Raw genomic sequence first — 56,953 nt, forward strand, 5'->3', positions numbered from 1 at the left:
GGGCAGGATTGAAGGCGGGCCTGCTGACCTTTGGCGGCGCGTATACCGTTATTCCGTTTATTCAGCAGGACGCGGTCATCAACTATGGCTGGCTAACGAACCGACAGTTTATTGATGGCATTGCGCTTTCCGGTGTACTTCCCGCGCCACTTATCATCTTCTCTACCTTTGTGGGGTACTTTGGGGCGGGGTGGCTTGGGACAGTGATTATGACGTTCGCCATCTTTCTCCCCGCTTTCTCCTTTACCCTCCTGGGACATGGCTTGATGGAAAAGGTAATCGAGAACAAGGCGCTGCACAGCTTCCTGGACGGGGTAACTGCTGGGGTGGTAGGGTTGATAGCGATGACGGCGATTCAGCTTTTCAGAACAACCATTACAGATTGGTTTACCCTATTCGTGTTCGCTGTATCCCTGCTTATGCTGTACCGGATCAAATCAAAATTCACAGTGGTGTTTGTAATTCTGGGTGCTGGACTGATAGGTATGCTTTGGCACACGATTGTATAAACGACCATGACAGGATACTTCAGGCTTCTTAACCACCATGAGAGCAAAACAAGCATATGCTCCTTATGCAAAGCATATGCTTGTTTTGCTCCTGTAGATTATTAACAAAATAAATCCTCAAGCCCCTACTCATTCACTTGCTTTGTAATGCAAGTACTCGTTCTTTTCTCCTGAAGCCTCATTGTAATTGAAGGACTTCACATCAATCTGCTTGCCGTTCTTGTAAATAACAAAGCGCATCTGCATGGAAGCAGGACCATCCTCCACAGCACTAAATTCATTGGCAGCGTGTATGGTGAGTTCCCTTACATTATCCGCCTCATAGGAATAGGACGCCCCCGAAAGGTTCCCATCAAATAATACGGGCGGCATAGCTTCGGTAGTGCCCCTAACTTTGAAATCGCCACCTCCAATAGTAATAATCTTAATGAATTTCTCATAATCCCCAGACTGGCTGTAATCGACCCGATAGGTAGCTGTATCGGGCAGCACCGGGTCATCACTGTCTTTGTCACAACCAGTAAAAAGTAGAATTATGCACAACAGAAGGGAGAAGAAAGACAGCTTTTTCATAGCCTAAGAATTAAAGGGTTTATAGTTAGGTGAAAAAATATTATCTACGGAAACGTAATTAACCGGAACAGCCAAACGAGACACAGAAACTGCATTTCCTCTTCTAAAGTCTTTGACTACTATACTAGATCCCAGCTCATAACTTCACTTTCATAGGGATACGGTTCTCCTGGTCATTTTTGGGATGTATAATGTCGTTATAGTCTTTATGGCCAAGGGGCTTATGCACCTGAAGTCCGGAACGAATACCGGAGTTCTTCTCAAAGGCAAAAAGGCTCAGCTTGTCTACAGGAATATCAAATTTCTTTTCATCCAAGCTGAAGGTGATACTGTCGGCATTCTTTGTAAAGGTGTAGGGCTTACCTACTATCGCCGTGGCCAGATAGATATCATAGATCTTTCCCTGGTAATCGTTATCGAAAATGGTATGCTTTTGAGCATGCGGCCACGCCTTCAGGGAAAGCTCCACCTGCATCCTCGACATTCCCCCCCCAAACGAGACGAACACTGAGTTGCTGAAGTCCCGCTTATCCTTCTCCAGCTGATAGAAGCTCATGGCATCTATAGGGTTCTCCGCAAAGTAGACATGCCGTGTAAGAACCGGATTCTGCGCAAAGTCGGCTACCCAGACACCGTGCTTGCGGTCGCTGCCCGCTGCCACGCCCTTAAAGCCATAATTTCTAAGGTCGTAGCCTATCGTCTCGCTGCTAGCTGGCCTTTGCAGTGGGAAAGCGATATTGGTATAGGCATTATCCTTCTCTGCGTCCCGCACTAGCCTAATGTAAGGCAGGAACAGCTGCACCGTCTCGCTAGAGAGACCTCGTTCCTTGATTAGGTAATGCAGCTTAAAAACAGAGGCCTCCGATTCGACAAACCTGCTTTTGTCAAAAGGCTTTGCTTCCGTAACGGCATAGGCAGAGGCTTTGGGTTGAGAGGCATAGGCATACCTAGACAGCACCCTATTGATACCGTCGATCTCATTGCGAAAGCTTCCTTGGAAGCGGTGCAGCCGGTTGGCCACAAAATCTATCACAGAGCCCTTGTCATTGCTTCCATCCCGGTTGAAGTACATCTGCCGGGAGCTGTCGCCTGGGTTGTTAATGATGATTCTGTCTCCGTCAGGGTGCTTGAACTCAGGGCTCTTTCTCCCCTTCAAAGGGTCAAACACATAGCCTAGCGATTCGGCGACCTGAATAATCGACACCTGCTCTCTGTATTCCTGAAAGGTCATAAGCAAGCTAACGTTTGATAGACATAACAGGGGTTTCCTTCACTGCCAAGGTGTGGCTTTCTTTTACTGAGATCTGTCCCTCCACTATCTTCAGTCCTTTAGGTTCATTCAGATCCAGGTGGGCCGAGATCAACTGATCCTTTGCTTTGGAATAAAGCTCCAGAGTACCTCCTTGCCGCAGGTGCTCTTTCTGATCAGTACTCAACACAATATCCCTGATAGCGCTAGGCACTTGGATATCCCGCACCCTCACCCTTAGAATCTCGTTGGTCTCCTTATCCAGCTGGAAAACATACAGCTCTTTCTCCCCATTAAGCGATTTAAATGGCTTTACCAGTAACTCCCCGTTTTGCAGTTTCTCCAACTCCTGCTTACTGGCGCCAATCTCGTTCTGTATCTCCCTCCGTATGGGATGAATCAGCAGTGAAAGGGTGTTGTCTGGATTCATCTTCAGGCTCAATTTTGCATCCACGGTAAGGGGTTCCAGACCGGCGTCCTTGATAGTAAAGGTATGCAGGCTCGTGCGCCTGCCCGTCAGCAGGCTGACCAAATCGTCAGACTTCATGGAGAGCACGTCTTTCTTGTTCATCCCCAAACGCTCGAATTGACCATAAGGCAGGTCCTTTATATCAAAGTTCATAGTTTACTTATATCGTAGATATTGCTAAATAAATCTACGTAAAAATATTACACGAGTATAGATTTACGGATTATTTTTAATTATTTCAATTATATTATATATAATAATAAATAAAATACTTATAATTTATATAAACAGGATTGTTGTTACTCTTATTACCGTGCTTAGCAATTTGCTTATCCTAGAAAAAAGTCTATTCTATTAATTGTATCAGGGGTTATGGCTTTCCCCTATAGGAGATAGTGAGAAACGGCAACAGGAAACAAGAATGGTTGTGCCAACAAGAACCGCTTTACTTAACGTACCTAAATGCGTGTGTCGCCTCAGCTATAACCATGTTGCAGCAAAAAGCACATCCCAGTTGACATACCGACAGCGCTATCACCGACCCACATCCATGTAGGGCTGCCAATTCACGATCAATACCTTCTCCTCAGGCAGGAGCATATACCCATAGTCATAGCAGAGATAGTAGGTGTTTCCCTTCTGGGTGCGGTAGACCTGGGTCAAGTAGCGGAAATCAAAGCCTGCCAGCTCCAGGTACTGGCGGGGCAGGGTGGTCTTACCCTGCGGACTGAGCTGTTTGAGAATGCTGCGGTTCTTTCTTAATGCAGCATTGATTTGGAGAATCCTGCGTTCGTGTTGGTTCTGTACCTTGACCATATTGTTGGCCAGGTGTCTGCAGGGGTCAGAGCAGTAGCGCTTATCGCTCCTGCCTACAATGGCTGTTCCGCACTGGATGCATGTTCTGGCTTGGCTCATAACTTACCCGCGTTTGTACTCGCGTATATCCGTGTATACTCGCGTAATAACACGGCTACGGTTTTGAAAGGTTTTACCTTTGCCTTCAGTAACTGTCTCATTTGCCATGGCTTATCCCGATCAAAAACCTATTTTGTACCTTAACCCGCTGGAGCACGCGGGCAAAGCTATTATCCGCATCTGGCACAAGCCCAACCCCTTCCTCTCCAAACGACTGAAGGAGGCTGGCTGGATCAAGTACAGCAGGACCTACAAGTGCTTTGTGATGCACCGCAGCAGCCAGGCCATCGAGATGACGCACCAGCACTTCCAGGGGCTGGCCAAGGTGGACACAAGGTACCTGTTCCGGCCCAAGCGCCTGCGCCCGGCGGAAGGAACCGTTATCCTGCAACAAGATAAGCATGTGGCAGAGCCATTGGGAAAGGTGCCCGCACGCCCCGTCGTGCGCCTGCAGCCCCTGGAACACCAGGGCAGACCGTATGTACAGCTCAGTTATCTTTACAACAAGGAAATCCATACCTGCCTGAAGCAAAGCAAAGTGGCCAGGTGGCTGCACGACATGCAGTGCTTTGTCATCCGCACCGAAAGCAGCAGTCTGCACACGCTGCTAACCGAGGTAGAGCGAGTAGCCCAGGTGTGGCTGGCGCAGACCATGCAGGTGAAGGACATGGCCCTGCAGGCCCGGCTCTGGGAACAATGTTACCGGAAGGGCGACGGCTATATTGCCTGCCCGCTTCACTACGTGGAGAAGCTGTTCCTGCTCAATTACAGCCTCAGTACCATCCGCACCTACCACAGCCTGCTCCTGCGCTTTCTGAATGCGCACAGGGATAGCGGGCTGGAGGGCATACATGCTTTCTCGGAAGAGGCCATCAACCACTACCACCGCCAGATGGTGCAGGCCGGCACCTATTCCGTATCGTTTGTGAACCAGTCCATCAATGCCGTGAAGTTCTACTACCAGCGCGTGCTGCTGCGGCACGAGGTGCAGCTGGGCCAGGTGGAGCGGCCCGAGAAGCCCGAGCGGCTGCCGCAGGTGCTCAGCAAGCAGGACGTGCTGAAAATCCTCTCTGTGACCGAGAACCTCAAGCACCGCTGCATGCTGCAGCTTTTGTATGCGGGTGGCCTGCGTATTGGCGAAGTGATCAACCTGAAACTTACGGACGTGCAGTCGGAGCGCAACCTGCTGCTGATCCGTGGCGGCAAAGGCAAGAAGGACCGCACCACGCTGCTCTCCCAAAAGCTGCTGGAAAGCCTGCGTGCTTATTACAAGCAGTACAGGCCCAGGGTGTGGCTCTTTGAGGGGCAGACGGGCGGGCAATATACGGTGGAGAGCATCCGCAGCGTGTTCCGGGCCAGCAAGGAGAAGGCAGGCGTGAAAGCACCCGCCACGCCACATACCCTGCGCCATTCTTTTGCCACTCACCTGCTAGAGCAAGGAACGGATTTAAGGTATATCCAGGTGCTGCTGGGACATCGGAGCAGCAAGACCACCGAGATCTACACCCACATCACCACCCATGCGCTGGATAAAATTGTCAGCCCGTTGGATAATCTCTAGCAATCACCTATATTAGCTTAACTATATAAACGCATGCGCACTACAGCCACAAGTATCAGATCCAGTAAGCAAAAGTGGACTCAAGCAGTGTTTAGCTACTACGTACATAGTGCAGATAAGCGTATGTTGTCGTATATACTATAGTTAGCAAAGAATAAAATCATCCACAAAACCCTTATAATATGAAAACACCAATTCTATCCCTCTTTATCCTGATTGTCCTTATTTCCTTCTCATCCTGTAAAAAGAAAGACGCTAATCCCAGAGAAGAACTTCCTGCAGCTACTATGGAAGGCAAAAACACTTTCGGAGCTATGGTCAATGGTAAGGTGTGGTTGCCAAAGGGCAGACCCAGTACGTTCCAGTCAAATTTTAATGTTATTTACGACCCTGCTTATAAAGGTGGCACTTTAAATATAGCAGCCTACAGGAAAACCAAAGAAAGTCCTGCAGAATACGATTATTTTATAATAGCTATGGCTCAAGTTGATAAAGCAGGAGTTTATACTTTCGATAATGCTGAGATAAGCGGAGTAAGGTTCTATAACGAATACTGCGATTATGACAAGGGTCCAGAAGTATCCCGCAGCGGCACACTTGAAGTAACTAAACTTGATTTAGAGAACGGCATAATAGCAGGGAATTTCTCATTTACGCTATCCAAGACTGGATGTGAAGACATTCGTGTTACCGAAGGTAGGTTTGATGGAAAACTGTAGAATACCAAAGAATATCCCTTGCTAACCCTGCACAGGCTCTATACTTCGGCTACGCCTCGTTCGCAGCCTGTACTAACCGTTAAGGGGTATCAAGCAAACGTATCACCTCCTCAATCTGCGTGGAAAACTCACTTTGAGCCAGCTTCAGCTTTTCAACAGCAATGCTGTTGATGCTGTGGCTGTTGGATAGCTTCTCGTGCTTTTCCAGGATGTCAAAGTTGTCGGAAAAAAGAAGGTCCACGTGAAAGTGCTTGCTGTAGAAGCTGAACAGAAGTAAAAGCAGTTCGATCGTCCCTCCCACCCCGTTCTCCAGCCGGGATATCTGGTTCTGGTTCACCCCCATGGACTCTGCCAGGCTCTCCTGCGATAAATCAAGCCGCTTTCGCAGCAGCTTTAGCCTTTGGCCTAACTCCTGTATGCTCACGCTCATACCTGTAACGCTGTGATTAGTGTCTTAACCTCATTTCTAATTTTATTGTAGTTTGCTCTCAGGATTTGGTCTTTTTGGTCAGGGGTGCCAAAGTTATAAAATTTTGGCAGGTCAAGATACTGCTTTTCTTCCTGTTGTATGTTATCAAGGTCAAGATTAATTTTACAGTGGTAGGTACTGGCAACGTACTTTCCGCTATACGCTTCGCTATCGGAAGCCACCTGGCCTACCAGTTCACCGGTCTGCAGATTGGCAATTTTTGATGCCGGAATAAGCGGTCCCATTTCCTCGTTCATGTTCACCGAAGTACGGTTCCGGTCCACACTGAGCCCCTCCTTTAGCTGCCTCACCCTACCAAACAGTTTCTCCAGCCAGTCAAGCGTTTCTTTATTACGGGCAGAGCCCGAGAGTACATTGGCCGCTACAGAGCAAATGGTGTCGGCTGTTTCCCTGCCATACTGCTGCCTCAGCTGCGGTAGTTCCTGCAGGCCCAGCAGCACAGCTATCTTGTTGCTCCTGGCAGTAGCGATCAGGTTCTCCACCCGGTGTATGTAAAGCGTGGGTGACTCATCCACGATCAGCCCACAGGGCAAGTTCCCCTTTGTATTGATCAATCGTGTCATGCGATTGAGGATAAGCGCATTGCAGGCACTGTTAATGCTCTGTGTGGCCGGGTCATTTGCAATCACCAAAACAGAAGGGTTTTCCGGGTCCGTTATTTTTAAATTAAAGTCGTCTCCTGATAATACCCAGAATGTTTCTTTTGTGGCCAGCCGGCCAATATTAATCTTTAAGGTGCCAATCTGCCCTTCCAGCTGCTCAAAGGCTCTGTTCTTGTAGGCTGTGGCAAAAGGCGAAAGCAGACTCTCCAGCTCAGGTTCGGAAAAGAGCACCTCGAAAATCTGATCATAGCTGAGGTTAATGAAGGAAAGCACATGCGGAAACGAGGAGTACCGGCCTCCCTCATGGCGGCTCAGAAAGTAGATGCAGCTGGCCAGGAAATTAACGGCTGACTGGTTGAAGAATTGCGCAGTCCCTGAGTCCCTGTCTCCTTTCCGCAGCGCCTCCAGCAGCGCCTCAGCCGTTTCGGTGGCATCAGCCAGGGTAGGCAGGTACTCCGGCTTTAAAGGATTAAACCTCCTGCTGTGCTCTACGCTGTTAAAGTTGATGACATGGAACCTGTGGTTTTTCAATACCCCTCTCTTTCTATTGACCAGGTAATGGTAATAAGTCGTTCTGGCCAGGTCTGGAAACTTGAAGTCGTAGACCATCATAGAGAAGCCTTTCCCCAGAAGCTGCTTGATAAAAGGCAACACCACCGAGAAAGACTTTCCAGAGCCGGGCGTACCGATCAGCAGTGTTGCCCGAAAGGGGTTCACCACATTAAGCCACCCGCGGTGTATCCGCTTTTGGTAATAGTAAAGCATCGGGATATTCACCGAGAAAGGCGTATGTACCAATTTCCTGGACTGCTCAAAGGACTCATTCTCCACGTTAAATTTGTCCTTCATCAATCGGTGCTGTATATGCTTGGAGATATTATCCAAGGCTATATGAATCATCATCGCACCTAAGAAAGAGAGCAGGATGTAAGCCGCATCAGACAGGGACACATCCCAGAAAAGAATACGGCTGCTTTCAAAGAAATAAAACAAACCCGAGCCAAAGAAAAAGGCGCAGCCGATGAGCAAGGGAAGGAAGATATGCCGGAGCGGGTCGAGGTCCAGGTTCTTCCTGGCCTTTGTGCCAATGCTCACGATCAGAATCAACCCGAAAGTGAAAGCTTTGGAGAAGTAGATGTGCTCATAAATAGCCATGCGCTTTACTTTGCGCAGTACAGGCTGCAGCTGATACATACTGCCCGAATCCATAAAGAGGAAAACAGCTACCTCCACCACAATAGTGAAGTAGATAAGTCCCTGTAGGAAGGAGTAAAGTTTTTTAATTTCGCTGGATTCTTCCATATCGTTCCTGATAAAGGTTATCCAATACTATCAGATAGATGTGAGGGAAAATCTTAGCAAACTTTCTTTCCCGAAAAAATTCCCGTCGACTAGCCAAATCCTGCTCACAATGGAATTTTGATGCCCGCCAGTAAGCCAGTCCTAAAGTTGTGGTTTACCCGAAGCACGCCCTCATTTTTCTGTTGGAGCATCAGCACTACATTTCCCGGCAGCACATAGCCCAGCTCCAGGCCTGCCTGCAGGGCTCCTATGAAGTGCTCGGTGCTAGAGCCAATGCCTGCCCCCACACGCAGCTTGAGGAATGTATTCTTAGACCGCGTAATCATGGGCTTGTAGGCGGCCCCCACCAGCCAGTTTTTGCTGTCGTCCACATTGCTCTTATAGGCATCACCGTAGATCTCATAGGAATTGTGGTAGCATTTGCTGAACTCTAGGGCAAGGTTAGCAGTTAAGGCATCCTTGTACATCCAGCCGCCTGCCAAGTTCAGGTGGGTGTAGCCCTCTTGCGCTCGGCACGGCAGCACAATTAAGAGCAGTAAGGAAAGGAGTAACGACTTTCTCATAAGGTGTCTGCATGAAGGATGTCGGAATAGTCAATTTTAAGGGAGATGGTGCGCCCAGAAATCTGCTCCTCGGCCACCTCAATATGGAACACCTTGTCCTCTGGGAAAGTAAACTTCCTGAAAACAAACACGTTCCGGTACTGGCGCTTGAAGTGACCCGTGTCATAAAGCTGGAAACTGGGCTGTAGCTCCACCTGTTGAAAGTTAGTGGCCTTGACAACCTTTTTATCCTCAACCTTAAACCGTATTTGATCGACCGTATAGGGAATGTTGGTATCATTCCTGAGGGAGAGATCAATAAAGAAATAGTCCCCCACCGTATAGATGTTGTTCAGCCTTGCCCGCATCCCCTGCCCTTTCGTAGTCACACTGTTGAACCGGGGTTTTCGCTGGAGAGCCAGCAGCGCAAACCGTGCCATGTCCTCCCGGCTCATGGCCACAGCCGGGTTCAGGTAATCATCTACCTGGGTAGGGTCTATACGCACCTCCGTGTCTGCCCGATCCGCCCGGCTGTAGGCTAGCTTATACTGTACAAGGAAGCGCTCTCCAACAATGGTGATAATGCCTGGCTTTGCTCCGCCATGCTTGGGTTTGACCCGAAGGATGTTGGCAACAGGTATGTCTCCGGCCACATCATCTGTGGAGATATCCACGTACTGTATCGGCTCAGGACTCACAATATGCGTGGAGATGCTTTCATGCACGTGCACTACCTGAAGAGAATCCTGTGCCGAGACGGAAAATTTTACGGCAAACAGCACATATAGAAGGAATAGCTTTTTCATATTACTGGGCTTTATTATCTATCAAATAAACAATGGTGTTGTACTTCAACTTAGCTTTATTCTTCCGGATGGCTTTGCCAGCGGCGCGGGTAGTGGTCTGCGAAACCCTTTCCAGCATAGAATAAAGCATTTGGCTGGCGTTGTCAGGTGAATCCTCAAAAGTCAGTGTCTGACCACTGCTCACATTCCCGGCAAGCTCTTTTGTAAAGTCCCGGAACTGTGAATCTGGGACATACAGCCCAGCCAAGCCGTCGTTGTCATAGATACTCAGGTCTACCGGGATGATTTGGTTGCCGTAGAGTATAGAGCGGATAGTTATCTCAATTCGTTGGGCACTGAAACCGGAAACAGTGCCGTAGAGGTAGCTGCCTTTCTTTATTTCGTAGTCCCGCACATAGATGTCATCCAGCAAGCGAATCCTGATCCTGCCGCCTTGCATCACCTTTAACCCTTCGTCCAGAATAGCTCTGATAAACTGCTCCTCACTGTCGGCTGTAATGGTATTGAAAAAGGCTTTATTCGTATTTCTGCTTTTGGTCACGGGTAACGGTGTCGGCTCTTGCTTCTCGGAAGCCGGTGCATGGGCCTTCATCGGCTGTGGCCCCCTACGAGAAGGCACAGGTTCCTCTCCTACCCGGCTCAGGCTGTCAATAAACATCATCTGCTCCCGGAATAGCCGCATTTCCTCTTCATATGCCGATTCAACTTTGCGCATAGGGCGGGCTGACCGTCCAGGCACAGAGGCAGTAGCCGATGCATAGCGCTCTGAGCTGATGCGCTGCCGCTGGCTTACCCGCTCCATAAACCCCTCCGGCTGCTGATCCGATAGGATACGGTTATTGAGACTGTCGAGCATCCGCCGCTCCTCCTCCGTGTACACGCTGCCATAGGCAATGTCCCTGGGGTCTACCCTATCCTCCCCGATTTCCTGCATGGCCGAGTAGTCGGTCCTATATTTAAACTCGTCCCGAAAAGCCGAGAACTTATCCTTCATTTCCCGCTTTCTCAAGTTAGCATCCGGAAGGGAGGTATTAAGGGCTGTTGTCTCGGTGAGCTCCACTTTTGTTTGTGCGGCGGTGGCCGCCGGTGTCATGTCCAGCCACAGATAATTAAGCAGGACAAGGAAAGGGAGTATGATGAGCGGGATGGCATACCTGGGATGCCGAAAGTTAATTCTCTTCATGGATGATTCGGTTTAAACGCTGATCAATAGCTTTGAGAAAAACACTGTCTTGGGCACGCAGGCTGTCAGGATCCAGCTGCCTGGCCGTGTTGTAGAGCTTTATCAGCTCCAGCATATCTGCGGTACTCGACCTGCCTATTGTCATCTTGTCGCCAGAAGTATCAAGCTGCCTGTACAGCTTGCCAACCGACACGGCATAGTTTCCCTGGTGCAGGTGCCGGACGACTAATAGGCCCATGACAGCTACAGACAGTAAAACCAGCATGGCCAGCACCACTGCTTTAGGATTCGAGGCACAGTTGTCCCTGACACTTTCCCTGAGGTATGAAAGCCTTTGCTTTATGTTACCGCTAAAAGGATTTCTTTTCGACATACTCCAAGTCCTTGTTCATGACCGTTTTCCAGTTCTTTATCAAAAGTCCATGGGGGTTGTTCTCTGTGCGCGGCACTTCCTCAAGATCCCCCTCTGTGACAAGAAGTCTTTTCATCACAGAGGTCTCCCGCTCAATGCGCTGTGTGGCGTAGTAGGTAAAGTGCCTGTTTTCGTCCACTTTAACGCTATCGGTTTTGATCGTCAAAACCGCAGAACTAGCCAGGATCTGGTTGTAATAGCCCTTCTCCTTCAGGTTGTTGTATTGTGCCAGACCGGATTCATCCACCAGGTACATGGCCTTGGAGATGTTATTCTTGATGTAGGCGTCATCTGGAGGTAGTGTGAAGAAGAGCAGGTGAAACATGTTCACGTGCGACTTGTACTCTACTGTCCGGTTTACCCCCAGCTCGGTCTGCTCCACCAAGAGCGGCACCGAGTGGTCGATCACATAGATCTTCTTCCGCTGCTCCTCGGCATAACGAAAGGCAAAGGCGCAAACCATACCTACTATAATGATGGAGGAGATAAAGCTGCCGATACTTACGGCAAATGCCAGCTTCATTTTCTTTTCGAGGTTGTTTATCATAGCAAGCGCTTTTTAGTTTATTTTAAAATTCCTCCGGCCGCCTTCGCAGCTCCTCCTGCCATCGTGCCAATGGCATTGCCCACGCCCGTGGTGTGCACGATCCAGGTGGAAATAATGGGAATGGTCAGCATGGCCAATCCTCCCACAATCAAGGAGACGATGTAGAAACTGATGCCGCCCGAGGGGAAGGAAACGTAGGCAATGAACATCTCTTCGTTGCCCAGTACCGCCTTCAGGATATCTATTTCCTTCATCAACCCATACTTGACCAGCACAAAGGAGATGGACATAACGATATAGCCCAGTCCCGAGTACAGCCCTACGGAAATATAGCGGGCAATCCAGGTCAGGTAGGAGTCCCGAAAGCCCGGCAGCACGCTAAGGGCAAAGGAGAAGGGGCCCAGGATCACTAAGATGCCTGCAAAGATGATCTGCAGGAAATAAATAATGTAGGAGCATACCTGGAAGATGCTGATCACAATCCACTCAACCACCATCATCGCCGTAAAGTGCAGCTTGGCCATCAGCATCAGGTAATAGCCTTTCATTTTGTTAAACAGGGGTTGCAGGTCAATCCCCATAGTTTCGTACCAGCTCGCGTCACTGGCCTCACTCTCAATCCGCTCAAACTCGGCGCTGCTCTCAGAGAGTTTTCGGGCCACAGAGTCCACCAGCGCGAGGCGTTCCCGGTGCAAATCCTCCACCTGGTCTACCTGTGCGCCGTACATGCCTTTTGCCTGATCATTGACTAGCTGCAGCGGCAGGTTCACTGCGTCGATAAACCCTGGCCAGAAAACAATCACCAGTGTCAGGGCGAAAGGGCGCAGCAAGGGCATGATGCGAAGCGTTTCATCCCCGGCCATCATTTTGTAAGCCTCCAGGCCAAAGTAGAGCAGCATGCTGATGGCGCAAAGCGCCTGCGCATCATACAGAAAAACACTCACCAAATCCTGTATATTGAGAAAGAGCCCGTCGAACAGGTCAAATATGGCTTTATCGATCAATTCACGCATAGCATCAGTCGGTTAAGTCCTGACTCGTTTTAAAGAGAGAGATGAGCCGCCTGAAATCATTCCTCAAGGCCGTAAGCTCCCCGATGTATACCCGCAGCTGCTCCCCTTTTTTGGCATCGTCCAGGTAAGCGTCCAGGATGATCCCGATGTCGGCGTTAATTCTATCCCGCTCGGCATGGATGGCCAAAATATAATCTGCCTGCACCCCGGCCTGCACCGCCTCAGCATTCATCCCCAATAGGGCAGTGTTGAGTTCATCGATCTTCTTTTTATACAACAGGTGGTAGCCTTTATTCAGGGACCTGTCGGCAAACTTGAACATCTCCTGCTCATATACCTGGCTTACAGCTTCCTCCTGCGCCTCCGCCTTCACCCTGTTCTGGCTCAGCAAAGCCATGGTAGGCGCAAGCTGCAGCATGTTCCGCCTGTCAGGTCCTTTCCTGTACTTGTTATGAAACAGAATAAAGTACCATTTCGGGTTGAACTTTCCCCAACGGGTAACAACCTCCCGCTCCAGCTGGTACCTTGTGTTTTTGCTGTTAACTGGCTGCACGCCTTGCCCCAGGGCATCTGTAAAGAGGCCAGGAAGCAGGGCCAGGCACAAAGCGGGTACAAATATTGAATTCATAGCAATTGAGATAATTTACTTCTTGATTGCCTTGTACTCATCCATCAGGGAGCGGATGATCGCCTGGCTGTTGTCAGGGTAAGTGAGTCCCATCGGATTCATAGTCTTCAAAAGTCCCGCGTACTTGGCCACACGCATCTTGCGCGTAATGGAATAGGCCAGGCCCCGCATCACCCGCAGCTCGTCCACTACGTGGCGGATCAGGGTGAGCCTGTCGGCATTGTTCATTAGGTTCACATCCGTGCCGATGACAGCTACCTGGTAGATATAGGTAAACAGGTCAGATGTCCGGTTGAGCAGCTCCAGCTCTGTCTTGGCAGCGATCAGGAGCAGCTCGTTATCACCGCGCGCCAGTTCCATCATTTGGTTTTGGTAGCGGCCTATGTCTGCGGCAATTTGGGAGGCGTAAATAATGTTCTTGCTCTGCCCGATAATGGATTGCACGGATTTAAGGGAGTTGTACATCTTTTCCTCCAGCTCCTTGATCTGCGTCATCTTCAGGCTGATGGTCGTCTGCAGGGCCGCGATCTTTCCTTCGTTTTCCTTAATGTCGTTTAAGGCCGCCTGCTGGGCCGTGTGGTTGACAACAAGTGTGGAAACGACCGCTGGGTCAAAAACAACCTGCTGGGCTAGTACATGACCTGTTACCAGGCTCATGAAGCTAAGCGTGTAGAGGTACTTTTTCATAGCTGCGTTGCAAAATCAGGTGAACAAATTCATTTAGCTTGAGCCCCGAGGCCTTGAAGTCTGCGACAAACCTTTCCAAGGCCTCCCTGAAATCCCCATACTTGCTCAGGTACACTTGCATAGCCTCTTTTTCCTGGCGCTCGGTGGTGAAGGTCAAATACTCTTCCAGCGATACCTCCACACCGTACACCTCACCTGTGGCCCCACGCTTGATGTAGACTTCCTTGAAGCGGCCCCGCCCCTCTTTGTTGTCAAGGCTGTTGATGGTAAATATCTTCTTGCGCTCCACCTCATTGATAGAGAGCAGCGCGGCGATCTCATCGAAATTGTCCTTGAATTTGGTCTGGTCCAAAAGGCAGATCGTATCGGAGTTGTTGATGATAGAGTTCTTAACCACAACATTGCCGATGATATCATCCAGCTCCTGTGTCACGACCACGGCCTCTCCCCAGAATTTACGGACCGTTTTATAGACGTAGAGGATATAGCCGGCCATCAGCGGAGAGGCAATGGCCTTCCAGGCCTCCTCGATGATGAGCGCCTTACGGTTCTTCTTGTGGCGCATCTTCTGAAGGAACACATCCATAATGATCAGGGTGGTGATCGGGAAAAGTACCTTATGCTCCTTGATGGCATCAATTTCGAAAACAATAAAGGGCTCATCAAACAGGGTGGTATCCATCTCGTTGTTCAGGATCTGGCCATACGCCTCCCCTTTGCAGAACTTCTTAAGGATAAAGCGATAACTGGTCAGGTCAAAGTCAATGGACTCTTTTTGCGTGATCTCGTCGATCTTTCTGATGGAGAAGTCATAGAAGGACTGGAAGGAAAGGTAGCTGCTCTCCAAGCCGTTTTCAAAGTAGTATTGGTAATAGGAAGTGATAACGGAAGAGAGGACGCTGTCCTCAATTTGGCTGACAGTGCCCCCGGCACCTTTCCAGAGCAGGCCCACCAATGACTTGAGAAATTCCCGCTTCTCCTCGTTGAATTCGGCAGCAGAGATCCGGAAGGGGTTCATGGTGATAGGCTGCTCCTCGGAGTAGGTAATGTAACGGCCCCTGTAGTAGGCACACAGGCCGGAGTAACTGTGTCCGGTATCCACCAAAATAACATCTGTGTGCTGCAGGGCATACTGCCGGATCAGGTGGTTCATGAAAAATGACTTCCCTGCTCCCGAAGGCCCCAACACGAACTTGTTACGGTTATTCATCCGGCCTGAGAAGATGGGCGCATCACTCGTGTCAATCGTGATAGGAATCCCCTGCCGGTCCGTGAAGTATACCTGAAAGCTGGATGACTCACTTTGCAGCAAACGTTCTTTAAAAAGCAGACATAAGGCCGCGTCTGAAGTAGTCAAAAATTTATCATATACTTTAAGCTCCGAACTATTGCCGGGCAAGGCACACCGGAATAGTTCGAGTTGGTTATATGCGTTTCGGGAGGGAATAATACCAATGGAAAACAAAGCGCTTTCCAGATAGTTAGCAGCACGGTCTATCTCCTTTTCTCTGGCTGAAAGCAGCACGCTGTAGTGTCCGTACACGAGCAGCTGGTTATCCTTGGCGATATCGGCCATCACCTGATCAATATCCCGCACACTCAGATCATTGGCCGGGTCAGGCATGGAGAGGTGTTTCTTTCTTTTGGCCTGCAGCCTGGCCAATTCATGGCGCTGATCTGGGATTTGGATCACCTGGTTGTACACCAGGCAGTCACAACCTGGTACCTGGTGCAGAAAATGCATCAGGTCTACCGGGAGGCTATACCCTATGTGAAGCGCTGTGTTTGGCTTAAGATTGGACGGAAAGTTGATCTCATCTATGTCCACAAGCGAGATACATCGGATAACGCTGTCACCAACTTGAAGGCCTTCCTCTGAGGCAAGGAGGTTATTGAGCGCATAAACCTCATCGGAAAAGTTGAAGGCAAGCATGCGGGAAATAAACTGCTTCACCTCGATCTCTTTCAGAGCATAGGGCTTGAAAGACCTGCTCTCCAGTATGTCCAGCACTTTGGCAACGTTCCGCTGGAATGCTTTGAAGTCTTTCTCGTCATATGTAAAGAAGCTGGAGCGCCGCACATCCCTTGTTATAGTTAGGTATGTAGAGACGTCCAGGTACTCTCTTCCTGCAAATGCCTCCTGAAATTTCTGACTCAGGAGGTCATCCGTTTTCTTCGGTACATAGCACTTCCTGGCTAGTATGTCCGTTTTCTGAAGGGTGTAGCCTGCGCCTAGAATTTTAACGATGTTGGCAAAGGTCTGGTGGAAGAGATGGTATGCCTCCACGTCTGCACAGTACTGCAGGGCAGGATTTTGTACTTTGATGATAACCGAATAGTCTCCGCGCTCATGATATAGAATATCATGGGCATGACGGTCTATGCCAATGTATGGCAGACCAAACCGCTGCTTTTTCATGGCTAAGAAAAGTGATGACGTTAAAGTTGTGCTGCCAGGGCCAGACTCCTATCTTCGTGCAGAGCGCCTCCATTGTGCGGGCATGATGTATACCCCTTTGGACTTCGTTTTATGATGCAACCCTTTCTTCTGCTGCATAGCCGTAAACCCCATACCGCCGAAAGTCACGACCACCAAGGCTACCAGACCTGAAAAGAAGTTGAGCGAAACAGATAAGACAACTGCCGCAAAGAAGCCAGTTAGAACGGAGGCCAGGCCCCAGTAGATATATCTACCTTTCAAGGACTTAAATACAAGGGGTTTTTGCAGCCCCTTGTAGACATTAAATCCTCTGTTATCTTCGGGAGCCACGGCTTACAAGCCGAAGAAGGCTTTGATCACCACCCCCACCACCATCAGGAATACACAGGACCCCATCCACCCCATGACAGCCTTTTGTGTGTCCTGGTCTCCGGAGTTCCACTTGATGTACACCCTAACTCCCCCAATCAGGCCAACAATAGCTCCGATGACTAGGATTAGGTTGCCTACAGGGTCAATGTAAGTTTGGAGTTCAGAGGCTCCGGCATCAATGCCTCCGGCCCCTTGAGCAAAGGAAGATGGGACAGCGAGGACTACCAATACGAGCATAGCAAGTAACTTTTTCATAATCTCTGTCATTGAGTTAAAAATTTATGAAGAAAAAGGTATTGCGTTTGAAAGTCGCCTGGCGTTCTGAAGGAACTCCTCTAGGGGTATCCCCTGCCCTATCACGGGCATGGCGACACTATTCTCGGAGGCCGTCTGGTGCGCAAAGGCATGCCCGTCGGCTGCAATAGGATATTCTTGGGGGCCGCTATCCAAGGGTTGCTCCTCCTGCTCGTAATCCTCATAATCCTCCTCGAATTCTTCCTCCAGGTAATCCTCGTCCACAATGTCTTGGGGTGCCTCTGTAGTGTCTACTAAATCTGAAACACTGTACTGCGCCACCATATCTGCGGCTACGCCTTTTGCATTTCGAAGGTACAGGTCAAATAACAGGTTACCTACATAATAAAGCACATAGAGTACTGCTACCGTAGCAAAGAAAACGCCCCAAGACATAGCTATATAATTTAAGTTAAAACATCGATTTACAAACTAGACATTCCTACTTTAAATATATAATCGATATGAAATACGGTTTTATACTTATACGTATATTTTAAGATTAGATTATTTATTTATATACTTTTTTACCTAATGTTATAGATTCAGCTTAGTTCAAGAACTTGTTATCCGTTCTATCTCGGAGCCTTTGGATCTCCTCTTTATGCTCTTCAATGAATTTGGCAAACAGGTAGCTTGCCAGCACATTGATTTTGATCCCTCCTTTTTTCTTCAGCAGGTCTAGCACTTCGTGTATATGCACGTCCACATAAACTGTTTTGGAGGTAAAGGTAAACTCATCCTTCGCACTATCGAGCTCAGCAAGCAGTTGTTCAAAGCTCAAACCTGACGCTGCTTTACCCGAAGCCTTTGCAGCTGTCTTTTTCGAGGAAGGCGCCTCCTGCTTTTTGCCTGCTGTAGCGGTAGAAGAAGCCTTAGGCTTTTCACCTTTTTTGCCCGATTTTGAAACTGCGGGCGCCGTCTCTTCTTTTTCCTCAGGAACTGGTTGAACAGCTTTCTCTTCTGCGTTTTTCTGCTGGGGAGCCTGTCCTATGCTTTGCTTAAAGCTCTTGATGTCAAACCCTTTGTTACCTGCTGTAGCCATGAATAATATACGTTATTTAATTAAAATGTTTCAATTATTGAATATTAATATAAATTTTATTTAAAGAATCTTCTATATTGTCTCTAAATACTCATTATATATATACCCAAAAGAATTATCGAGCACCCCACGGATATCCGAAGAGATCGATACGGTATCTATGCGTTGAAATCCTACCCGGTCTGGCAGCGCCGGAGCCACAGTGCCGAATTGCGCCAGCTGCTCATCCACGGCAGCTTTCAATTCATAGTTCACGGAGGACTTCAGGCGGTTTGGCAGGAACACGATCCTTACCTGCGGGTTAACATGCTTGGCCACCTGAACAAAGAACATGGTGGACTCAAAAGTCATCTTCTCATAGGCGAACGGACAGACGATCACCTCAGCGTCCTGGTATACAGCAATGAGCTCGTTCGTGTCCAGCCTGCCAGGCATGTCCATAATAACATGCCCCCCTTGCAGGCTATCAATATGCACCTTGTATTTCGGGTACTCCTCTACCTCCATCTTGATAACCTCGTACAGTGGGTCATTGGCATACAGCTCCTTCTCCTTCTCCCATCTGGAATAGATGGAGTCCTGAAAGTCCATATCCAAGATGATCACATTGTCCTTTTTCTCTAAGGCCAGATAGTTAGCCAGCAGTATACAGGTGGTGGACTTGCCTACCCCTCCTTTTTGGTTTGCTACTACAATTTTCATGTATTAATCGTCTATGTGTATTATCGTTTTCGTTGATTTTTTCTCTTCCTATTCTCGCCCTGATCAGGTCCGAGGTTTGACTCCATATGGTAAAGCATGGAAGCTGCCAGTTGACCGATGGTACTGGAAGACTGGCCCCATGCGTCCTGCAGCCTTTCCTCCCTCGCCCGATCACTACCCTTATCGAGCTCAACAACCTGCACAGCATGAAAGTCAGGCCTCTCATTGGTCAGATCTACCCAGGCATATACCCGTTTCTGCTGATGATCAATCAGGAAATGCTTTCCGTCTGCTTGGGCAATGCTCCAGCCGCAACTGTCCAGGATTTCCTGCAGCGGCCTGCCGCTGGCAAGGCCGCTGTGCAGCTTGGCGGCCACCACCTCCTTCTCCAGAGGGTCAGAAGGCTTCGCAACCGACAGATCCGACTGCTTTACAAAAAACAGCCTGGAAAGCAGCCTCATATCCTTATCGCTCGTCACAACGTACTGCCGTGCCTCCTGCAGCCTTTCCTGGTAAAGCAGCGCCCTGACATGGGTCTTATCAAGCATCAGAACAGGGATGCTGCCTTCTTCATCTCCCTTGATGCGGATCTCTCCCTTTCTGTTGATCAGGAGCCCTGTTGCCTCCAGCTGTATTTTGAAGCCGGTGTAACACAGCCCCCTGTCTGCAGAAAGCTTGGCTATGAGCTCCCGTCCAGCCTGTTTTTTATCTTCTCTGTTAACACTGGAAAGCAGCTCATCGAGCTTCATCACCTGGGAGCCCTTCAGCACCTGTTTGCTGGCATGGTCGAGAATCGTGTAGCCATAGGGAGTGCTCTTCCCCTCTGCCTGGTGCACCACCAGCTCTATCCCGAACTTTTCCTTTAATAGCCCGGAGAACTGCTCCACCGTTAGGCCTCGTTTATACTTGCGGAACATGGCTTTCAGCTGCCCTACACGCGCATCTGGTGCTTTATACTTCGCTATCCTGTCAGCGACTTCTTTCTTTGCAAAGGCATGCACCACTGAACCGTACTTAATGAACTGGTACTGTCCCTCCTTCTCCGTGACCTTCACGCCTTCCCTTTCGAGCAGCAACTTAAACTGAGCTTCAGAGGAAAATCCATATGCCAGCGCTTTCGTCAAGTATGCTTTTATCTCGTATGCCACATCCTGCATCAGAATCTCCTGCATCACTTTCTGAGACCTTACGTTTTCATACTTGTCATTCACCTTCTTCCCCTCTTTGCTTACCCTGGTAGACACCATGTGCACATGGTTGTGCGCAGTATCTGAATGAAAGTAGATAAGGTAGGGGTTATCATGGTACCCCATGCGCTGGAGGTACTGCTCCGCGATTTCCAGGAGTTCCTCCGCACCCTTCTCCCTTCCCTTGCAGGAAATAATGGCATGGAACTGGGACTTTAGCACTGATTCGTTTGTGTTTGCCACCAACGTCATGTACCTGATGTAATCCTCCTGCTTCAAGCTTCCTGCTGCCAGATTCAGAAAACCGAAGTTCTCAGCCTTGAGCAGCTGAGCTGCACCCTGTGCTCTTTTCTCTTCATTATAAACAACGCCATTGAACCCGGCAGCGGCAGAAAGGATTTTCACAATCATAGCCCACTCTTTAACGCATCAAAAATATAACAAATAATAATTTTCACATAAAAGCTACTATATATTATTTAACAATTTTAAAGTATTATATTTTATTTAATAATTATCAGTTGTTATTTATTGCTCAAAACTCAATAATTAATAGGTAACATTTATTAATTCTTATTTATTAATTCTTATTTATTAATTCTTATTTATTAATTCTTATTTATTAATTCTTATTTATTAATTCTTATTTATTAATTCTTATTTATTAATTCTTACTTATTAATTCTTACTTATTAATTCTTATTTATTAATTCTTATTTATTAATTCTTATTTATTAATTTTATTTATTAATTCTTATTTATTAATTCTTATTTATTAAATAATAAATATTATTTAACCTTCTTAAACCTAGCAGCAGCAATCCGGAGAAAAGACCGAAGCGCCTTGACCAATTCTTTTTCTATACCCCCGAACTCTATCATGTGCCTGTTAAAATCGGCAAGAAACTGCAGGTTTATCATATTGTTCGCCTTCAGGTAATTGACATAGCGTGCTACTTGATTGATATTGTTACCGACCCTGCTGATCTCTGGACCCAGCTTATCCAGAACCGCGATCAACTCTTTGGGATTAGCAATAAAATCGTCAGGCTGCGCCAGTGTCTTCTTTCGCAGGTAAACAGACAATAATTCATGCCCTGCAGCCGTCATCTCAGCCTCCAGTTGCCTGTATTCGCTATCGGAAAAGGTCAGCTTTACTTGTCTGGCTCTCTTTAAGTCAGGCGATAGTTTTGGACGCCCTCCCTTTGCTTTCTTAACATCTTCCATACATTCTATGCTCAATAAAAACACGAGTTGCGAGTGGCTTTACCCCTGCTGACAGCTACGCTGAAAGCAGGGCAAGAGGTTTTGAGGGACTCAAAACACATCTTGCAATACAAAGCCCTCCATACATCAAAAGAAAGAATTCTAAGCAAATAATACAAGGAGGGAGGGAGATTAGGAAGAGTAAGATTCCAAAGGCGGAGCATTAGGTAAGCTGGACGGGACAGGGGAGCATGGATGACAAGTACCTACTATAAGAAAGAGCTTCAAACACTAAATCCAGCGGAACAAATATTTAATAATTATTACTTATTAGCTATTATCTAAAATATAATAAGCAATATCTAATAACTAACATGTATTAGATATTACTTATAATTCTTTTTACAGCTAGTAATATGTGCCAATTAAAGGTAAGCAGCTTAAAAGTCAAAGTTGATAGTTTGAGACAATAAGCAGAAAGAATCAGAAAAGGGTAGACAGGTCAATAGGGGAGAGGTAGGGTTCCAGAAGCCTTCGGCTTTTAAAAGCCCGTATATGGCAAATACTACTATCGCTATTACATGAACTAAACCAAACCTCTGCAAAAAAATCACCTATGTAGTAGAGGCATACCCGATACTCCCCATCGAGGCGGCTTGAAAGGAACTGCCCCTCATCCCATACAGCCTGTGCCCTGTCATCGATAGAAAGAATACTATTGAACTCATATAGATTCATAGGCGAAAAAGCGAGAGGTTGATCAATAGGGTAGTAGGCAATATAAAGCTTAGCATCTTGTGCTTTGTGAAGCTATCATTTAGTTGCTCCTTCAGCAGGTGCCGATTTCTTGATCGTTTCTTGAAGTAAGGCAAAGAGCTTGATCGCATCTACATCCAACATTACTGCCAGGTCCAGCACTTCACTTACCCGAAAGGATCTAGGATCGTCAATCTTGTTCCGCAGTCGCTGGTTGTTAACGCCTAGTGCTTTGGCCACGGGAGTATACGGCACGATATCAAACAGCTCAGCAAGGGAAGTCAGCTGTTGCTTTTCAAGCATACGCTTGCCTAATTCAAACTTAGGGCTCTTATCTTCAATTTGCATTGTCCTATAACTAACGAATACTGGTGGTTTATTTTAAGATAAAACATCTAATGATAGATGCCTACAAATATATACGTAACATATACAATTTGATACTAAAAGTATTTGATAAGTTTATCGTCTATTCTTCTTTTACCTGTTCCTCAAGAGCAATCAAGACAACAGCAGTAGGAGGGAGGAAGATTAGATGCTCTTGCAAGCCACAAGTGCTCTCAAAAAGCAACTGCAGTGTTCGTCAAGCCTTTGATAAGATTGGAGAAATGGGTAGCAGAAAAACAAGCATATTTAGATAAAGTAGAGGTACAAATTCTCATAAGCGAGGTTATGTTTAATAGACAGGTAACCTGCAGCAGTCAGCCAAGGCTGAACAGGTGAAGCACATCGAGCTACGCAAGGAAGATCTTATGAGCAGCTTAACAACCTCATCTCGGTGCACCAGAGGGCAGCGGCGGCCACCATGGCTAGCACCGAAAGGCTGCTGCAAGAGCAGACCAAACGGGAGCAGGCAGCCTTCGAGCGGCTAGGCAAGCTGATCGACGCAAATCAGAAATCCTCCTGGTCAGCGAGCCAGGAGGCACTTTTTTATTCTTTCAGCTCTCTATCAGAAATTTAGTGTTTTACTTTATTTACAGATTGAATCTGCTTGGCAGCTTCTTCAAAAGCTAAATTCGTTAAGAAAATAAATCATTCTTTTACCAACTCTTCTACAATAGCCTGATGGTCTGCTTTCCATTGTTCGAACAAGGGGCCTGTGCTTGGCCCGTTAAAACCTGAATGTACTTTGCGTAGTAGGCCGTTTTTATCAATGTATAAGGTAGTTGGAAAGTATATGGGGCCATCAATGGTTGGAAAGACTTTGCTGGCATCTTTTTCATGCCCGGCAATGAGAAAGGTATAATCGGCATTAAGCCTGTTTTTAGACTTTTCTACCCTGGCTTTAGCGTATTGAAAATCATCTTTTTTCTCAAATGCCAGTGCTACAATTTCTATACGTTCTTTGTTATCATTATACCATTGGCCTAGATACTTGGTTTCGTCCATACAACTTGGACACCAGGAACCGAAAATTTGCACAATAAGAGGCTTGCCCATAAACTGCGGATCGGATAAAGAAACTATATTGCCTTGTAGGTCTGGAAAGCTAAAGTTAATGGTTTGAGTAGATACTTTTCTATCTTTACTGGCCAGCCGGAAATTTTCATTCGGTTTTGCAGTAAAAGAATAGTTGCCCGTAAGACCATTTAAGTATTTACCTATGAGCTCACCTGAATCATTTAGATGCCCAATAAAAAGTTTAGCCTCTTCACCATTAAAGGTGCTTAAATAAAAGGTGCTATCACTTACATTGCCTTCCAGGTACCTGAAATCTCCTGAGGCCAATGCAAAACTTCCGGAAATATGGTTACCCTCCTGGCGGAAATTGCCTACCGCTGGCCTTGGTTCACCAGAGCCAAGGCTAAAATATGTTTCCCATTTCCCTGTAAAATTATAAGCAGGATTGCCCTCAAGCTTAAACCTTTGCTGTCCGTTGATCAGAGCAGCTTTAAAGGGAGCCCTGTAATTCTTTACATAATGCTTTACCCACTCACCCGTAAGGATAGTATCAGTATATTTTGCACGCAAGCTTGCATCAAACACGTTTATATCCATAATAATGGAATCTTCTTTTATCAATACATCTGTTTCCAGTCGTTCATCACTGTTAAGTATGTAGGCCTTTAAATTGGCTCCTTCTCCCTCAAACTGAATAAAGAAAGGTACTTCATTTCCCTGTAGTTGAATGGCCGCCCGGTACTTTCCCTGGGGGTAACTTTCTGTTGAGGTAGTTGTAGAAGTGCTCTGGCAACTAGCTAGTAAAAGTATAAAAGATGAGTACGTTAAAAGTTTTTGCCACATGAGCGAGTAAGTTATTCTATAACAAATATATTGAATTATAATTTAGAGCATGTTTAAATTTTGCGGAGGGGATAAAAAAAACGAGTCAGCGCGTAAGCAATAAGTGACCAAACTGTATAGCTTATGCAATCTCAATATCAGAGACTCACTGACTCGCAATGGGAGGTGGTTAAAGAATCTGAAATCAATCCTTTTCATCTATAATGTTTTTTAGGTCGGATTCAATTTCCCTAAGGAGCAAACTGTCATTCGGCATTATGCTATCGGGATTAATATGGTTCAGCTTACCTTTCAATTGGTAAAGGTCTAGGAGTTCAGAGGTGGTGGATTTATTTCTCACTTGCACTTGCTGGTTACCGCTGTCCAATTCAGAGAATATCCTATCTATGGATGTACCATAGCCCTTTCTGTTAAAGAGCCTGCCTATAAGCTATCCCTTGATCCGCCAGAGCATGAGCCGCAGGGGCAACTGCTGGGACAACGCTGTGGCCGAGAGCTTCTTCAAAAGCCTGAAAACAGAGTGCGTGTACGGCGCCAGGTTTGCAAACCAGCGAGCGGCTGCCATAGAAATCTTCGAATACATCGAAGTCTTCTACAACAGGGAAAGAATCCACTCGAGCCTGGGATACCGCACGCCAAAACAAATGGAAGAAAAATTAAACATGAATCCTATTGCAGCTTAATCTTTTGTCCGGTTTTTTGTTGCAAGTCCATTCGAAGGGCACCACCCCTCTACATCCCCCCCAAATGAAAGATTTGCATCTTTTCTCTTTTTGATCATAGTAATATCTAGTAATTGCGGCTCTACAAGGACCTGGATTAGGTGCTAACGTGCATCTTTCGAGCATAATTTGGTCCTTCTTACAGCTTGATTGGACAAGAACAAAAAAACAAAACTAAAGTAGAGCAATCACTTAAAGTTCTTTTTCATATCATCATGACCCATTTATCTTGAGGATGGTTGCAGAATAGGTTTCTAATATCTTTTACTTGCTGCCAACAATTCCTCCTCCCGCTATAGTGCCAAAACCTTACCCCCTCCAGTTGGCGGGAAACGGGGTTTCGCCTATAACTCGTGTTATGTTAAAAAAGATAAGATTTAAGAATTATTAAATGTAGCAGCTATAGAATGAGTAATTAGCTGAACTCATCCTTGCAATTAACCGAAATCTACTACAGCAAAAGGAATCCCGCCGAAGGCGGGTCGCCATGGCTGAATTTCGACTTCCAAATTTCAGAAGCCACCCCCTCAGTATTAAAAATGAAAGATCTTGTCTGGGAGCCAGACAAGATCTTTCTAAAGGCTATGCTGCCATAGTTGTTGCTTCTGCCCCCAGGTTACTTTCTGCCTGTAGGTTCAGGATATAGCTAGCCGCTTTAAAAGCCTTTGTGCTTGCATAGATGATCATCGTCTTATCATCTTCAAACTTCTTCGCCCATCCTTGCAGGTAAGCCACCGAGTTTTCAAAAACCTCCGCTTTGATACCTGTAAAGGCGTTGAGGAAACTTGCTCCCATCTCGGCTATCAGTTCCTCCTTAGAGTAATTTATGTCGCCAAAACGGGCCGCCTTCTCTTCATCAGCAAAACGGTTAAGCCTGGTTTGATGGCCTGTAGAGTGAATCAGTTCGTGAAACAAAGTCGCGTGATAAGCCTGAGAGGAAACAAAGCTGCTCAGCTCCGGCATCTGTACCGTATCATTAAAAGGCGCATAGTAGGCCTGGGAGCCTCCGTGCAGAACGTTCGGGCGTGGCATAGGGTATTGATCCACCACCTCCTGACAAGCCTCTATTACCTGCAGATCGGTACGTTCATGAACAGAAGGGAGGGTAAACTCGATTCCTTCCACCTGATCAATGTTAAATACTGTCCAAATAAAGGGGACAAACCTTCTCTGACACACCTCCTCTGTCTCTCCTGCATTGCCTTTAGCCTCCTCAGTATCACTGTTGGCGTAAATTTTCCAGTAGATGATCTGGGTTCCTTTCTCTCCCTTTTTTACATGCCCGCCCAGTTCTTTAGCCTGTTTGTAGGTAAGAAAATAGGGCGTCCTAAAGTTTTTTTTATCAGTCAGGTAGTTCAGAAAGAAAGCATTGAAGCCTTCATAATAGCGTCCAGATACATAGTTTTTAGGCAATCCGTACGATGTCCAAGGCTTTCTCCAGAATACCTGGCCTTGCTCTAATTGCTCGATGACCTCATTTGTTACCTGATCTGCCAGTTGAATGAATTTTTGATACGCGCTCATAACTTTTAGCTTTATAAGGTTAAACAAAACTCATATTAATATATACGTTATGTATTCAATTGGTTACATTTAGTATGTATTATTTATTCACAAAATAGAGTTTTTATTTCCCCTTATGTTAGCGCTAAATTGCTTGTGTGCTATTGTAGAACAGGCATTACTACAGAAAGAAAAAAGGAAAACCCGCCGCCAAGCGGGCCGCTACGGTTGGTTTAACAGCCGAGATTTGAAGGAGTGAGGGACTTTTATAAAAGTCCCTCGTCTGCAAAAGAATAATAGCCCTCATTAGTAAGGATGATGTGATCCAGAACAGCAATATCAAGTAAGTTACCGCCCTCCTTCACCTTTTTAGTAAGGCTAATATCTGCACTGCTAGGCTTTAAGTTGCCCGATGGGTGATTATGGGCTAAAACGATCCCACTGGCATTGGCTTTGAGCGCAGCGACAAAGATAAGTTTCGGATCTGCCACCGTACCGGCCACGCCACCGGTAGAAACCTCAAATATTCCCAGCACTTTGTTTGCCCTGCTTAATAACATAACCTTAAATTGCTCACGGAACTGTATGCTGCCCTCATCCCACAGCTGTAGGAAGAAAGTGTAACTGTCTTTAGAACTCGTAATCTGCGGGCGCTCGGAGGCCTTCACCTGGGGATGGTAGCTGAGCTTTACCTCTGCAATCTGGCTGACGGTTGTTGAAGTCTGTTCCATACACAAGATTTAAAGGATTTGATATAAAAGATATATTAATATATACGATATGTATATATTAAGTTACATTATGTATACATTATTTTTATTTTTTTTATCTCATCTTTGCCGGCCCTGTGTATGGAACCTTTAGGCTTCATAGCTATTCATTAAAGCACTGGACATATTTTATCTGTTTTTGTAAAGAAGTTGTGTAATTTTCGCAGCGCAGGTCTCTTTCTCTTCCCTTTTGTTAATTCTTTATTGTTCACGAACCCCTCCGACATTTCAAATTACTATTTATAAGGAAGTATATAGAAGTATATATATTTAGTGGCAATACTTGAACGGCTGCACGGAGTAGAGCAAATGGGCTGCATTATTGGTGTGGCGATACTTGAATGACCTACTACTACTGAGGCAACACTTGAATAGCTTTGGAGAAGCGTGGCAATACTTGAACGGCTTGAGACAATACTTGAGTAAGTAAAACAGCTATTGTTGAGGGAACTAGCCAATTTGTGGCAATACTTGAACGACTTGAGACAATACTTGAATGGATTGTGACAGTACTTGAACGGCTCCAGCTACTGAGGCAATATTTGAACGGCTCTGAAAGAGTGTGGCAATACTTGAATAGCAAATATTCTCTTGGCTCAAGAAGGCATCCATAAGGTAAAAGATCGATTCGATACATTAAGCCTGCCGCTTCATATGGCTTGCAGCAACGTAACCTGTCCAGATACCCTCAGGAAGAATGCCTGTGGCATGCTGGAGACATTCGCTAGGAGTTTCTATCATCATTACTCGAAGTGCCATCGTTAAGTCTGAGTACATTAGAGACAAATCGTTCCTGCGTATAATGTCGATCCCCTCCACATTGCCCGTTATAGAAGAATTGGCTGCTCAGCTTGTCATACACTATTTCGATAACGCAGCCTCTTTGGTCACCTAATCCTGTAAGCGTACCGCTTACTTATACATCTTCTCCAAGTTTGTATTTTGCAAAAGTCATATCTCATCCATATTTTAGATTGGCTCTTTATGTCTCGTATGCGTGGCAATACTTGAATAATAGGCTAAAACACTTGCTTAAAGTCCTTCCAAGGGCAATGTAGGGAGTTTCCATATAGCCTTTAGTTCTGCCCTGCGTGACAATACTTGAATAGCTTTTTAATTATCGTCGGAGAACAGACCTCCCCGAATAAGCTTTTTCGCCATTGCCAGTGTGATATCCTTGTTGTGCACCTTAAAATATGCTTTGCAAAGCTCATTTGCTTTGTGCGTCAGGTCCGCGTCCGAATTAGTCAGCCAACGCTGAAAAGTATCTTTCTCTCCTGTGATCTGGACATGGTTCCCATATGTATGGTGGAAAAGATCCCGCATGCGCTCCAGCAGGGCAATGTAAAAGTTGTGATCCTCCTTCGCCTCCATAACCTCGTGGTATACGGAGAAGTCCAGACTAACCCAATAGAGCTCTTGGTACTTTTTAGTTGGGTCTCCTTGGACAAAAGTATAGTCGAAAGGCAGTTTTCCCTTCTCCCGAATGTAATCCAGGACCCTCTTTACACTTTTTTTCTTAAACCGAGGTTCCTCTGACTCAATATGGGCAACCGAGGCCAACAGATCTATGGGCAGCTTCGTGATGCGTTTACCTGAACTAAGCAGTTGGTGACGCGTCTTGTAAAGGAAAATGTACAGGCTCTTGCGCCCGTCGCCACCACGCCCTTTTCCTACATGCTTATAGCCGTTGGTGTCGATGGTATAGTACCTGCGGAAGAACCCTTCCATCAGCTCATCCGATATTCGGACATCGTAAATTTTGATAGTGTTGGTGTGTCTGTCGATGCTAACCTTAATATCCTTGAGAATGGCAAAGTTCTTCAGCTCTATCACCTTATCCTGATGCTTATACTCGTAGGAGCGAGAGAAGATGATGTTATTGCTCAGCATGTGGAACAGGGCATAGTCAAAGGTTGTTTCAAACCTGTGACCGAAATATTCCGGCACTTCCGCTTTGGGGTTATTTTTGAACTTGGGGTGCACCTCACACAAGGTCTGCTTGTTACGCCCAGTCTCTTTGCAGAACTCTGAAAGCGTGAACCTCGTGAAACCGAAAAGGTCCTTTTTCATTTTCCTCGAAATGAAGACGATGAAATCTTTCACAATACCGGCATCTTCATCAAAGGATTTCTCAATGTCTCTGATGTTATCGGCTACGCTCCTGTCAATCCTACTCAGGAAGTAGGTCGGATCGCTTAAAAGGGCCTCAGAGGGTTTGTTCTCGTGTTGCATAAGTTACTAAAAAACAGGTACGGATTGGCAACTCAGCCACTGGTACAGTCCTTCCTCCTCCTTATAAGGGACGGGTTGGTAAAAATCTTTGGGTAAGTTAAATTTTTTCAAAGTTAACAATGTACAAAATATAAATCTTTACAGAACTAACCTTTCTCGATTCGGATGCTGTACCCGACTTTCTGCAGCGTTTCCTGGGCTTTGATAAGCCTTGCCAAAAAGGTTTGCCTATAGCTCCCCTTCCCACGGCCAACGCCTTCATCCAGCTCGGCCAACTTCTCCCAGGTTAGGTTTGTCTCCTTAAACATAGCCTTCACCTCTGCAGTGATGTGGGTCTTAGGATCACACGCTGCACATGTCTCGCCTTGGTTGTTCTCACTCATAGTTTGAACCTGATAGATTGCTTAATTGATAACTCAACAGGCTCAAGGGCCTCCTTAAACAGTGGGTAAAAAGGGGAGGGACCTTTGTTTCCTACAGCAAAAGATGCCTGCTCTGCCTGTTGGTACTGCTGTTCCGAAACCTTGCGCCAGTCTATTTCATACCCCGCCTGTCGGGACAAAAGGGAAAAGAAAACCTTTAGTGTTCTGGTGTTCCCCTCGCGGAAGGGGTGAATGGCATTCAGTTCCTCAAAAAAATAAGATCCCTTCAATAGGAACTGCTCCCTGTCCAGTCCCTTTAAATACCCCGCTGCCTTCAGCTCCTGGAGTAAGTGGTTGGCATAGGGCTCAATCATACGTGGCGCGGCATGTACAGCATTGCCTTTGGAGATCATCACACTCCGTAGCTCCCCTGCCCAGGGATAGACGGTGCCAAAGGTTTCCTTGTGGATCAGCTGCCAAAGCGCTAAATTAAACTTTAGTTGGCTGACTAATTTACCAGGCAAAGCCAATACGTTATGCCTCCAATGAGTAAGCTCTAATTTGCTTAACTTAGCTGCGTCCCTAATGTTAAAATGATTGATCAGCACACTGGTGCCGGGATAGCAGTACCTGTCGTTCATTACAGATACTTTAAGTTGAATACCTGATTCATCTCCTCAGGCGTGATTTGTCCGTTGATATACAGCTCGTCCAGCACCTTGTTGAGCTCCTCCTCCTCGTAGCCCTCGCAGGAAGCGATGTGGTTTGTCTGCCCGAGTTGCTCCCTCCGTTCCTGGCGAACCATTTCCGATACCACAGGCCTGTCTCTGTACTGAGATAAAAGCTGCTGTACTTTCTGCTCCCTGACCTCCTGCTGCACTGTCTCCAGACTTCTAATAAGTCCGTTGAAGTACTCTGCTATAGTTCTGTGATTGCGCCGGTTCGTGGCTTCTATGGCTTTGATAAAGTACATATCGTCCACGTTGCTCTGGTCATAGTTTTCCAGTATGATCGTGGTCCCGTTCTGCAAAATGCCTTTTACTCTGTTCATGCTAACTCAAGGTAATGCCTGTAATGGTATACGAAATAGGCTTATCAAATGTAACAATATATTGTTACATTTGCAAATAAAAACAAGCTTTGCTTCTGTTTCCAATTCATATATTATCACAAGACTGTTAATCACCAACATATCTAAATCCGAAGTCATCTATGGCAAGAAGCAGTTCATCAAAAGAGGCTCTATGGTTATGTAAAAAAGTTGATGTAAACTAAAGGTAGCGGTATATTATTCTGTTGTTAAATCTAACAGTGATACCATGAACTGTAATTTCATTAGGGAAATCAAAGAGCAGGTAGAGCGGGAACTTACTGTGAAAGGCAAAAAAGTTGTGAGGGTGACAGTGCCAACGGAACTTCTCATATGTGAGAATGAGAGAGGGGCGCAAGAAGTCAAGGCGAGAAGTCAAGGCGGTGACTTTCTCAGAGTTGCACGTTCAGCTTAAGGAGTTAGAACGACATCAGAAATCCATTTTTATACATAGCTATTGTCCGTATTGTGGCACCAAAGTTCTGTGATAAGGGATATGCCAGAGATAGCGCTAGACAAAAGTACCTTACCCAAAGATGGACAGCATGTCAAGTGGCTAGTATGGATAAATGACGTAGAGGCTATCTGGAAAGAAGGGGAGTACCTTGCAAAAGAGCAGCTGTTCATCAGAGGGCCATTTAATGGAAGTTACAGTTCATTATTAACTATAAGCGATGAAGACTTCGATTCCGCTTGGCACGTGCTGAGGTGGGAGGCTGTGAACAGCAGCATCACAGTGCAAGGGAAGTAAGAAATATTTTCCAAGGGAGGTATATGATCGTTAGTGTGTCCCTTATTTCAAAGCAATAAAATCTACCACTGCATGATAGAGCCCTTGCGGTTTTGCCAGGATACTATACGGAGACATTTTTATTCTCAAGGAACTATAAAATCACACACCCAAAGAGTTGATCAATGTTCTGTGGGTCCGCCAGACTAACTTTAAAATAGCGTTATAGCGTTTATTAAGTTCATACTAATAAAATTGCTTGATACAGTTATTAAAAGGTAGTCAGACTTGAAAGCTAAGCCTCTTTGTCAAACCCCACAGCTTCCAGAAATAAGGCGAAGAAAGTCTTCCTCATAACAGGAGGAAATCATTGCACCAATAAATCTTAAGCTATTATTAGTCCACTGACATTATAGTCAAGTATCTGAATAACACTAATAAATAATACTTATAATATAAGGCTCAATATTTAATACATAACACATAATAATTATTATTTATTAGGTATTAAATATTCGTTATGTGGTTAATATCTAATCTTGATGATAGTCACTGAACATAAGTAATTGTATTATATGAGCCTTATCTAAACGAAAGACTCCGCTGAGCCTCTATCAAAGAAGCATGCTTCTCCTTATCCAGTGTTTTGATCAACTCATGCAAAAGCGAATAAGCGGTGTTAGATTGAAGCAGATCCACCTCCTGCACACTGTTTACCATCAACTTGCGGTTACAGATATTGATGCGGTTAAGCATCGGAACAATGCTGTTGAGGTAGCGGTTATAGAAGCCAGCGATATCTTCCACGCCGTCAGGAAGCTTATAGCCTGACTTTCCCTGAATGCTGGCAATTAGCACCCCGTTGTCGCGCAGGTGTTGGACACAAACCCGCAACTGCTGCTCCGAAAAAGCCGGAAATCTTCTTTTTAGCTTATCGATGATCTCCCGTTTCTCGATGAGGCGGTCAGGCGCAGTGCGGAACATCAGGTACAGGTACTGTAATACGGCAAGTGCTTCCTCCGAAAGGCTGTTTCTACCAGAGAGTGCCTCCTGCGCGGATTCCGAGGCTATTCTTCGGATAAGGTGGTTCTTCTGCTGGTCTTCAGGGGCAGGAGAGAGGAGATAATCTGTTCTTTCAAAAGGGAAAAAGTCAATAAACGTACGATCGTGCAGCAAGTCGAACAGTGCGGATGCCTTTTCGTGGCTGTGACTGGTGCAATAAATCTTGCCCAGGCAGCCTGAAAGAAAATCCGCCAGCTGCACCAGGGGCTCCTCTGCCTTATCCTCCACCAGGCGGTAAGTGCGCTCAGGCGTAAACAGATCCCGCTGGATAACTTTGGTTTCAATGTAATGGTGTAGGCTGCGCCGAAATTCTGGCCAGCCAAGCTGATCGGCATGTATTGAGAAAGCAGTAAAGTTTTTGGGAAACTGCTTGAGGAAAATCCGGTTGAAGTATTTATAGAACACATCATTACGATCAAACCCTGCTCCTTCCAGTTTGCTCTTGTTGATGACCATTCCCAGCACGACGAAGTCCAGCTGGCGCAGCTCCTTCAATACCTCCAATCTTTTCCGGAAGCCCTTCTTATCATTGGGGATACGGCTGGACTTGATGGGTTGGCCTTGAAAGAAGCGGTGGCTAATTGTTTCCCTTAGCTGCCGGGCCTGCTCCAGCTTCGTATCATCCAAAAGCACGGCTGTAAGCACAAGATGAGAGAAGGTACCGGCTTTATCCAGGTTCAGGCTGGCGTTTCCGTATTCGTCCAGAAAAATATGTACATGTTGCATAGGAGGAGTATAGGGTGATAGCACTTATGCCACATAAGATACAAAAGATGAAGCACTTTCAATATAAATATAGTAAGCCTAAACTACTCTGGTGAGGTGAGGGCATTCGTTTGAAGCTGCCCTTGTCGGATGTGCAGCCGCTGAACGGTGATGGCAAAGAATTTCTTCCCCCTGCGAGTGGTGAAGCCATGGCTGTTTAGCCGGTCAGCAATTTGCTGATAGGTCATATTCTTTTCCCGATACATCTGGATAAGTTCCGTAGCCTGCCGGTTGGCTTTGTGCGAGGCCGCGTTCTCACGCCGCACCTGGAGCCCTTTCGTCCTGGCTCCATGGGTCAGATTCTCTGGCGAACCCAAGGCAAAACCCTGTAGTTTTTTTTGCTGGAGCGCAGCTCTGGTCCTAGAGCTGATAAGTTCCCGCTCATGCTGGGCCAATACGGCGAAGATGCCGATGGTCAGGGTATTGGCATCCGGCATGTCCACAGCAAGAAAGTCCACGTGGCTGTCACGCAACTTAAAGATAAACCCGGCGTTACGACTGAGGCGATCAAGCTTGGCAATCAGCAGCTGGGCCTGCTCCCGCTTGGCCAGGGCGATGGCTGCCTCCAGCTCTGGTCGGTCGTTGCGCTTGCCGCTCTCCACTTCAATGTGCTCGGCAAGGAGCGCATCGCCGGCCTTTAGGAAACCCTTCACCATCTCTCGTTGTGACTCCAGGCCCAGCCCGCTCTGGCCTTGCTTCTTGGTGGAGACCCGGTAGTAGGCCACGTACTTCATCTTCGCTACTCCTTAATATATAGGTGAAACTCGGATGCAAAGATAGTTATAACATTTTATAAACGTCCGTTTTTAAAATGTTATAAAGCATAAATAGCGCTTATCCGCTTACAAGGCTCCGCCCAGAAAGTAAATTAAGTTGAAGAACGGAGGAGATGCTTAGCTTTTGCCACAGCATTTTTTTTGCCTCTCTCAGCTTTGAGAAAATACATTAATAAAGGTGTAAGATTTTGCACCTAGTATTGGTCCTGTGTGGTGCTACATTTCGGCCTTAACTATGGCCAAGCTAATGTGGTAAGTAAGCACGGGCAACACCATTAGCTGAATAAGAGGCAAAAGTTCTATTCTTAGCACTGGCACCATTGACATGCGGGGAGTGTATTCCCATACTCCTGTTTTAAGGGCCCACAGTTTGAAGCCTGTCGCAAGGGCACCCCCAATTAAAGCAGCAACAGCATACCCGTGTTTTGCGGTTACGCCTTGGCCAATAGAGGTCTTGATAGACAAGGTTAAGCAGGACATCCAACAGCAGAATCACTAAACCGTCAATCACAGCGGCAACAAAGCAGATCCAAAAATGCTCCACAAAACCGCCGTAGCCGTCATTCATACAGAAAGGCCTGCGCATTCTCCCATACCAGATTAACCCAGAACCTATTAAAAGTGTCCACACAGAAAGCTTGGCAGCACTCCTCCACCTTGGCTTACCATAATACTGCTCATCCATGATCGGCAGATATGTATGAATCTACGAGTGCGGCTGGATAACTTCAAACTGCTAAAAATCCTGTCGATCTTGAATTCATCATCTACAGGTTTGCTTTAACCCTATGGTTTCCAATTCACCTTTAATTGTAGTGAAGGGCTTGGTAGCAGGGGGAACTAGTAATTTATTTGCGATAACTCAAGGATACCCATTCCTTTTTACTCAACAGCTTGTTGCAACTCCATCAGGCACCTTAAAAGTAGCCTTGGAAAGTTCCAAATGTAATCAAACTGTGACTCCCATTTAATTCTAATACATAAAAAATATATAAATATTTTAATTAAAAATATAAAACAAAGAAACATTCTCAGAGTATACAAAGTACCTCCCAAGTACTTAGGAGTCATAATAAGCACTTAATTGCTTCTCCCTAGTGAAGATAGAGGTACTTCACCATGTTACTGGACTCGCACAACCAAAAGCTTGACACCCTTAACAATAGCTGTTGTTCAAATTTATGCACAGGGTGCGATGCAGCAAAACACAGGCAACACATAGGAAAAGGACTACAGTTTCTTGGCGGTCCCTAAAGGAGGCCAAATAAAAAATTAAAGGCCACCCAACAAGGAAAGAAGTAGTTTATAATACTTACATCATACAGTGATGCTAAGTAAAGGTCCAGGTGCTTGTCCAGTCAGTAAAAAGCATCTTGCCGAAAGAAAAACTAGTGTACCCGTAGATAAGAAGAACAAGAACTATAAAAAGCATATGATGACAAAGAGGCAGTAGCATAAATGTCGCTAGAATAAAGCAACTGAAGATATCGAAAGCATCAGTCTATGAGGAGTAGCAAAGAGCGTTGGCAAACGCATAAATTAAATATTGCTGATAAAGATTGGATGAAATAGATGTAGCCTTATCCTTCAAAGAGTAACTACTTTACTCAAAATAATATGATGAAAAATCACTGGATATGGATGATCATCGGATGCCTTCTGCCCTTGCTGCTGATCTTTCTGGCACCACTCTTAGGACTGGGTGGCGACATTCAGCTGTTTGTTTTCATCTTGATCATGTTCGTTTGCCACTTGCTAATGCCGATGCACGGAAGGCAAAGTCCTAAACAGGACAGTACTAACGAGCACTCTGGAAATGTAAAACCAGACAGAAGTCATGAGCAGCATCAACATTAAAAAGTTTGGCCTGGCATGCGGACTAACGGGTGCTATAAGTTACATGGGGTGCATCCTGTTAATGGCCACGGTGGGATATAAGGGAACGGTAGGTTTCTTCAACAGCCTGTTTCACGGGTTGGATGTTTCATCTATCATCCGGATGAACATCCCCTTGTGGGAAGCCATGATAGGGATTGTGGAGATTTTTATTCTTTCCTGGCTCTTAGGTGCCTGCATTGCGGCTATTTATAATGTTAGCCTCAGAAGCCCATGAGTGTTCGGCATGAGCCTGGATAAAAAAGTGCAAACTAACAAACTTCTTTAAACCTTTTGAGCGATGAAAGATAAGGTAAAAATAGCTGTTAACGGATATGGGGTTATCGGCAAACGGGTGGCCGATGCTGTCCGGCTGCAAGGCGACATGGAGCTTTCCGGAATTTGTGATGTGGTCTCTGACTGGCGTGTTAAAGTGGCCGCACACAAAAGATACCCGGTATTTGCCTTTGATAGTGCGTCTCAAGAGCAAATGGCAAAGGCAGGTATCCAAGTGCAGGGCACATTGACAGACCTTTTGAAGAGCTGCGAGCTGGTAGTGGACTGCACCCCGAAAAAGATAGCGGCTCAGAACATAGAAAAGTATCAAGAGGCGAGACTGAAGTTCATCGTGCAGGGGGGCGAGAAGCACGAAACTACCGGCCATTCCTTTAGTGCCGAAAACAACTATGACACCGCTCTAGGAAGGGAGTCCACCCGGGTGGTATCGTGCAACACGACCTCCATTATCAGAACCCTAACGGCTCTGAAAAAAGCAGGCCTCTTGAAGAGAGCAAGGGGCACTTTGCTGCGCAGAGCAACAGACCCTTGGGAAAGCCACCTCAACGGAATCATCAACACGCTGGTGCCGGAGCCTGAGATCCCCAGCCACCAAGGGCCGGACGCACAGAGCGTAGACCCGGAGCTGGATGTGATTACAGCGGCAGTAAAAGTGCCGGAAACGCTCAGCCACCTGCATTACTGGAATGTGCAGCTCACCCGTGAGGCTAGCAAAGAAGAAGTGCTGCAGGCTTTCAGTAACTCCTCTCGCATCGCCATGATCAGTTACGGGGATGGCCTATCGGCCAACAATACGGTAAAGGAACTGATGCTGTCTTTGAACCGGCCTTACGGCGACATGTACGAGGTGGCGCTGTGGCAGGACATGCTGAAAGTGGTAGGAAGTGAATTGTTTTTCGCCTACCTGGTAGACAACCAAGCCATTGTCATTCCGGAAACCATCGATGCGATCAGGGCGCTGACACGGCTGGAAGAAAATGCACAGGCTTCCATACAAAAGACCAACGCTGCCTTGGGAATACGGCAGGGGGCTTTTATTTAATATATGGAGGAACTGCTGGTAATCAAAGTTCTTTTAGGCCTAGGCAATGAAACAGGGTGTATTTAACATAATAGCGATTGGTATTAGTGTGGCAGGGAGTGTCATTATAATATATGGTACGCTTTTGACCCTTTTCCGCTTTATAAAAACGGAGATGCGCTTCTTGCATGACGCTACCGCTGTTGTGGTGAGGCAGGAGCGTAACCGGTCCAGGCTGTCGGCTTACTTGTTGCTTGGGCTTGATTTTATGCTGGCGGCTGATATCATCCACACCATCCACGACCCCAGCCTGAATGAGCTCTATGTTTTGGGGCTGATCGTAGCTATCCGGTCCGTGATCAGCTTCTTTCTCATGAAGGAGATAAAAGAATCAGTAAGTATCCATGCAAGTTGAGCAATTGATTTTCATGCTATACCCGTACGGGCGCGACTGGTGGGGATGGGCTCTTCATAACCTTTGCCATCATAGCAGCGCTTTTAAAAATGTTTTCAATGTGAAATACCTAACCGGAGAAACCTAACCAGGCACAAGGCCTTTTAACGCAGGCTACTCCACAGTGTACCGTCCGGTCGGCTATTTATGTACTGGCTGACGTTGAGTAAGGATTGCCCGGTAAAACCATATTTTTCAGGCTTATGAGACCTGAGTGCCTGTTCAAGCAAACTCTTCCCCCAAAAAAACAGCTATGACTGATTATCAAAAGAACCTCCATCCTTACGTTTATTCGGCTGCTTACCAGAAGCGCGTGGCCTACTTTTCGATGGAATACGCTATTGTACAATGCCTCAAAACGTATTCCGGAGGCTTAGGCTTCCTGGCAGGCTCGCATATGCGAAGTGCCTACCATCTGAAGCAGAACGTGGTCGGGATAGGCATTCTGTGGAAGTACGGCTACTATGATCAGGTGCATAAGTCAGACCAGACTATGAGCGTCTTGTTTCTGGAGAAGATATATTCCTTTCTGCAGAAGACAGACATGCAGTTTGAGATTAACATAAACGATTCCCCTGTTCAGGTGGGCGTGTATTACCTTCCCCCAAATGCTTTTGATACTGCCCCCATTTTTTTTCTAACTACAAACTTGCCCGATAACGATTACCTGGCTCAAACCATTACCCACAAGCTTTATGACTCGAATCAGGAAGCCAAAATTGCGGCCAGTATTCTACTTGGGGCAGGAGGGCATAAATTGCTGGAGATTTTAGATCTCGCCCCGGATGTATACCACCTCAACGAGGCGCACGCGCTGCCCCTTGCATTCACTTTATTTCATAAGTACGGGCAGGCTGAGGAGGTCAGGAAACGGCTGGTATTTACCACACACACCCCCGAAGCTGCCGGAAATGAGAAAACGGACATCCGGCTACTGGACAAAATGGGCTACTTTTCCTACCTGCCATTGAATGAGGTACGACAAATCACGGGTATAAAAGAGGATACCTTTGACCACACGCTGGCTGCGTTGCGCTTAGCCCGAAAGGCAAATGCTGTTTCCCGTATGCACGGGGAGGTAGTTCAAACGCTATGGGGTGGACACCCGGAAATTTGCCCTATTACCTATATCACCAATGCACAAAGCTATTCCTACTGGGCGGACCAGTATATGTATGAGTACCTCCAGCAAGGAGACGACGAAAAGCTCTTTCTAAGGAAGCGACAACTTAAAAAACAGCTTTTTGAAGAGGTGGCCGACCAAACCGGTGATCTGCTGGATGAAAATGTCTTTACCATCGTATGGGCCCGGCGTTTTGCAGCATACAAGCGGGCTGATCTGATAATGAATGATATGATTCGCTTCGAACGTATGTTAACTGACTCCGAAAAACCTGTTCAGGTAATATGGGCAGGGAAGCCGTACCCGACAGACTATGCTGCTGTTTCTGTGTTCGACCGATTGGTACATCATAGTAAAAAGTATCACCACTGCTCCGTACTGGTAGGGTATGAACTCAAACTGTCAAAACTACTGAAACAAGGGGCAGACCTGTGGTTAAGTAACCCGCTGGTGACGCATGAGGCTTCGGGCACAAGCGGTATGACAGCAGCCATGAACGGTGCAGTTTTGCTTTCTACTGCCGACGGTTGGGTGCCGGAATTCATCCGGCATGGCAGCAATGGGTTCATGGTACCACCCGTAGACCCAACACTGCCACTTCATGAGCAAAACAGCCTGGATGCCAAAAAAATTCTGGATACACTTGAACAAGAGATCCTGCCCCTGTATTACCAGGAACCGGAACAATGGTTAACGATCGTAAAAAACGGCATGCGGGACATCCTGCCACTCTTTGACTCAGATCGCCTGGCCAGGGAGTATTATGAAAAACTGTATAGCAGTTAAAGACGCAGTACAGACTGCCGTTAACGATACTAAAGGTCCCCTACGCACATCGGATACCATCAGTTTAAATGCTAGAGAATTCAATGACGACCCATGCTTAGATGAGCCGTTACATATTGTGCATACTTCTTCTCCCTAACTTCTGCAGGCACGAGACCGGCAAAAGAAAATACTGATTGAGCAAATGGCAGGTTGAAGGGCAACCAGGAACAACTATGATAGAAACAGACAGCTCATAACATAGCCATATCTGTAAGTCAGCTGCAACGTGAGCAGAAGAAGCTTACGGTACAGGTAGAAACAGAGAGCCGTACAACCGCGACCTTAGATTGGAACGCAAATACCTCATGCTTTACCAGTGTCTTTCAAAGCAAAGTCCTGATAGATTCTAAATGATAGCAGATTATTTAATGTCAAAAGACCAGTAATTATGTACACATCCTGTTTTATAACCAGTAGGTTCACCTATTCCAACGCAGGCAGTTTCCCGTCTAGACGGGTAAGGGCTGTAAGGAACCTTAAAGCTGCTAGGTTGCTCTTCATTGCGTTTGTATCTGTTTTTGTTGCTGGATGTGACGCTAACAATAAGAACAGCACTGCTGCCGGGGACAGATTTATAGACTCCGTTGCCCACTCAAAAGTAGACTCTGTCGCCCAATCAAGTGAACCTACGGAGGGAGCCGAAGGCGGCATGAGCATGATTCACCAGGGAATGGATTTGATGAGGTCAGGCAAAGAAATGGTGGACAAGGGATATTCAGATCAGGACAAACCTACGGTGGAAAGAGGAATGCGAATGATAGATCAGGGTATGGAAATGACAAACTTGGGGAAAGGTATGATGGAAAAAGATAAAGGTGCTATGGCCGACCAAAATATGAGTGATGATATGGATATGATGGACACAGGCATGGATATGATGAACATGGGAAAAAACATGGCCGACAGCAGCATGAACGCAAAGGGTATGGATATGGACATGATGGATAAAGACATGCATAAGGGCATGGACATGATGGATAGAGGCATGGACATGATGGACAAGGTCGCAGATAAAATGAAGAATAACCAAATGAATAAAAGCAAAGCTCCTATGCCCAAGGATGCACCAATGGAGGATGGAGATATGTAGTTGATCGCTCTTTTAGAAAATTAGTGGTAGAAACTCCCTTTACGGAAAAATGACTTTTCTGTCTTTTTGGATGAAATCGAGAAATGTTTAGCAATGAAGTCTTTTCACGCTCTAGTTCCCTTCTTTCTTTCTGCGGCAGTGTTAGTTGCTGCGGCATGTCCTGCCGTTTCTCAAGTACCTCCGGGAGAGCATAACTCACATCACCCGCAACAATCCTCGCCTACGGCTGATTCGGCTGCAACCGATACGAGCAGCGGAAGGGGAATGCCGGGCGGAAAAGCCGACGGAACGAACAGTGGAATGGGTGGCATGGGCGAGATGATGCAGGATATGGGTAAGCCGCCCGGAAAGGAACTCTATCCTTCGCTGATGCAGTTACCGGATTTGTCACCTGAAAGACGTGCTAAAATAAGTCAGTTAGCCAATGAACGGATTGATCGGGGAAACACGCTGCTGTCTTTGGGCCTGCAAAAGCTCAGGGATGCCGCCGGAAGCCAGTATTTTGCCGGCATTCAGGAAGCAAATGAGCAAATCCGGGCCGGACAGGCGCTGGTGCAAAGCGGCCTTGCTGCGCAACAGGCATTAGCCGAAAACAAAAATCCTCGAGAAATAGCCTTAAAGTGGTTCAGGCAGGAGATGAACCTTACTCCTTACCAAGAAGTAGAACCGCCACATGGGTTTTTCGGGTTGTCGTGGTTCCACTACCTTACCATGCTGGTGTTCGCCGCATTTGCCGTTGCCATGATTTGGATGTATTTCCACAAAATGAAACGAGCCAATGCGCTCATCGAAAAACTTGCCGGAAAATCCCCCGAAAAAATACCTGCTCCAGGTGAGGCAAAGCCGGTTGCCCCGCCACCTGCTAAAGGTGAACCTGCGCCAAATGCAGAACCTGCAAAGGGTGAACCGGTGACAGCGAAGGGTACACCACCGCTGGTAGGTCCCGGCTTAGCGCCATCAAAACCAAATTCCTGGACCGGCACTTTGCTGGTTACTGAAATTTTTGATGAAACGCCCAATGTTAAAACCTTTCGCCTTACCGACCCTGCCGGTGGGAAGCTTCCCTTTAATTTTTTACCGGGGCAATTCATTACGATAACCATTAATCCTAAAGGAGTTCCTGTAAAGCGTTCTTACACCATTGCTTCATCGCCAACACATCGTGACTACTGCGAAATCACTGTTAAGCATGAAGAGAAAGGAACCGTTTCGCATTATTTGCATACCGAAGTTCACATAGGAGAACTGCTACAGTTCACGGCCCCTTCAGGCAAATTTACTTTTACAGAAGCGCATGCCGAGAGCGCCGTATTTATTGCCGGCGGAGTAGGGGTAACGCCAATGATGAGCGCCATCCGCTACCTGACCGACCGTTCGTGGAAAGGGGAAATTTATTTCTTCTTTACCTGTAAAAATGAGAGCAGCATTATTTTTCGTGAAGAGATATTGTACCTGCAAAAACGCTATCCGAATTTGCACGTCTGGTTTCTTCTTGAAGAGCCGGTCAGCAATCCCACTGATTCCTTCATTAAGGGACGCATCACGAAAGAGATTCTGGCCGAGCGGGTGCCGGATATAATAACCCGCATGATTCACATTTGCGGACCGCCTCCAATGATGAATGCTGTAAAAGAGATGCTTGATGAGCTGAAGGTGCCAAAAGAGATGGTGATGACCGAGGTGTTTGCGGGACCGCCGCCCAAACCCAAAACAGTATCACCCACTCCTGAAGAAAAAGGCAAACCACCTGTTGATGAAGAAGTCGCTAAACCTTTCACTTCTGAAGAGGCTGGAAAAACAGGGGTGGTTACATTTGCTAAATCAAACAAAACAGCAGTGCTAACGCCCGACAAATCAATACTTGAAGCATCGGAGGAAGTAGGGGTAAATATTGATTATTCATGCAGGGTAGGCACGTGTGGTATTTGCAAAATAAAACTGAATTCGGGCAAGGTAACAATGGCAGTAGAAGATGCTTTAACCGAAGACGACAAAACACAAAACATGATACTCGCCTGCCAGGCAAAAGCAACCGAAGATGTTTCGGTTGATGCATAAATTATGAAACAGGAACGGACAATTATCGGGGGCTTGCTTTTACTGCAGCTTATTCTGTGGCTCGGATTTCTTGTGCATCGTTCGCCCCGGTTTCCCGGAAGTTCAGTCGGCTGGGTGCTTGCCATTACAGCCGCCCTTCTCATGGTTGTACCGCCTCTTGTTTATTCAGCCGCAAAGCGAATAGAAGCTTTCAAACTATTCATCAGCAAAAAAATTTCGATCGGCACACTTCTAACCTGGCACATTTATACAGGCATTGCAGGCTCTATACTTGCCATCCTGCACACTGGTCACCGCTTTGAAAGCAATCTTGGCATCTGGCTCACCACCATGATGATGCTTACAATATTGAGCGGATTTATTGGTAGATATTTTCTTAGTTATTCATCGCAGGAACTGCGTGAAAAACAAGACCAGCTTAACCTGCTGGCTACGCAATACAATCAGTTAATCGGAGGTTTGGCTCAAAAGCCTGACCCCGAAATCACGTACGTTGCTTCGCATGGACTTGTGCGCCGTGCCTTTAATAGTTTTACGGGGACGGAAAATTTTTCGGCAGATACCCAAGTTCCACTTTCAATTAGGGCCTTACGCCTGGCAGAATCAATCGCTGACCTGGAATACGCTATAAAAACCCACGAATTTTTAAAACGGCGTACGGCGCGTTGGCTCTACGCTCATATTGCCACTTCCTGCGTTTTTTATCTTTTGCTCGTTTTTCACATTTGGTCAGCAATTTATTTCGGGTTGAGATGGTTCAAATGACAAAAAGAAATAAGGTAGTTAATTTTGCTCTGCTGGCTAGCGTGTTGGTATTTATTACCAGCCTGGCCTATATTAGGGTTCCGGAAAAAACCAGCATACTGGCACAAAGCCAGGTGATGCCGGGCGAATTGTCGGCGGCCCACGCGCTATTTAAATCAGATTGCAGCGCCTGCCACACGGCGGCGAAGGGCATAGACGAGGCGAAATGTGTCAGTTGCCACGCCGACAACAAGGATTTACTGGCACGCCAACCGACCGCCTTTCACGCAACTATTGGTAACTGTGCTAGCTGCCACGTAGAGCATCAGGGCGAGGAAGCGAATTTACGCGTGATGGACCACGAAGCGTTGGCGCGAATCGGCGCCAAATTAATTTCCGGTAGAAAGAACATTGTAAATCAGCCAAAAAACCCGCTATTGCCTATGGGGCATCCGCTCGTTTCGCCGCTGGTAGCCACACTTGACTGCGCCACTTGCCACAGCACCAAAGACCGCCACGCCACATTGTTTGGGCAAAACTGCGCAACCTGCCATGCCACAACTGAATGGACGATTCCGGAGTTTCAGCATCCGTCAATGCGATCGATTGAATGCGCTCAATGCCATCAGGCCCCACCCAGCCATTTTATGGAGCATTTTGAAATGGTCTCTAAAAAAGTTGCAAAGCAGGAAAACGCAGTAGTTACGCAATGTTACTCCTGTCATCAAACTACATCATGGAACGATATCAAAGGCTTGGGTCTCTACGATCATCACTAAATTACTTTGATTGTAAACCAGACCGAAAGATGATAAAAGCCATTGCCAAACATGACATTTATCATTTTGAGGCCAGTAGGAATAATATTTTTTTGCAATAAGATTTTACGATTAAAAAAGCTGGTAGTTTCAGGCTGCGCTGTTGGCTGATACTTAAGCTTGCAATACAACTGATTGTAAGCCAAATTAATCGTCCTGAGTAGAATTGTTGTGATAATCTCTAACATCAAAAACCCCCATAATGCTTCGTTTAAAGCAAATAATAAGGAGTAATAGACAATGGGTTTGGGTTGTTTCTGGCGCCGTTTCAATGCTCTTTGTATTGGCTCCCATACTACTGGTATTGGTAGAATACCATCTCGGGAGGCATCGCCTACCTTTAAAGGAGGTGGTGCTCAATTTTTACAATAATTCTTTAAGTATTGATTTGGTTAGCGGACTGATCATGATGGCGTTTCTTTCTACAGGTGGGGCTCTGGGGTATTTGTTGTTTCGATCAAAGATTGCTGCAACTCATGATAAAACTAATGATAAAATTGAAGATCTGTTGGTAAAAGGGGAATGTGCAACTATAGAATTCAAATCTTCTTTCAGGTGGGATTACCGCTTACTAAAAACAAGCAAAGAAATTGAGCTGGCAAGCTTAAAAACGATCGCTGCTTTTATGAACTCTGAAGGAGGGACCTTATTGATAGGGGTGGCTGATGATACCACTATCCTTGGGCTTGATAAAGATTATCAGTCTTTAAAAAAGGGGGATAGGGATGGGTTTGAACAGTATATCATGCAGTCCATTTCCCTGTACCTAGGAACAGAAAACTGTAAAAACCTGAAGGTTTCGTTTGTGCTTACTAATAATAATGATGTTTGCATGATACAGGTAAATAGCACAGGCACACCGGTTTTTCTAAAGCACCAGCAACACACACATTTCTATATAAGGACTGGCAATGGGACCCGTGAACTGGATATTCAGGAAGCCTTGAAATATATCAAGGGTTAATCGGGTCAATCATTTCATGAGCTGCAAAAGGAAGTAGCTGATCACAATATTTTAAATGAAGCTGAGGCTGGCTAACGGCTGACTTATACTCCAACACATCACTATGATAGAGAAAATTGTTTCCTGGTCGATACGCAACCGCTTCTTTGTCTGGCTCGGCATTATACTGGTGGTTGTGGGCGGGTTTTATTCCATCAAAGAAACCCCGGTAGATGCCCTGCCCGATCTCTCTGAAAACCAGGTGATCATTTACACGGAGTACATGGGGCGGAACCCGAAGATCATGGAAGACCAGATCACCTATCCGTTGGTTTCCAACCTGCAGGGTATTCCCAAAATTAATTCCATCCGTGCCGCCTCTATGTTTGGCATGAGTTTCATTTTTGTGGTGTTTGAGGATGATGTGGATGTGTACTGGGCCCGCACCCGTGTGCTGGAACGCCTCAACTATGCGCAACGCTTCTTGCCGCAAGGTGTTACCCCAACGCTAGGCCCCGACGGAACAGGGCTGGGGCATGTGTTCTGGTACACGCTGGAGGGTGATGGCTATAACCTTGGAGAGCTGCGGGCCCTCCAAGACTGGTACGTGAAGTTTGCCTTGCAAAATGTCGAAGGCGTCAGCGAGGTGGCCTCGTTCGGAGGCTTTCAGAAACAGTACCAGGTGACGATTGATCCGCACAAGCTGGTGTACTATGGTGTGCCTTTGATGGATGTTACCCGGGCGGTTGCTGCCAACAACCGCGATGTAGGCGGCAGCCTGTATGAAATGAACGCCACCAGCTACCTTGTCAGGGGGCTGGGTTATATCGCCAGCCTGGAAGATATAAAGGAGATATCCATTGGCACCTATAAGTCCATTCCCATCCGATTGAGCGATGTGGCCGATGTGCAGATGGGTACTGATTTACGCCTGGGTATTACCGAGGAGAACGGCGAAGGCGAAGTGGTGGGCGGCATTGTGGTGATGCGGTTCGGGGAGAATGCTAAAGACGTGATTGAGCGAGCCAAGGTGAAGATGGAAGAAGTAGCCAGAGGGCTGCCGGCAGGGGTAAAGTTCAAGACAGCCTATGACCGCAGCGATCTGATCCTGGCTTCCATCAACACCCTGACAGAGGCGCTTTGGCAAATGATCCTGATCGTATCCATCGTTGTGATTCTGTTCCTGTTCAGCTTCCGGAGCGGCATGGTGGCCATCGTATGTATCCTGCTCTCGGTGCTTATCGGCTTTATCCTGATGAGGCTGTTCGGGGTTACCTCTAACATCATGTCGCTGGGGGGCATTGCGCTGGCTATTGGGGATGTGGTCGATCCTGCCATTGTCATGGCGGAGAATGCATACAGGTCCCTTACCAAAAGGGTTCTAAACAATGAAATAGACGGTTAATATGGCAGCATCTAAAGAGAACCTGTTGAAAGAGCGCATTGGCCACACAAAGGAAATTTCGGAAGAGGAGCGCGTGGCTATTATTGAACAGTCTTCCCGTACAGTAGGGCGAGCCGTTTTCTTCTCGGTTCTGATCATGATTATTTCCTTTGCGCCCATACTTTTCCTGACGGGCCAGGAGAGGAAGCTATTTTCGCCTCTGGTGCTTACCAAAACTTTTTCGCTCATAGGCGCAGCCATACTTGCCATTACGGTTGCTCCCATGCTCACGCGCGTCCTCATGAAGGGAAAGCTCATCCCCGAAAGCCGTAACCCTGTCTCTAATTTCTTTGTCAGGTTGTACAGGCCTGCTGCCCGCTTTTCTCTGGAGTGGCGCAAAAGCGTGCTGGCTGGCTGCGTCGTTCTATTGTTGGGCAGTGTCCCCTTTGTTGTAAATCTCGGCACCGAATTCATGCCGCCGCTGGACGAAGGCTCTCTGTTGCTGATGCCTGTTACGCTACCGGATGTTTCCAATTCCGAGGCGAAGCGGATTATGCAACTGCAGGACAAGATCATCAAGGGCTTCCCGGAAGTAGAGAACGTGCTGGGCAAGGCCGGGCGTGCCTACACGGCGACAGACAACGCACCTATCAGTATGATTGAGACGATTATTGTGCTCAAGCCCAAAAAGCAATGGCGAAAGGGGCTCACCAAGGATATGCTCATCCAGGAGATGAACGACAAGATCCAGATACCCGGAGTGGTGGTAGGATGGACGATGCCGATCATTAACCGGGTGAACATGCTGTCTACCGGCATCCGCACGGACGTGGGCATTAAAATATATGGCAGCAACCTGGACAGTATATATGCTATTTCCCGACAGGTGGAGAGCACCATAAAAGGCATAGAAGGCTTGGAAGACCTGTACGTAGAGCAGCTCACGGGCGGAAAATACCTGGACATCCAGATCCGGCGCCCTGACATTGCCCGCTATGGGTTGAATGTGGATGACGTGAACATGGTGATTGAAAGTGCGCTGGGCGGCATGGTCCTCACCACTACTGTGGAAGGCAGGGAGCGTTTCAGTGTAAACCTGCGGCTGGCACAGGAGTACCGCAACGACCTGGACGAGATCAGAAGGATTCCGGTACAAACGATGGCCTACGGGGTAGTGCCGCTCTCCGCTGTGGCCGACATCAAGGTTTCCGAAGGGCCTCCGATGATCAATTCCGAGAATGCCATGCTCAGGGGAACCGTGCTTTTCAACGTGCGGGGCAGGGATATGGGCAGTGTGGTAAACGAAGCGAAGGAAAGGATTGACGAAGCCTTTAAGAAGATGCCACAGGGGTACTTTGTGGAGTGGAGCGGACAATACGAGAACCAGGTGCGGGCACAGCAGCGTCTCAGTATCATCATCCCGGTCGTGCTGCTGATCATCGCCTTTATCCTGTACATCACCTTTCACTCCTTTAAGTCGGTGCTGGTGGTTTTCATCAGTGTGCCTGTAGCACTCATCGGCGGGGTGTACTCCCTTTACTTTTACAACGTAAATTTCTCAGTGGCCGTGGCTGTGGGTTTTATAGCCCTTTTTGGCGTGGCAGTAAGTACTGGCGTGCTGATGATTGCCTATATGAACGACACTATCAGGAAGCTCGTGAAAGAAAGGGGCAACGGCCCGCAAAACATCAGCCTTCCGATGCTTAAGGATGCCATTCTGTTTGGCGCCACCCAACGGGTACGGCCGCTGCTCATGACGGTGCTGGCAAATGTTCTCGGGCTGATACCCGTGCTGGCTTCCACCGGTACGGGCAGTGATGTGATGAAGCCCATCGCCATCCCCTTTGTGTTCGGGTTGATGACCGCCACCCTCTTTGTGCTGATCGTGCTGCCGGTTATCTACAACCTGCTAAAGGAGTGGGAGTTGAGAAAGCAAGGGCAGTTAACCGTACTGGATATCGAGGAGTAGCAAAAGATACGAACCATGAAAAGAATAAGCTTGTTGTTAATTGGCCTTCTGGTTGCCACCTCCCTTCGGGGGCAGGATACGGTGCGTCTTTCTTTGCCACAGGTCTTTGAACATATAGATGAAACGTACCCGCAATTGCGCCTCTACCAAAACAGGATAAGAGGCGTCAGGGCCCTGTCCGAGGGGGCCAAAAGCTGGATGCCCCCCACTGTGTCGCTGGCCCTGGACCAGTTCCCATACCGGAAGGAGATGGTGGAGACCATGCCAGTCAACCTGGCGGGCTATATGCTGTCGTTGGAGCAGATGATACCCAACCCGGCGAAGCTCAATGCCCGTAAAAGATACATCCTCTCGCAGGAGAACGTTTTGCGGCAGGAAGAGAAATGGGCAAAGAATGTGCTGCACTATACGGCGCGTGTTTACTATTACCGACGCTATACGGCCGAGAAAAAATTAATGGTAGTAAGCGAATACAGCGACCTGCTGAGGATGCTGATTACAACAGCAAAGGACAGGTACGTCTATAATCAGTCTGACCTGCCCACGGTGTTCAAGGCAGAGGCCCTGTTGAGCGAACTGAACAACATGGAGACCATGCTACGGTCGCAGGTGGCCGAGAGCAGTATAGGCCTGAACACGCTGATGAGCCGGGACGTAGACACGCCTTTTCTGATCGATTCCGTCTTACAGCCAACCGATTACCAACGCGACTTGGCGGTTGTGGCGGACTCTTCCTTCCTGAAGCGTAGCGACATCCTGGCCATGGAGAGCCGTATCCAGTCCATGCGCAGCAATCAGCGTTTGATGGCTACTGGGGCCAAGCCCGATTTTGGGATTCAGTTCAATCACAGCCAGATGAATGAAATGCCGAACACATTCTCTGTTATGGGTATGGTCACCATCCCGATTGCCCCCTGGTCCTCCCGGATGTACAAGTCAGAAGTACGTTCTATGGAGTTTGACATACGGGCCATGGAGAATGAAAAAGCCACCATGCAGCTGATGGCCAATCAAATGATTCGGGAGAAAATCACCATGCTCGCCTACGAAAGCCGCCAGTTGCAGAATTACCAAACGACCATTATACCGGCTTACCGCAACAACCTGCAAAGCAACCTGCTGGCTTACCGCCAGAACACGGGAAACTTCTTTGTGCTACTGGATGCCTGGAACATGCTGCTGATGAAGGAAATGGAACGCATCGATAAGCTGGGGCAGGTTTTCAACCTGCAGGCTGAGTACGAATACCAACGGGAAATCAACTAGCACCATGAGAAAAAGAATCCCAACTGTCACGAAACGGCTATTAGCAATAGGCTTTGTGGCTTCCCTATTGCTTACAGCAGTATCCTGTGGCTCAGAGCCTGCTGACGAACACCAAGCGGGCCATGCCGGGCAAGCATCTCAGGAAGGGGTTGAAATGGGGACGTCCCGGGAGGCAGGCCATGAAGACCATGGGCAGATAAGCCGGCAGGTGCCGGGCGAGCAGCAGGCGGCAGGCAGCACGGATGAAGTCTTCTGGAGTACCTTACCTGCCAATCAAACCGTTATCTCCAGGCAGGCGGTGGTGCAGGCAAGCGACAGTAGCATGCAGTACAGCTTTTCCGGTAAGGGCTATGTTGATTTTGATCAGCGGCGCAGCCGAAAGTTTGCGGTGCGTGTGGGGGGACGCATCGAGCGGCTATATGTAAAGTATAACTACCAGTATGTGCGGAAGGGCGAAAAATTGATGGAACTCTACAGCCCGGAACTGAACACGTTTGTAGAGGAGTTCTTATTCGTCAGCCGCCAAAGCAAAGATCCGGTGCTGCTCGACAAGGCAAGGCGAAAATTGAGGCTCCTAGGGTTGACAGAGGCTCAGATAGATCAGTTTGCCCGCAGTGGCCGGGCGCCTTACACCATTTCCGTTTACAGCCCCTACGAAGGGTATGTGTTGTTTAGTCCCTCCGGCTCCGGGGGGGCATGAGCACCGGAGCGGGTACAGGAAGTGGGGGCATGGGGGAGATGGGAGTTGCAGGCCGTTCCACCAGCATACCCGGCACCGCCTTACCCGATAACAGCATAAGAGAGGGCATGTATGTGAGCAAAGACCAGACGGTATTCTGGGTAAACGATTTCCTGGAAGCCTGGGGCATCGTCGCCTTCACCAGCGATGCGGAGAAGTTTCTTGACCTGGGGCGGGAGATAGTGGTTACAAGCGAGCTGCTCCCGGAGCAGCCTCTTCGTTCGGTTATCGGCATGGTGGAGCCGGTGTACGCCAGCGGGCAGAAATTCACGCAGGTGCGCCTGTACCTGCCCAATGCCGACCGACAGCTAAAGCAGAACTCCCTTCTGACGGCCACGGCCTCTGCCCCTGCCCACGTAAAATCGACTGTCGTGCCGGCCACCAGTGTCTACTACGTGGGCAGAACAGCCATTGTGTGGGTACGGAAAGGCACTTCAAAGGAAGGCAGCAATGTTTTTCAGGCAAGGGCTGTCCAGGTGGGGCGCCAGAATAAGGAGATGACAGAGATAAAGGAAGGACTCAGGCCCAATGAATGGGTAGCCTTGGACGCAAGCTATTTAACGGATAGTGAAACAATCATACAGTATTGAGGTAGCGGATCATGAAAATGAGACATTCAACTATGAGTATATGTGCATTTCTTTCAGGGATCCTGTTGATCGCTTCCTGCTCTAGCGGCAAAGAACAACATGCGGCACACGAGGCAGACAACACTGCCGGTAACATGGAGATGATTACTTTGAGCAAGCAGGATGAAGTATATGCCAACATTACCATTGACACTGCGAAAGTACAATCTATAAGTGAAGTAACTACGCTGGTGGGCACTACAGCGTTCGATGAGAGAAAAGTAGTGGTGGTGACCTCCCGCGTACGGGGCCGGATAGACCGGTTGTTCGTGCGCAATCCCCTGGAGCCGGTAAAACAGGGGCAGCCGCTATATGCTTTGTACAGCGAAGAACTGCTTTCGCTTGAAAACGAGTTGCTAAATGCCCTGCAACAGCGGGAAAAGTTCGGGGCCATGCAGGAGGTGATGGACCAGCTGGTGGAAAGCGCCCGTCAGCGCTTGCTGCTGTATGGGCTGACAGCGGCGCAGGTGCGGGAAATCGAGAGAAGCGGGGAGGCCTCGTCATTGATCACCTTTTACAGCCCGGCATCTGGTTACCTGACGGAACTACCGGTAAGCCAGGGCCAGTATGTGGAGATGGGCACGCCCTTGTTCCGGATTGCGGATGTCTCTGCCTTATGGATTGAATCACAGCTGTATACCAGCGAACTGCGCTGGCTCAGCAAGCAGCCCTCGGTTCTCGTTACGTTTGAGGCTTTCCCGGACGAGACGTATACGGCGGTCCCGGTTTTCGATAACCCTACGGTGGAACCCGGGCAGAAGATCAGCCTGGTGCGTTTTATAATCCAAAACCACGGAAACAAAGTCAAGCCGGGCATGATGGCATACCTCAGCGTACGCAGAAACGAGAAGCAGGCATTGGTCATTCCAAAGTCCGCTCTTTTGATTGGCAGCATGACAACGGCCTGGGTTAAAACAGCGGATGGCATGTACGAGAGCCGGGCCATAGCTACAGGCATACAAAACAAACAGGAGGTGGAAGTGCTCAGCGGAATCAAAGAGGGCGAAGCGGTGGTGGCTACCGGCGCCTATGCCCTTAAGAGCGCCCAGGTGCTGAAGAGCGGCACCGGCATGGGCGGCATGAAGATGTAAGTATCTTAAATAAAAAGTTATAAAAGGCTTTTAAAGGAAAGAGCTCGGTTTACGGCAAACAAACAGGAAGAAATATGCTGGTTAAGCAACCATACACAAAAGACATAGCTGCCCTTGTAGCCGAGATGCACTCAGAGGTACAGCGCGGGTTATCCAGTAAAGAGGCCGACAAGCTGCTACAGCAGTATGGGCAGAACCTGATCCAGGCTGAGAAGCAAAGAAGACTGCTAACCATGCTTTTGCAACAGTTCGCAAGTCCTATGGTTTTACTGCTGCTGTTTGCTGCCGTACTGTCCTTCTTTTTTCAGGAGTGGCTGGATGGAACGGCTATCTTAGCCGTAGTCCTCATTAATGCATTGATTGGCTTTTACATGGAACTCCAGGCCAATCGCTCCATGAATGCCCTGAGACATATGGTCTCTCTGTCAGCCAAGGTGATTCGCGATGGAAGTCTTCAGGAGGTCCCTTCTGAAAATGTGGTGCCAGGCGATGTGCTTTATGTGGAGGCTGGAGACATGATACTGGCGGATGCGCGCATTTTTAACCCTACACAGCTGGAGGTTGATGAGTCCGCGTTGACCGGAGAGTCGCTTCCGGTGACAAAGGACGTGGCAGTGTTAGCAGGAGAGGTGCCCTTGGCTGAGCGGGTTAACATGCTTTTTAAAGGAACCTTTGTGACCAAGGGGAACGCCTATGCCTTAGTGACTGGAACCGGCATGGGCACAGAGCTTGGCAAGATAGCTTCACTGGTACAGCAGGCTGAGCAGACTGCCACTCCATTAGAGAAAAAACTGGAACAACTCAGCAAAAAACTAATCTGGATAACCGTGGGGCTGGTAATCGTAATCTTCTTTGCAGGTCTGGCTCAAGGCGCTGAATGGGTGAAGGTACTGGAGGTGTCTATTGCACTGGCGGTGGCCGCCATTCCGGAAGGGCTGCCGATCGTGGCTACCTTAGCCTTGGCTCAGGGTATGCTCCGGATGGCCAAGCACAATGTAATTGTGAAAAAGCTGGCCGCCGTAGAAACCCTCGGGGGTACCAATGTAATTTGTACCGACAAAACCGGAACCCTTACCCAGAATATAATATCAGTTAACACCATTCTAATACCCGCCGGTAAAACGGAAGTAGAATACAGGGCTGACGGCACTGTAGGGGTCCCTCTGGAAGTACGAAATTCAAAAAACTATCAAAAGATAGTGGAAGCTGCTATTCTCTGTAGTACGGCTAACCTGGAGATGAAAGATAATGTATTGCGGGAGGTGGGGGATCCGCTGGAAGTAGGTCTTTTAAAGTTTTCTACTACTGAAGGTAAAGATATACACCAGGTAAGAGAGAAGTTCCTGAAAATAAGAGAAGAGGCCTTTACCTCTGAGACAAAAATAATGGCGACGCTCCATGAGGATGGGAATGCCTCTATCGTGTTTGCTAAAGGAGCTGTGGAAGAGCTGCTACAAAAATGCACCAGTATTCTGCAAGAAGGAGAATTGCAAGATTTTTCAGACAGACAAAAAGCAGGCTGGATCGCTCAGGCCGAGCTGCTGGCTTCAGAAGGCTTACGGCTGCTGGCTTTTGCTTATAAAGAAACACACTCTTTACAAGAAGGCATAACGCAGGGGCTGGTTTTTACAGGTATTCTTGGGCTTTTGGATCCTCCGCGTGTAGAAGTGTCAACAGCGCTGGATGAATGTAGATCCGCTGGTATCAACGTCATCATGATAACAGGTGACCACCCGGCCACAGCAAGAAACATTGCCTTAAAGCTAGGGCTTCTAGGCGACAAAGAGCTCCCTATCATGCATGGTAAAGACATGAAGGACTTTGCCGATCTGACCAATCAGGATAAAAAAAGTTGGTTAGAATCCGTGGTTTTTGCCCGTGTTACGCCAAAACAAAAGATAGACTTAGTGACGCTTTTGCAGGAGAACAGGTACATTGTGGGAATGACAGGGGATGGTGTTAATGATGCTCCTGCGATAAAGAAGGCCGACATTGGTATTGCGATGGGGCTGCGCGGTACCCAGGTGGCGCAGGAAGTGTCGGACATGGTCTTGAAAGATGACTCTTTTACCTCTATCGTAGTAGCCATCAAACAAGGCAGGATCATCTTTGAGAACATTAAGAAGTTTGTTGCCTATTTGCTTTCCTGTAACCTGAGCGAGCTGTTTGTGGTCGCTCTTGCCTCTGTCTTGAACCTGCACTTTGCCTTGGTACCGTTGCAAATCCTTTTTATCAATCTTGTTACCGATGTGCTTCCGGCGTTGGCCTTAGGTGTCACCGAGGGGAATGATTTGATTATGAAGGACAAGCCCCGCAACCCGGATACACCTATCATCGACAACAAGCAGTGGAAGGCTGTTTTTACCTATGCAGCCGTTATAACGCTCTGTGTGCTGGGAGCTGTGTTTACCAGTCACTATTTATACCACCAAACGGAGTTCTGGAACCCGCAGCTATGCAACAACATCCTGTTCTTCACGCTTGTATTCTCCCAGTTGTGGCACGTGTTCAACATGTCCTCTGCAAAAGTATCCTTCTTCAAGAGTGAGGTAGTGAAGAACAAGTACGTATGGTATGCGCTTACTTTGTGTATTGTGCTAGTTGCTACTGTGTATTTCGCACAGCCGCTTAGGGATGTGTTATCGCTTTATGCCATGAGCGCTGGAGATTGGATGATCAGTCTAGGCTTTAGCTTTCTCTCCCTGCTGATCATTCAGGTTTTAAAAAGAACGCGTCTCATTGTGTGAAATAGTTAGGAATTAAAGAGAGAAAAGCAATGGGCTTAGAAGAAGAATAGCAAAAGTGTCAACCATTATGTATATACAAAAAGCATCAGGAGAAAAAGTCCCTTTTTCGGAGGGCAAACTGCGTAAGTCCTTGGTTAAGGCCGGGGCAGGAAAAAAACTGGCAAATGAGATAGCACACCAGATAGCGCAAAGTATAGTACCCGGCTCTTCTACGCAAAAGATATATGAAGATGCCTTCAAGCTTTTGGAGAATAACTCTCAGCCTATTGCTGGAAAATATAAATTAAAGGCAGCTATCATGGAGTTGGGCCCCTCCGGATTTCCATTTGAAAGATATATTGGAGCAATTTTGAAACACCAAAGCTTTGATGTGCAGGTAGGGCAGATTGTACAGGGGCATTGTGTGAAACATGAAATTGACGTGATTGCCTTAAAGGGGGATCGCCATTTCATGATAGAATGCAAGTTTCACAACCGGCCTGGGTTCCGGTGCGATGTAAAAATTCCACTTTACATACAATCCCGCTTTAAAGATATAGAACAACAGTGGTTAAAGTTACCTGGTCATGGCGTGAAATTCCATCAGGGCTGGGTTGTCACCAATACCCGTTTTACCAGTGATGCCATTCAGTATGGGACTTGCGCCGGCTTACATCTGGTTGGCTGGAACTATCCCCCTAAACATAGCTTAAATGAAATGATTGATGCGTCTGGTTTATACCCGATTACCTGCCTGACATCCCTTACCAAAGCTGAAAAAGACAAATTACTAGAAAGCGACATAGTGCTTTGCCAGGAGCTATGTGACCATGAGGAGCTGTTGCACAAGTTGGGAATAAGTCCAGAACGAATCCCAATTATCCTGAAAGAAGGGTATGAGTTATGTCATAATCCTGCCTATCAAAATACTTTAAAATGAGAAGTTATGGACTCTAAAATAACTATACAATTCCTGGGAGCCGCAGGTACTGTAACCGGTTCTAAATATCTTGTCAAAGCCGCAGGCAAGCAACTATTAATTGACTGTGGATTGTTCCAGGGGCTAAAAGAGCTGCGGGATTTAAACTGGGAGGAGCCGCCTTTGCAGGTAGCAGAAATTGACCTTGTGCTACTAACACATGCACATCTTGACCACACAGGCTATTTGCCTCGCTTGGTAAGTTTGGGATTCAAAGGGAGCGTTCTAGGAACAGCACCCACCCTGGGCATAACCGAAATAATTTTAAAGGATAGTGCAAAAATTCAGGAAGAGGACGCTGCTCGTGCAAATAAGCAGGGGTATTCGAAACATAAACCGGCAAAACCGCTTTACACCCTGCTGGATGTAGAGCGCACGATCGCTTGTTTTTCATCGCAACCATTAGATGTGTGGGTTGATTTATACCCAGGTATCCGGGTTCGGTTCAACT

58 protein-coding genes and 1 pseudogene (2 of these 59 only partly in view) are annotated in these 56,953 nt (G+C 47.2%); 25 read left to right on the top strand and 34 right to left on the bottom strand.

Features of this window, described 5'->3' with window-relative positions; translation table 11 throughout:
• Positions 1-509, top strand: partial view of a chromate efflux transporter gene (chrA, locus tag C1N53_RS22090; RefSeq protein WP_116545007.1) — the 3' portion only. Its footprint begins 703 nt before the window's first position; 509 of the gene's 1,212 nt are visible here — the last part of the coding sequence; the start codon falls outside the window, past its left edge; the stop codon is at positions 507-509.
• Between the two features lie 129 nt (positions 510-638).
• On the opposite strand, the gene C1N53_RS22095 is transcribed toward chrA, so the two are convergent.
• From C1N53_RS22095 to C1N53_RS22110, 4 genes are all read right to left on the bottom strand, one after another.
• Entirely contained in the window at positions 639-1,082 is a 444-nt protein-coding gene (locus C1N53_RS22095; RefSeq protein WP_116544954.1) for a beta-barrel fold lipoprotein, read from the bottom strand.
• 136 nt (positions 1,083-1,218) lie between these two features.
• A complete protein-coding gene (locus C1N53_RS22100; RefSeq protein ID WP_137761651.1) occupies positions 1,219-2,313 on the bottom strand; it encodes a DUF3991 domain-containing protein in 1,095 nt (364 codons plus the stop codon).
• Positions 2,314-2,320: 7 nt separating this feature from the next.
• Complete coding sequence (locus C1N53_RS22105; RefSeq protein WP_137761652.1) at positions 2,321-2,953, bottom strand: DUF4099 domain-containing protein; 633 nt, start codon at positions 2,951-2,953, stop codon at positions 2,321-2,323.
• Between the two features lie 381 nt (positions 2,954-3,334).
• Entirely contained in the window at positions 3,335-3,715 is a 381-nt protein-coding gene (locus tag C1N53_RS22110; protein WP_137761653.1) for a hypothetical protein, read from the bottom strand.
• A gap of 106 nt (positions 3,716-3,821) precedes the next feature.
• On the opposite strand from C1N53_RS22110, the gene C1N53_RS22115 reads away from it, so the two are divergent.
• Together C1N53_RS22115 and C1N53_RS22120 are read left to right on the top strand one after the other, a co-directional pair.
• Positions 3,822-5,276: a tyrosine-type recombinase/integrase gene (locus C1N53_RS22115; protein WP_240773492.1), complete on the top strand. Its 1,455-nt coding sequence runs from the start codon at positions 3,822-3,824 to the stop codon at positions 5,274-5,276.
• Between the two features lie 182 nt (positions 5,277-5,458).
• Positions 5,459-5,995: a hypothetical protein gene (locus C1N53_RS22120; protein WP_137761654.1), complete on the top strand. Its 537-nt coding sequence runs from the start codon at positions 5,459-5,461 to the stop codon at positions 5,993-5,995.
• Positions 5,996-6,074: 79 nt separating this feature from the next.
• Here C1N53_RS22120 and C1N53_RS22125 read toward each other — a convergent pair whose 3' ends face one another.
• The 20 genes from C1N53_RS22125 to C1N53_RS22220 all read right to left on the bottom strand — a co-directional run bounded on the left by C1N53_RS22125 (position 6,075) and on the right by C1N53_RS22220 (position 22,557).
• Positions 6,075-6,425, bottom strand: coding sequence for a helix-turn-helix transcriptional regulator (locus tag C1N53_RS22125; protein WP_137761655.1), 351 nt, complete (start codon positions 6,423-6,425; stop codon positions 6,075-6,077).
• Positions 6,422-8,389 (bottom strand): type IV secretory system conjugative DNA transfer family protein, encoded by a 1,968-nt coding sequence (locus tag C1N53_RS22130; protein WP_137761656.1) that lies wholly within the window; start codon positions 8,387-8,389, stop codon positions 6,422-6,424. Before C1N53_RS22130 ends, C1N53_RS22125 begins: the two co-directional genes overlap by 4 nt.
• A 104-nt stretch (positions 8,390-8,493) precedes the next feature.
• Positions 8,494-8,952 carry a hypothetical protein gene (locus C1N53_RS22135; protein ID WP_137761657.1) on the bottom strand — a complete coding sequence of 153 codons (459 nt, stop codon included), beginning with the start codon at positions 8,950-8,952 and terminating at the stop codon, positions 8,494-8,496.
• Positions 8,949-9,737: a conjugative transposon protein TraN gene (traN, locus tag C1N53_RS22140; protein WP_137761658.1), complete on the bottom strand. Its 789-nt coding sequence runs from the start codon at positions 9,735-9,737 to the stop codon at positions 8,949-8,951. The genes C1N53_RS22135 and traN overlap by 4 nt, the downstream gene beginning before the upstream one ends.
• Before the next feature lies 1 nt (position 9,738).
• Positions 9,739-10,920: a conjugative transposon protein TraM gene (traM, locus tag C1N53_RS22145; RefSeq protein WP_137761659.1), complete on the bottom strand. Its 1,182-nt coding sequence runs from the start codon at positions 10,918-10,920 to the stop codon at positions 9,739-9,741.
• Positions 10,907-11,293, bottom strand: coding sequence for a hypothetical protein (locus C1N53_RS22150; protein WP_240773490.1), 387 nt, complete (start codon positions 11,291-11,293; stop codon positions 10,907-10,909). The genes traM and C1N53_RS22150 overlap by 14 nt, the downstream gene beginning before the upstream one ends.
• Positions 11,271-11,879, bottom strand: a complete 609-nt coding sequence (gene traK / locus C1N53_RS22155; protein ID WP_137761660.1) for a conjugative transposon protein TraK — start codon at positions 11,877-11,879, stop codon at positions 11,271-11,273. The genes C1N53_RS22150 and traK overlap by 23 nt, the downstream gene beginning before the upstream one ends.
• Before the next feature lie 17 nt (positions 11,880-11,896).
• Complete coding sequence (locus C1N53_RS22160; RefSeq protein ID WP_116544930.1) at positions 11,897-12,892, bottom strand: plasmid transfer protein; 996 nt, start codon at positions 12,890-12,892, stop codon at positions 11,897-11,899.
• A 4-nt stretch (positions 12,893-12,896) separates the two neighbouring features.
• The gene (locus tag C1N53_RS22165) at positions 12,897-13,520 is read right to left on the bottom strand and encodes a hypothetical protein (RefSeq protein WP_137761661.1); all 624 of its coding nucleotides are present in this window, start codon (positions 13,518-13,520) and stop codon (positions 12,897-12,899) included.
• Between the two features lie 15 nt (positions 13,521-13,535).
• Positions 13,536-14,207 (bottom strand): plasmid transfer protein, encoded by a 672-nt coding sequence (locus C1N53_RS22170; RefSeq protein WP_116544928.1) that lies wholly within the window; start codon positions 14,205-14,207, stop codon positions 13,536-13,538.
• The gene (locus C1N53_RS22175) at positions 14,182-16,626 is read right to left on the bottom strand and encodes a TraG family conjugative transposon ATPase (RefSeq protein ID WP_137761662.1); all 2,445 of its coding nucleotides are present in this window, start codon (positions 16,624-16,626) and stop codon (positions 14,182-14,184) included. Before C1N53_RS22175 ends, C1N53_RS22170 begins: the two co-directional genes overlap by 26 nt.
• 48 nt (positions 16,627-16,674) lie before the next feature.
• The gene (locus C1N53_RS22180) at positions 16,675-16,977 is read right to left on the bottom strand and encodes a DUF4133 domain-containing protein (RefSeq protein ID WP_137761663.1); all 303 of its coding nucleotides are present in this window, start codon (positions 16,975-16,977) and stop codon (positions 16,675-16,677) included.
• A 3-nt stretch (positions 16,978-16,980) separates the two neighbouring features.
• Complete coding sequence (locus C1N53_RS22185) at positions 16,981-17,274, bottom strand: DUF4134 domain-containing protein (RefSeq protein WP_025603778.1); 294 nt, start codon at positions 17,272-17,274, stop codon at positions 16,981-16,983.
• Between the two features lie 24 nt (positions 17,275-17,298).
• Positions 17,299-17,709 (bottom strand): hypothetical protein, encoded by a 411-nt coding sequence (locus C1N53_RS22190; RefSeq protein ID WP_137761664.1) that lies wholly within the window; start codon positions 17,707-17,709, stop codon positions 17,299-17,301.
• A 154-nt stretch (positions 17,710-17,863) separates the two neighbouring features.
• On the bottom strand, positions 17,864-18,358 hold the full coding sequence (locus C1N53_RS22195) for a hypothetical protein (RefSeq protein ID WP_018480017.1): 495 nt from the start codon (positions 18,356-18,358) through the stop codon (positions 17,864-17,866).
• Between the two features lie 72 nt (positions 18,359-18,430).
• Positions 18,431-19,060 (bottom strand): ParA family protein, encoded by a 630-nt coding sequence (locus tag C1N53_RS22200; RefSeq protein ID WP_137761665.1) that lies wholly within the window; start codon positions 19,058-19,060, stop codon positions 18,431-18,433.
• Between the two features lie 20 nt (positions 19,061-19,080).
• Positions 19,081-20,658, bottom strand: a complete 1,578-nt coding sequence (locus C1N53_RS22205) for a relaxase/mobilization nuclease domain-containing protein (RefSeq protein WP_137761666.1) — start codon at positions 20,656-20,658, stop codon at positions 19,081-19,083.
• Positions 20,659-21,036: 378 nt separating this feature from the next.
• Positions 21,037-21,474: a plasmid mobilization relaxosome protein MobC gene (gene mobC, locus C1N53_RS22210; RefSeq protein WP_137761667.1), complete on the bottom strand. Its 438-nt coding sequence runs from the start codon at positions 21,472-21,474 to the stop codon at positions 21,037-21,039.
• Between the two features lie 462 nt (positions 21,475-21,936).
• Complete coding sequence (locus tag C1N53_RS22215) at positions 21,937-22,191, bottom strand: hypothetical protein (RefSeq protein ID WP_137761668.1); 255 nt, start codon at positions 22,189-22,191, stop codon at positions 21,937-21,939.
• A 75-nt stretch (positions 22,192-22,266) separates the two neighbouring features.
• Entirely contained in the window at positions 22,267-22,557 is a 291-nt protein-coding gene (locus C1N53_RS22220) for a hypothetical protein (RefSeq protein WP_137761669.1), read from the bottom strand.
• Between the two features lie 457 nt (positions 22,558-23,014).
• Between C1N53_RS22220 and C1N53_RS22655 the strand changes: the two genes are divergently transcribed.
• Entirely contained in the window at positions 23,015-23,170 is a 156-nt protein-coding gene (locus tag C1N53_RS22655; protein WP_168194105.1) for a hypothetical protein, read from the top strand.
• 71 nt (positions 23,171-23,241) lie between these two features.
• On the opposite strand, the gene C1N53_RS22225 is transcribed toward C1N53_RS22655, so the two are convergent.
• The gene (locus C1N53_RS22225; protein ID WP_137761670.1) at positions 23,242-24,453 is read right to left on the bottom strand and encodes a peroxiredoxin; all 1,212 of its coding nucleotides are present in this window, start codon (positions 24,451-24,453) and stop codon (positions 23,242-23,244) included.
• Between the two features lie 440 nt (positions 24,454-24,893).
• Here C1N53_RS22225 and C1N53_RS22230 point away from each other — a divergent pair.
• Positions 24,894-25,136, top strand: a pseudogene (locus C1N53_RS22230) (IS3 family transposase); the annotation flags it as partial.
• Here the strand turns inward: C1N53_RS22230 and C1N53_RS22900 are convergent.
• From C1N53_RS22900 to C1N53_RS22265, 7 genes are all read right to left on the bottom strand, one after another.
• Positions 25,110-25,301: a BPTI/Kunitz domain-containing protein gene (locus C1N53_RS22900; RefSeq protein ID WP_137761672.1), complete on the bottom strand. Its 192-nt coding sequence runs from the start codon at positions 25,299-25,301 to the stop codon at positions 25,110-25,112. The pseudogene C1N53_RS22230 and the gene C1N53_RS22900 sit on opposite strands and share 27 nt — an antisense overlap.
• Positions 25,302-25,757: 456 nt before the next feature.
• On the bottom strand, positions 25,758-26,699 hold the full coding sequence (locus tag C1N53_RS22240) for an ArdC family protein (RefSeq protein WP_137761673.1): 942 nt from the start codon (positions 26,697-26,699) through the stop codon (positions 25,758-25,760).
• 245 nt (positions 26,700-26,944) lie between these two features.
• Positions 26,945-27,409, bottom strand: coding sequence for a RadC family protein (locus C1N53_RS22245; RefSeq protein WP_108213664.1), 465 nt, complete (start codon positions 27,407-27,409; stop codon positions 26,945-26,947).
• A 1,152-nt stretch (positions 27,410-28,561) separates the two neighbouring features.
• Positions 28,562-29,683: a hypothetical protein gene (locus C1N53_RS22250; RefSeq protein WP_018480082.1), complete on the bottom strand. Its 1,122-nt coding sequence runs from the start codon at positions 29,681-29,683 to the stop codon at positions 28,562-28,564.
• Positions 29,684-29,829: 146 nt separating this feature from the next.
• A complete protein-coding gene (locus tag C1N53_RS22255; RefSeq protein ID WP_137761674.1) occupies positions 29,830-30,066 on the bottom strand; it encodes a hypothetical protein in 237 nt (78 codons plus the stop codon).
• Positions 30,063-30,686, bottom strand: a complete 624-nt coding sequence (locus tag C1N53_RS22260; RefSeq protein WP_137761675.1) for a Fic family protein — start codon at positions 30,684-30,686, stop codon at positions 30,063-30,065. The genes C1N53_RS22255 and C1N53_RS22260 overlap by 4 nt, the downstream gene beginning before the upstream one ends.
• Entirely contained in the window at positions 30,686-31,096 is a 411-nt protein-coding gene (locus C1N53_RS22265) for a hypothetical protein (RefSeq protein WP_137761676.1), read from the bottom strand. The genes C1N53_RS22260 and C1N53_RS22265 overlap by 1 nt, the downstream gene beginning before the upstream one ends.
• Positions 31,097-31,631: 535 nt before the next feature.
• Here C1N53_RS22265 and C1N53_RS22270 point away from each other — a divergent pair.
• The gene (locus tag C1N53_RS22270; RefSeq protein WP_137761677.1) at positions 31,632-31,886 is read left to right on the top strand and encodes a hypothetical protein; all 255 of its coding nucleotides are present in this window, start codon (positions 31,632-31,634) and stop codon (positions 31,884-31,886) included.
• A 561-nt stretch (positions 31,887-32,447) separates the two neighbouring features.
• Here the strand turns inward: C1N53_RS22270 and C1N53_RS22275 are convergent.
• Together C1N53_RS22275 and C1N53_RS22280 are read right to left on the bottom strand one after the other, a co-directional pair.
• Entirely contained in the window at positions 32,448-33,653 is a 1,206-nt protein-coding gene (locus C1N53_RS22275) for a DUF3800 domain-containing protein (RefSeq protein WP_137761678.1), read from the bottom strand.
• Between the two features lie 83 nt (positions 33,654-33,736).
• Positions 33,737-34,426 (bottom strand): recombinase family protein, encoded by a 690-nt coding sequence (locus C1N53_RS22280; protein WP_137761679.1) that lies wholly within the window; start codon positions 34,424-34,426, stop codon positions 33,737-33,739.
• 1,683 nt (positions 34,427-36,109) lie between these two features.
• On the opposite strand from C1N53_RS22280, the gene C1N53_RS22660 reads away from it, so the two are divergent.
• The 19 genes from C1N53_RS22660 to C1N53_RS22370 all read left to right on the top strand — a co-directional run.
• Positions 36,110-36,325: a hypothetical protein gene (locus C1N53_RS22660; protein ID WP_168194106.1), complete on the top strand. Its 216-nt coding sequence runs from the start codon at positions 36,110-36,112 to the stop codon at positions 36,323-36,325.
• Positions 36,306-36,581, top strand: a complete 276-nt coding sequence (locus C1N53_RS22285; protein ID WP_137761680.1) for a DUF5676 family membrane protein — start codon at positions 36,306-36,308, stop codon at positions 36,579-36,581. Before C1N53_RS22660 ends, C1N53_RS22285 begins: the two co-directional genes overlap by 20 nt.
• Positions 36,582-36,644: 63 nt before the next feature.
• On the top strand, positions 36,645-37,682 hold the full coding sequence (locus C1N53_RS22290) for a type II glyceraldehyde-3-phosphate dehydrogenase (protein WP_137761681.1): 1,038 nt from the start codon (positions 36,645-36,647) through the stop codon (positions 37,680-37,682).
• Between the two features lie 46 nt (positions 37,683-37,728).
• Positions 37,729-38,076, top strand: coding sequence for a DUF1622 domain-containing protein (locus C1N53_RS22295; RefSeq protein ID WP_137761682.1), 348 nt, complete (start codon positions 37,729-37,731; stop codon positions 38,074-38,076).
• Between the two features lie 292 nt (positions 38,077-38,368).
• Positions 38,369-40,024 (top strand): alpha-glucan family phosphorylase, encoded by a 1,656-nt coding sequence (gene glgP / locus C1N53_RS22300; RefSeq protein ID WP_137761683.1) that lies wholly within the window; start codon positions 38,369-38,371, stop codon positions 40,022-40,024.
• Positions 40,025-40,556: 532 nt separating this feature from the next.
• Positions 40,557-41,156, top strand: a complete 600-nt coding sequence (locus tag C1N53_RS22305; protein ID WP_025603924.1) for a hypothetical protein — start codon at positions 40,557-40,559, stop codon at positions 41,154-41,156.
• Between the two features lie 93 nt (positions 41,157-41,249).
• Positions 41,250-43,214, top strand: coding sequence for an FAD-binding oxidoreductase (locus C1N53_RS22310; RefSeq protein ID WP_137761684.1), 1,965 nt, complete (start codon positions 41,250-41,252; stop codon positions 43,212-43,214).
• A 3-nt stretch (positions 43,215-43,217) separates the two neighbouring features.
• Positions 43,218-43,979, top strand: a complete 762-nt coding sequence (locus C1N53_RS22315) for a hypothetical protein (RefSeq protein ID WP_036774791.1) — start codon at positions 43,218-43,220, stop codon at positions 43,977-43,979.
• Positions 43,976-44,737 carry a cytochrome c3 family protein gene (locus C1N53_RS22320; protein WP_237151221.1) on the top strand — a complete coding sequence of 254 codons (762 nt, stop codon included), beginning with the start codon at positions 43,976-43,978 and terminating at the stop codon, positions 44,735-44,737. The genes C1N53_RS22315 and C1N53_RS22320 overlap by 4 nt, the downstream gene beginning before the upstream one ends.
• 241 nt (positions 44,738-44,978) lie before the next feature.
• On the top strand, positions 44,979-45,740 hold the full coding sequence (locus C1N53_RS22325; RefSeq protein ID WP_137761685.1) for a helix-turn-helix domain-containing protein: 762 nt from the start codon (positions 44,979-44,981) through the stop codon (positions 45,738-45,740).
• Between the two features lie 103 nt (positions 45,741-45,843).
• Positions 45,844-47,124, top strand: a complete 1,281-nt coding sequence (locus tag C1N53_RS22905; RefSeq protein WP_137761686.1) for an efflux RND transporter permease subunit — start codon at positions 45,844-45,846, stop codon at positions 47,122-47,124.
• Position 47,125: 1 nt separating this feature from the next.
• Entirely contained in the window at positions 47,126-49,072 is a 1,947-nt protein-coding gene (locus C1N53_RS22910) for an efflux RND transporter permease subunit (RefSeq protein WP_051364264.1), read from the top strand.
• 15 nt (positions 49,073-49,087) lie between these two features.
• Entirely contained in the window at positions 49,088-50,338 is a 1,251-nt protein-coding gene (locus C1N53_RS22340; RefSeq protein WP_137761687.1) for a TolC family protein, read from the top strand.
• Positions 50,339-50,342: 4 nt separating this feature from the next.
• Entirely contained in the window at positions 50,343-51,038 is a 696-nt protein-coding gene (locus C1N53_RS22915; RefSeq protein WP_137761688.1) for an efflux RND transporter periplasmic adaptor subunit, read from the top strand.
• On the top strand, positions 51,035-51,667 hold the full coding sequence (locus C1N53_RS22920; protein WP_137761689.1) for an efflux RND transporter periplasmic adaptor subunit: 633 nt from the start codon (positions 51,035-51,037) through the stop codon (positions 51,665-51,667). The genes C1N53_RS22915 and C1N53_RS22920 overlap by 4 nt, the downstream gene beginning before the upstream one ends.
• Positions 51,668-51,699: 32 nt before the next feature.
• Positions 51,700-52,797, top strand: a complete 1,098-nt coding sequence (locus tag C1N53_RS22355) for an efflux RND transporter periplasmic adaptor subunit (RefSeq protein ID WP_168194107.1) — start codon at positions 51,700-51,702, stop codon at positions 52,795-52,797.
• A gap of 74 nt (positions 52,798-52,871) precedes the next feature.
• The gene (locus C1N53_RS22360) at positions 52,872-55,544 is read left to right on the top strand and encodes a cation-transporting P-type ATPase (protein WP_137761691.1); all 2,673 of its coding nucleotides are present in this window, start codon (positions 52,872-52,874) and stop codon (positions 55,542-55,544) included.
• 67 nt (positions 55,545-55,611) lie between these two features.
• The gene (locus C1N53_RS22365; RefSeq protein ID WP_137761692.1) at positions 55,612-56,463 is read left to right on the top strand and encodes an ATP cone domain-containing protein; all 852 of its coding nucleotides are present in this window, start codon (positions 55,612-55,614) and stop codon (positions 56,461-56,463) included.
• A 6-nt stretch (positions 56,464-56,469) separates the two neighbouring features.
• Positions 56,470-56,953 carry the start of an MBL fold metallo-hydrolase RNA specificity domain-containing protein gene (locus tag C1N53_RS22370; RefSeq protein WP_137761693.1) on the top strand. The gene runs 884 nt beyond the window's last position, so 484 of the gene's 1,368 nt are visible here — the first part of the coding sequence; the start codon lies at positions 56,470-56,472; its stop codon lies beyond the right edge, outside the window.

Source organism: Pontibacter sp. SGAir0037 (genome assembly GCF_005491705.1).
GTDB lineage: Bacteria > Bacteroidota > Bacteroidia > Cytophagales > Hymenobacteraceae > Pontibacter.

What these genes read in the sequence shown, in the direction of transcription:
- C1N53_RS22120 (WP_137761654.1), top strand. Translation starts at nt 5,459, where the DNA reads ATGAAAACACCAATTCTATCCCTCTTTATCCTGATTGTCCTTATTTCC.
- C1N53_RS22290 (WP_137761681.1), top strand. Translation starts at nt 36,645, where the DNA reads ATGAAAGATAAGGTAAAAATAGCTGTTAACGGATATGGGGTTATCGGC.
- C1N53_RS22175 (WP_137761662.1), bottom strand. Translation starts at nt 16,626, where the DNA reads ATGAAAAAGCAGCGGTTTGGTCTGCCATACATTGGCATAGACCGTCAT.
- traN (WP_137761658.1), bottom strand. Translation starts at nt 9,737, where the DNA reads ATGAAAAAGCTATTCCTTCTATATGTGCTGTTTGCCGTAAAATTTTCC.
- C1N53_RS22205 (WP_137761666.1), bottom strand. Translation starts at nt 20,658, where the DNA reads ATGATTGTGAAAATCCTTTCTGCCGCTGCCGGGTTCAATGGCGTTGTT.
- C1N53_RS22240 (WP_137761673.1), bottom strand. Translation starts at nt 26,699, where the DNA reads ATGAGCGCGTATCAAAAATTCATTCAACTGGCAGATCAGGTAACAAAT.
- C1N53_RS22315 (WP_036774791.1), top strand. Translation starts at nt 43,218, where the DNA reads ATGAAACAGGAACGGACAATTATCGGGGGCTTGCTTTTACTGCAGCTT.
- C1N53_RS22355 (WP_168194107.1), top strand. Translation starts at nt 51,700, where the DNA reads ATGAGTATATGTGCATTTCTTTCAGGGATCCTGTTGATCGCTTCCTGC.
- traK (WP_137761660.1), bottom strand. Translation starts at nt 11,879, where the DNA reads ATGATAAACAACCTCGAAAAGAAAATGAAGCTGGCATTTGCCGTAAGT.
- C1N53_RS22360 (WP_137761691.1), top strand. Translation starts at nt 52,872, where the DNA reads ATGCTGGTTAAGCAACCATACACAAAAGACATAGCTGCCCTTGTAGCC.
- glgP (WP_137761683.1), top strand. Translation starts at nt 38,369, where the DNA reads ATGACTGATTATCAAAAGAACCTCCATCCTTACGTTTATTCGGCTGCT.
- C1N53_RS22910 (WP_051364264.1), top strand. Translation starts at nt 47,126, where the DNA reads ATGGCAGCATCTAAAGAGAACCTGTTGAAAGAGCGCATTGGCCACACA.
- C1N53_RS22215 (WP_137761668.1), bottom strand. Translation starts at nt 22,191, where the DNA reads ATGAATCTATATGAGTTCAATAGTATTCTTTCTATCGATGACAGGGCA.
- C1N53_RS22135 (WP_137761657.1), bottom strand. Translation starts at nt 8,952, where the DNA reads ATGAGAAAGTCGTTACTCCTTTCCTTACTGCTCTTAATTGTGCTGCCG.
- C1N53_RS22250 (WP_018480082.1), bottom strand. Translation starts at nt 29,683, where the DNA reads ATGCAACACGAGAACAAACCCTCTGAGGCCCTTTTAAGCGATCCGACC.
- C1N53_RS22255 (WP_137761674.1), bottom strand. Translation starts at nt 30,066, where the DNA reads ATGAGTGAGAACAACCAAGGCGAGACATGTGCAGCGTGTGATCCTAAG.
- C1N53_RS22920 (WP_137761689.1), top strand. Translation starts at nt 51,035, where the DNA reads ATGAGCACCGGAGCGGGTACAGGAAGTGGGGGCATGGGGGAGATGGGA.
- C1N53_RS22320 (WP_237151221.1), top strand. Translation starts at nt 43,976, where the DNA reads ATGACAAAAAGAAATAAGGTAGTTAATTTTGCTCTGCTGGCTAGCGTG.
- C1N53_RS22150 (WP_240773490.1), bottom strand. Translation starts at nt 11,293, where the DNA reads ATGTCGAAAAGAAATCCTTTTAGCGGTAACATAAAGCAAAGGCTTTCA.
- C1N53_RS22095 (WP_116544954.1), bottom strand. Translation starts at nt 1,082, where the DNA reads ATGAAAAAGCTGTCTTTCTTCTCCCTTCTGTTGTGCATAATTCTACTT.
- C1N53_RS22200 (WP_137761665.1), bottom strand. Translation starts at nt 19,060, where the DNA reads ATGAAAATTGTAGTAGCAAACCAAAAAGGAGGGGTAGGCAAGTCCACC.
- C1N53_RS22280 (WP_137761679.1), bottom strand. Translation starts at nt 34,426, where the DNA reads ATGAAGTACGTGGCCTACTACCGGGTCTCCACCAAGAAGCAAGGCCAG.
- C1N53_RS22220 (WP_137761669.1), bottom strand. Translation starts at nt 22,557, where the DNA reads ATGCAAATTGAAGATAAGAGCCCTAAGTTTGAATTAGGCAAGCGTATG.
- C1N53_RS22225 (WP_137761670.1), bottom strand. Translation starts at nt 24,453, where the DNA reads ATGTGGCAAAAACTTTTAACGTACTCATCTTTTATACTTTTACTAGCT.
- C1N53_RS22905 (WP_137761686.1), top strand. Translation starts at nt 45,844, where the DNA reads ATGATAGAGAAAATTGTTTCCTGGTCGATACGCAACCGCTTCTTTGTC.
- C1N53_RS22325 (WP_137761685.1), top strand. Translation starts at nt 44,979, where the DNA reads ATGCTTCGTTTAAAGCAAATAATAAGGAGTAATAGACAATGGGTTTGG.
- traM (WP_137761659.1), bottom strand. Translation starts at nt 10,920, where the DNA reads ATGAAGAGAATTAACTTTCGGCATCCCAGGTATGCCATCCCGCTCATC.
- C1N53_RS22265 (WP_137761676.1), bottom strand. Translation starts at nt 31,096, where the DNA reads ATGAACAGAGTAAAAGGCATTTTGCAGAACGGGACCACGATCATACTG.
- C1N53_RS22915 (WP_137761688.1), top strand. Translation starts at nt 50,343, where the DNA reads ATGAGAAAAAGAATCCCAACTGTCACGAAACGGCTATTAGCAATAGGC.
- C1N53_RS22115 (WP_240773492.1), top strand. Translation starts at nt 3,822, where the DNA reads ATGGCTTATCCCGATCAAAAACCTATTTTGTACCTTAACCCGCTGGAG.
- C1N53_RS22165 (WP_137761661.1), bottom strand. Translation starts at nt 13,520, where the DNA reads ATGAATTCAATATTTGTACCCGCTTTGTGCCTGGCCCTGCTTCCTGGC.
- C1N53_RS22655 (WP_168194105.1), top strand. Translation starts at nt 23,015, where the DNA reads ATGGCTAGCACCGAAAGGCTGCTGCAAGAGCAGACCAAACGGGAGCAG.
- C1N53_RS22285 (WP_137761680.1), top strand. Translation starts at nt 36,306, where the DNA reads ATGAGCAGCATCAACATTAAAAAGTTTGGCCTGGCATGCGGACTAACG.
- C1N53_RS22365 (WP_137761692.1), top strand. Translation starts at nt 55,612, where the DNA reads ATGTATATACAAAAAGCATCAGGAGAAAAAGTCCCTTTTTCGGAGGGC.
- mobC (WP_137761667.1), bottom strand. Translation starts at nt 21,474, where the DNA reads ATGGAAGATGTTAAGAAAGCAAAGGGAGGGCGTCCAAAACTATCGCCT.
- C1N53_RS22310 (WP_137761684.1), top strand. Translation starts at nt 41,250, where the DNA reads ATGAAGTCTTTTCACGCTCTAGTTCCCTTCTTTCTTTCTGCGGCAGTG.
- C1N53_RS22110 (WP_137761653.1), bottom strand. Translation starts at nt 3,715, where the DNA reads ATGAGCCAAGCCAGAACATGCATCCAGTGCGGAACAGCCATTGTAGGC.
- C1N53_RS22100 (WP_137761651.1), bottom strand. Translation starts at nt 2,313, where the DNA reads ATGACCTTTCAGGAATACAGAGAGCAGGTGTCGATTATTCAGGTCGCC.
- C1N53_RS22270 (WP_137761677.1), top strand. Translation starts at nt 31,632, where the DNA reads ATGCCAGAGATAGCGCTAGACAAAAGTACCTTACCCAAAGATGGACAG.
- C1N53_RS22160 (WP_116544930.1), bottom strand. Translation starts at nt 12,892, where the DNA reads ATGCGTGAATTGATCGATAAAGCCATATTTGACCTGTTCGACGGGCTC.
- C1N53_RS22900 (WP_137761672.1), bottom strand. Translation starts at nt 25,301, where the DNA reads ATGCTCGAAAGATGCACGTTAGCACCTAATCCAGGTCCTTGTAGAGCC.
- C1N53_RS22660 (WP_168194106.1), top strand. Translation starts at nt 36,110, where the DNA reads ATGATCATCGGATGCCTTCTGCCCTTGCTGCTGATCTTTCTGGCACCA.
- C1N53_RS22245 (WP_108213664.1), bottom strand. Translation starts at nt 27,409, where the DNA reads ATGGAACAGACTTCAACAACCGTCAGCCAGATTGCAGAGGTAAAGCTC.
- C1N53_RS22170 (WP_116544928.1), bottom strand. Translation starts at nt 14,207, where the DNA reads ATGAAAAAGTACCTCTACACGCTTAGCTTCATGAGCCTGGTAACAGGT.
- C1N53_RS22340 (WP_137761687.1), top strand. Translation starts at nt 49,088, where the DNA reads ATGAAAAGAATAAGCTTGTTGTTAATTGGCCTTCTGGTTGCCACCTCC.
- C1N53_RS22195 (WP_018480017.1), bottom strand. Translation starts at nt 18,358, where the DNA reads ATGGCTACAGCAGGTAACAAAGGGTTTGACATCAAGAGCTTTAAGCAA.
- C1N53_RS22130 (WP_137761656.1), bottom strand. Translation starts at nt 8,389, where the DNA reads ATGGAAGAATCCAGCGAAATTAAAAAACTTTACTCCTTCCTACAGGGA.
- C1N53_RS22185 (WP_025603778.1), bottom strand. Translation starts at nt 17,274, where the DNA reads ATGAAAAAGTTACTTGCTATGCTCGTATTGGTAGTCCTCGCTGTCCCA.
- C1N53_RS22190 (WP_137761664.1), bottom strand. Translation starts at nt 17,709, where the DNA reads ATGTCTTGGGGCGTTTTCTTTGCTACGGTAGCAGTACTCTATGTGCTT.
- C1N53_RS22260 (WP_137761675.1), bottom strand. Translation starts at nt 30,686, where the DNA reads ATGAACGACAGGTACTGCTATCCCGGCACCAGTGTGCTGATCAATCAT.
- C1N53_RS22275 (WP_137761678.1), bottom strand. Translation starts at nt 33,653, where the DNA reads ATGCAACATGTACATATTTTTCTGGACGAATACGGAAACGCCAGCCTG.
- C1N53_RS22295 (WP_137761682.1), top strand. Translation starts at nt 37,729, where the DNA reads ATGAAACAGGGTGTATTTAACATAATAGCGATTGGTATTAGTGTGGCA.
- C1N53_RS22125 (WP_137761655.1), bottom strand. Translation starts at nt 6,425, where the DNA reads ATGAGCGTGAGCATACAGGAGTTAGGCCAAAGGCTAAAGCTGCTGCGA.
- C1N53_RS22105 (WP_137761652.1), bottom strand. Translation starts at nt 2,953, where the DNA reads ATGAACTTTGATATAAAGGACCTGCCTTATGGTCAATTCGAGCGTTTG.